Annotated in this window: 47 protein-coding genes and 2 tRNA genes (1 of these 49 cut by a window edge); 25 read left to right on the top strand and 24 right to left on the bottom strand. The window is 62.5% G+C overall.

The window, feature by feature from the left end; all coding sequences use genetic code 11:
* Positions 1-352 precede the first annotated feature (352 nt).
* The gene (locus PG881_RS19990; protein ID WP_158196702.1) at positions 353-985 is read left to right on the top strand and encodes a LysE family translocator; all 633 of its coding nucleotides are present in this window, start codon (positions 353-355) and stop codon (positions 983-985) included.
* 82 nt (positions 986-1,067) lie between these two features.
* Here PG881_RS19990 and fis read toward each other — a convergent pair whose 3' ends face one another.
* Positions 1,068-1,364 (bottom strand): DNA-binding transcriptional regulator Fis, encoded by a 297-nt coding sequence (gene fis, locus PG881_RS19995; protein WP_005309538.1) that lies wholly within the window; start codon positions 1,362-1,364, stop codon positions 1,068-1,070.
* Positions 1,365-1,389: 25 nt separating this feature from the next.
* Positions 1,390-2,355, bottom strand: a complete 966-nt coding sequence (dusB, locus tag PG881_RS20000) for a tRNA dihydrouridine synthase DusB (protein WP_011707259.1) — start codon at positions 2,353-2,355, stop codon at positions 1,390-1,392.
* A gap of 290 nt (positions 2,356-2,645) precedes the next feature.
* Between dusB and PG881_RS20005 the strand changes: the two genes are divergently transcribed.
* From PG881_RS20005 to PG881_RS20020, 4 genes are all read left to right on the top strand, one after another.
* A complete protein-coding gene (locus PG881_RS20005; RefSeq protein ID WP_270802424.1) occupies positions 2,646-4,034 on the top strand; it encodes a TolC family protein in 1,389 nt (462 codons plus the stop codon).
* Between the two features lie 73 nt (positions 4,035-4,107).
* A complete protein-coding gene (locus PG881_RS20010) occupies positions 4,108-5,112 on the top strand; it encodes an HlyD family secretion protein (protein WP_270802426.1) in 1,005 nt (334 codons plus the stop codon).
* Positions 5,112-6,257: an ABC transporter permease gene (locus tag PG881_RS20015; protein ID WP_270802428.1), complete on the top strand. Its 1,146-nt coding sequence runs from the start codon at positions 5,112-5,114 to the stop codon at positions 6,255-6,257. Before PG881_RS20010 ends, PG881_RS20015 begins: the two co-directional genes overlap by 1 nt.
* A 64-nt stretch (positions 6,258-6,321) precedes the next feature.
* Complete coding sequence (locus PG881_RS20020) at positions 6,322-7,542, top strand: ABC transporter permease (protein ID WP_270802430.1); 1,221 nt, start codon at positions 6,322-6,324, stop codon at positions 7,540-7,542.
* A gap of 59 nt (positions 7,543-7,601) precedes the next feature.
* On the opposite strand, the gene PG881_RS20025 is transcribed toward PG881_RS20020, so the two are convergent.
* The 4 genes from PG881_RS20025 to PG881_RS20040 form a co-directional block, all read right to left on the bottom strand.
* Entirely contained in the window at positions 7,602-8,237 is a 636-nt protein-coding gene (locus PG881_RS20025; protein WP_270802432.1) for an SDR family oxidoreductase, read from the bottom strand.
* A 134-nt stretch (positions 8,238-8,371) separates the two neighbouring features.
* Positions 8,372-9,226: a DnaA ATPase domain-containing protein gene (locus PG881_RS20030; protein ID WP_270802434.1), complete on the bottom strand. Its 855-nt coding sequence runs from the start codon at positions 9,224-9,226 to the stop codon at positions 8,372-8,374.
* 69 nt (positions 9,227-9,295) lie between these two features.
* The gene (locus PG881_RS20035; protein WP_270802436.1) at positions 9,296-9,973 is read right to left on the bottom strand and encodes a DnaT-like ssDNA-binding domain-containing protein; all 678 of its coding nucleotides are present in this window, start codon (positions 9,971-9,973) and stop codon (positions 9,296-9,298) included.
* A gap of 49 nt (positions 9,974-10,022) precedes the next feature.
* The gene (locus PG881_RS20040; protein WP_270802438.1) at positions 10,023-10,211 is read right to left on the bottom strand and encodes a hypothetical protein; all 189 of its coding nucleotides are present in this window, start codon (positions 10,209-10,211) and stop codon (positions 10,023-10,025) included.
* Positions 10,212-10,313: 102 nt separating this feature from the next.
* Between PG881_RS20040 and PG881_RS20045 the strand changes: the two genes are divergently transcribed.
* Positions 10,314-11,285 carry a response regulator gene (locus PG881_RS20045; protein ID WP_017410997.1) on the top strand — a complete coding sequence of 324 codons (972 nt, stop codon included), beginning with the start codon at positions 10,314-10,316 and terminating at the stop codon, positions 11,283-11,285.
* Positions 11,286-11,358: 73 nt separating this feature from the next.
* On the opposite strand, the gene PG881_RS20050 is transcribed toward PG881_RS20045, so the two are convergent.
* The 3 genes from PG881_RS20050 to PG881_RS20060 form a co-directional block, all read right to left on the bottom strand.
* Positions 11,359-12,756 carry a peptide MFS transporter gene (locus PG881_RS20050; protein WP_011707249.1) on the bottom strand — a complete coding sequence of 466 codons (1,398 nt, stop codon included), beginning with the start codon at positions 12,754-12,756 and terminating at the stop codon, positions 11,359-11,361.
* Positions 12,757-12,969: 213 nt separating this feature from the next.
* Positions 12,970-13,881: a UTP--glucose-1-phosphate uridylyltransferase GalU gene (gene galU / locus PG881_RS20055; protein WP_270802442.1), complete on the bottom strand. Its 912-nt coding sequence runs from the start codon at positions 13,879-13,881 to the stop codon at positions 12,970-12,972.
* A 94-nt stretch (positions 13,882-13,975) separates the two neighbouring features.
* Positions 13,976-14,296, bottom strand: coding sequence for a ComEA family DNA-binding protein (locus PG881_RS20060; protein WP_270802444.1), 321 nt, complete (start codon positions 14,294-14,296; stop codon positions 13,976-13,978).
* Between the two features lie 167 nt (positions 14,297-14,463).
* Between PG881_RS20060 and cysQ the strand changes: the two genes are divergently transcribed.
* Positions 14,464-15,234, top strand: coding sequence for a 3'(2'),5'-bisphosphate nucleotidase CysQ (cysQ, locus tag PG881_RS20065; protein ID WP_270802446.1), 771 nt, complete (start codon positions 14,464-14,466; stop codon positions 15,232-15,234).
* Between the two features lie 80 nt (positions 15,235-15,314).
* On the opposite strand, the gene PG881_RS20070 is transcribed toward cysQ, so the two are convergent.
* From PG881_RS20070 to PG881_RS20080, 3 genes are all read right to left on the bottom strand, one after another.
* On the bottom strand, positions 15,315-15,611 hold the full coding sequence (locus PG881_RS20070; protein ID WP_270802447.1) for a YciI family protein: 297 nt from the start codon (positions 15,609-15,611) through the stop codon (positions 15,315-15,317).
* Between the two features lie 25 nt (positions 15,612-15,636).
* On the bottom strand, positions 15,637-16,188 hold the full coding sequence (locus tag PG881_RS20075) for a septation protein A (RefSeq protein WP_024946223.1): 552 nt from the start codon (positions 16,186-16,188) through the stop codon (positions 15,637-15,639).
* A 104-nt stretch (positions 16,189-16,292) separates the two neighbouring features.
* Positions 16,293-17,798 (bottom strand): aminotransferase class V-fold PLP-dependent enzyme, encoded by a 1,506-nt coding sequence (locus PG881_RS20080; RefSeq protein WP_259232737.1) that lies wholly within the window; start codon positions 17,796-17,798, stop codon positions 16,293-16,295.
* 224 nt (positions 17,799-18,022) lie between these two features.
* Between PG881_RS20080 and trhA the strand changes: the two genes are divergently transcribed.
* The 4 genes from trhA (at position 18,023) to PG881_RS20100 (ending at position 28,839) form a co-directional block, all read left to right on the top strand.
* The gene (trhA, locus tag PG881_RS20085; protein ID WP_016351856.1) at positions 18,023-18,658 is read left to right on the top strand and encodes a PAQR family membrane homeostasis protein TrhA; all 636 of its coding nucleotides are present in this window, start codon (positions 18,023-18,025) and stop codon (positions 18,656-18,658) included.
* A 118-nt stretch (positions 18,659-18,776) separates the two neighbouring features.
* Positions 18,777-20,438, top strand: coding sequence for a putative transporter (locus tag PG881_RS20090; protein ID WP_017411002.1), 1,662 nt, complete (start codon positions 18,777-18,779; stop codon positions 20,436-20,438).
* A gap of 228 nt (positions 20,439-20,666) precedes the next feature.
* On the top strand, positions 20,667-27,599 hold the full coding sequence (locus PG881_RS20095) for a retention module-containing protein (protein ID WP_270802453.1): 6,933 nt from the start codon (positions 20,667-20,669) through the stop codon (positions 27,597-27,599).
* A gap of 295 nt (positions 27,600-27,894) precedes the next feature.
* On the top strand, positions 27,895-28,839 hold the full coding sequence (locus PG881_RS20100; RefSeq protein WP_017410908.1) for a chemotaxis protein CheV: 945 nt from the start codon (positions 27,895-27,897) through the stop codon (positions 28,837-28,839).
* 83 nt (positions 28,840-28,922) lie between these two features.
* On the opposite strand, the gene PG881_RS20105 is transcribed toward PG881_RS20100, so the two are convergent.
* On the bottom strand, positions 28,923-29,522 hold the full coding sequence (locus tag PG881_RS20105) for an arylesterase (protein WP_029304382.1): 600 nt from the start codon (positions 29,520-29,522) through the stop codon (positions 28,923-28,925).
* Between PG881_RS20105 and PG881_RS20110 the strand changes: the two genes are divergently transcribed.
* Positions 29,521-30,246, top strand: coding sequence for an ABC transporter ATP-binding protein (locus PG881_RS20110; protein ID WP_270802456.1), 726 nt, complete (start codon positions 29,521-29,523; stop codon positions 30,244-30,246). The genes PG881_RS20105 and PG881_RS20110 overlap by 2 nt on opposite strands.
* Positions 30,243-32,690 (top strand): ABC transporter permease, encoded by a 2,448-nt coding sequence (locus PG881_RS20115; protein WP_270802458.1) that lies wholly within the window; start codon positions 30,243-30,245, stop codon positions 32,688-32,690. The genes PG881_RS20110 and PG881_RS20115 overlap by 4 nt, the downstream gene beginning before the upstream one ends.
* Positions 32,691-32,782: 92 nt before the next feature.
* Here the strand turns inward: PG881_RS20115 and PG881_RS20120 are convergent, their stop codons facing one another.
* Positions 32,783-33,688, bottom strand: a complete 906-nt coding sequence (locus PG881_RS20120) for a TIGR01777 family oxidoreductase (RefSeq protein WP_270802460.1) — start codon at positions 33,686-33,688, stop codon at positions 32,783-32,785.
* 302 nt (positions 33,689-33,990) lie between these two features.
* Between PG881_RS20120 and PG881_RS20125 the strand changes: the two genes are divergently transcribed.
* Positions 33,991-35,523, top strand: coding sequence for an EAL domain-containing protein (locus PG881_RS20125; protein WP_029299126.1), 1,533 nt, complete (start codon positions 33,991-33,993; stop codon positions 35,521-35,523).
* A 66-nt stretch (positions 35,524-35,589) separates the two neighbouring features.
* Here the strand turns inward: PG881_RS20125 and PG881_RS20130 are convergent, their stop codons facing one another.
* Both PG881_RS20130 and PG881_RS20135 read right to left on the bottom strand, forming a co-directional pair.
* A complete protein-coding gene (locus tag PG881_RS20130; protein ID WP_270802462.1) occupies positions 35,590-36,771 on the bottom strand; it encodes an aminotransferase-like domain-containing protein in 1,182 nt (393 codons plus the stop codon).
* Between the two features lie 182 nt (positions 36,772-36,953).
* Positions 36,954-38,021, bottom strand: a complete 1,068-nt coding sequence (locus PG881_RS20135) for a M28 family metallopeptidase (RefSeq protein WP_270802463.1) — start codon at positions 38,019-38,021, stop codon at positions 36,954-36,956.
* Positions 38,022-38,369: 348 nt separating this feature from the next.
* Here PG881_RS20135 and trmB point away from each other — a divergent pair, with 348 nt between their 5' ends.
* The 6 genes from trmB to PG881_RS20165 all read left to right on the top strand — a co-directional run bounded on the left by trmB (position 38,370) and on the right by PG881_RS20165 (position 43,415).
* Positions 38,370-39,083 carry a tRNA (guanosine(46)-N7)-methyltransferase TrmB gene (gene trmB, locus PG881_RS20140; RefSeq protein ID WP_017410916.1) on the top strand — a complete coding sequence of 238 codons (714 nt, stop codon included), beginning with the start codon at positions 38,370-38,372 and terminating at the stop codon, positions 39,081-39,083.
* Between the two features lie 14 nt (positions 39,084-39,097).
* The gene (locus tag PG881_RS20145) at positions 39,098-39,430 is read left to right on the top strand and encodes a YggL family protein (protein WP_011707230.1); all 333 of its coding nucleotides are present in this window, start codon (positions 39,098-39,100) and stop codon (positions 39,428-39,430) included.
* A gap of 124 nt (positions 39,431-39,554) precedes the next feature.
* Positions 39,555-40,475 carry a glutaminase B gene (gene glsB / locus PG881_RS20150; protein ID WP_029299132.1) on the top strand — a complete coding sequence of 307 codons (921 nt, stop codon included), beginning with the start codon at positions 39,555-39,557 and terminating at the stop codon, positions 40,473-40,475.
* 28 nt (positions 40,476-40,503) lie between these two features.
* The gene (locus tag PG881_RS20155) at positions 40,504-41,796 is read left to right on the top strand and encodes a sulfurtransferase (protein ID WP_073351528.1); all 1,293 of its coding nucleotides are present in this window, start codon (positions 40,504-40,506) and stop codon (positions 41,794-41,796) included.
* A gap of 119 nt (positions 41,797-41,915) precedes the next feature.
* Positions 41,916-43,091: a S8 family peptidase gene (locus PG881_RS20160; RefSeq protein WP_270802466.1), complete on the top strand. Its 1,176-nt coding sequence runs from the start codon at positions 41,916-41,918 to the stop codon at positions 43,089-43,091.
* Between the two features lie 114 nt (positions 43,092-43,205).
* A complete protein-coding gene (locus tag PG881_RS20165) occupies positions 43,206-43,415 on the top strand; it encodes a YgdI/YgdR family lipoprotein (RefSeq protein WP_016351843.1) in 210 nt (69 codons plus the stop codon).
* Positions 43,416-43,470: 55 nt separating this feature from the next.
* On the opposite strand, the gene PG881_RS20170 is transcribed toward PG881_RS20165, so the two are convergent.
* Entirely contained in the window at positions 43,471-47,031 is a 3,561-nt protein-coding gene (locus PG881_RS20170; RefSeq protein WP_270802468.1) for an ATP-binding cassette domain-containing protein, read from the bottom strand.
* A 99-nt stretch (positions 47,032-47,130) separates the two neighbouring features.
* Complete coding sequence (locus PG881_RS20175; protein ID WP_270802470.1) at positions 47,131-48,408, bottom strand: alpha/beta hydrolase; 1,278 nt, start codon at positions 48,406-48,408, stop codon at positions 47,131-47,133.
* Positions 48,409-48,633: 225 nt separating this feature from the next.
* On the opposite strand from PG881_RS20175, the gene PG881_RS20180 reads away from it, so the two are divergent.
* Complete coding sequence (locus PG881_RS20180) at positions 48,634-48,768, top strand: hypothetical protein (RefSeq protein ID WP_011707223.1); 135 nt, start codon at positions 48,634-48,636, stop codon at positions 48,766-48,768.
* A 43-nt stretch (positions 48,769-48,811) separates the two neighbouring features.
* On the opposite strand, the gene PG881_RS20185 is transcribed toward PG881_RS20180, so the two are convergent.
* The 3 genes from PG881_RS20185 to PG881_RS20195 all read right to left on the bottom strand — a co-directional run bounded on the left by PG881_RS20185 (position 48,812) and on the right by PG881_RS20195 (position 51,365).
* A tRNA-Asn gene (locus PG881_RS20185) sits at positions 48,812-48,887 on the bottom strand.
* Between the two features lie 4 nt (positions 48,888-48,891).
* Positions 48,892-48,967 (bottom strand) — tRNA-Phe (locus PG881_RS20190).
* 184 nt (positions 48,968-49,151) lie between these two features.
* Positions 49,152-51,365, bottom strand: a complete 2,214-nt coding sequence (locus PG881_RS20195) for an immune inhibitor A domain-containing protein (RefSeq protein WP_226031399.1) — start codon at positions 51,363-51,365, stop codon at positions 49,152-49,154.
* A 485-nt stretch (positions 51,366-51,850) separates the two neighbouring features.
* On the opposite strand from PG881_RS20195, the gene rraB reads away from it, so the two are divergent.
* Positions 51,851-52,198, top strand: coding sequence for a ribonuclease E inhibitor RraB (rraB, locus tag PG881_RS20200; RefSeq protein WP_073351504.1), 348 nt, complete (start codon positions 51,851-51,853; stop codon positions 52,196-52,198).
* A gap of 67 nt (positions 52,199-52,265) precedes the next feature.
* On the opposite strand, the gene PG881_RS20205 is transcribed toward rraB, so the two are convergent.
* On the bottom strand, positions 52,266-54,239 hold the full coding sequence (locus tag PG881_RS20205; RefSeq protein WP_024945873.1) for a putative bifunctional diguanylate cyclase/phosphodiesterase: 1,974 nt from the start codon (positions 54,237-54,239) through the stop codon (positions 52,266-52,268).
* A gap of 171 nt (positions 54,240-54,410) precedes the next feature.
* Between PG881_RS20205 and PG881_RS20210 the strand changes: the two genes are divergently transcribed.
* The gene (locus PG881_RS20210; protein ID WP_017410927.1) at positions 54,411-54,905 is read left to right on the top strand and encodes a hypothetical protein; all 495 of its coding nucleotides are present in this window, start codon (positions 54,411-54,413) and stop codon (positions 54,903-54,905) included.
* A gap of 60 nt (positions 54,906-54,965) precedes the next feature.
* On the opposite strand, the gene PG881_RS20215 is transcribed toward PG881_RS20210, so the two are convergent.
* A complete protein-coding gene (locus tag PG881_RS20215) occupies positions 54,966-55,883 on the bottom strand; it encodes an AraC family transcriptional regulator (protein ID WP_270802475.1) in 918 nt (305 codons plus the stop codon).
* A 113-nt stretch (positions 55,884-55,996) separates the two neighbouring features.
* Here PG881_RS20215 and PG881_RS20220 point away from each other — a divergent pair, with 113 nt between their 5' ends.
* Together PG881_RS20220 and rclC are read left to right on the top strand one after the other, a co-directional pair.
* Positions 55,997-56,326, top strand: coding sequence for a carboxymuconolactone decarboxylase family protein (locus PG881_RS20220; RefSeq protein WP_017410929.1), 330 nt, complete (start codon positions 55,997-55,999; stop codon positions 56,324-56,326).
* 42 nt (positions 56,327-56,368) lie between these two features.
* On the top strand, positions 56,369-56,938 hold the full coding sequence (rclC, locus tag PG881_RS20225) for a reactive chlorine resistance membrane protein RclC (RefSeq protein ID WP_270802477.1): 570 nt from the start codon (positions 56,369-56,371) through the stop codon (positions 56,936-56,938).
* Positions 56,939-57,050: 112 nt separating this feature from the next.
* Here the strand turns inward: rclC and PG881_RS20230 are convergent, their stop codons facing one another.
* Positions 57,051-57,307: the 3' portion of a hypothetical protein gene (locus PG881_RS20230; protein ID WP_270802480.1), read on the bottom strand. Its footprint extends 142 nt past the window's final position; only the last 257 of its 399 coding nucleotides appear in the window; its start codon lies off the right edge, out of view; it ends in the stop codon at positions 57,051-57,053.

Genomic DNA, 57,307 nt, shown 5'->3' on the forward strand with positions numbered 1-57,307 from the left:
CGAGAGTAGGACACTGCCAGGCACCCAATACAAGAAACCCCGCTCATCTGAGCGGGGTTTTTTATTGCCTGAAATTCAGCGTGTTGTGGTCTTGGTGCCAGCTCTAATTATTGCTCCCCCTTTGTCGTGAATACTTCAGTACCGCTAGATTGGTGTTGTTGAACTCTCGATATCTCGATGTTTATCTCCTCATTTTCAAATCTCACCATTCCCTCCGTCCATCGGATCTGATCGCTTGTAGCACTTGAACTGTCCAGCTATTCCATTCGTCGATGATCACTATTGCTGCTGCGGGGGATGACAAGGAAGGCGGGATCCATAGACTGTCTCTTTCAGGCATAAGGAGCTGTGTATGTTGGGGATCCACGATCTGGCGTTGTTTGTCGTATCCGGTCTGCTGTTGAACATGATGCCGGGACCGGACTCCCTGCTCATCATGCTGCGCAGCGGGTCACAAGGTTGGCGGGCCGGTTCGGTGGCGGCGCTGGGAATAGGGACGGGCACCATGGTGCATGTGCTGGCGGCGGCGCTGGGACTGTCGGCTCTGCTGAGTGCCTCGGCCGAGCTGTTCACCGTCATCAAGTTGATGGGGGCGCTCTATCTGGTCTATCTCGGCGTGTCTATGCTCTGGCAGAGGAGTGGCACTTCAACGTCTGTGGATGGGGCTGTGTCGCTGCCTGCGCTCTCCTACGGCCGGATCTTCCGGCAAGGGTTGCTGACCAATGTGCTCAATCCCAAGGTAGCCCTGTTCTTCCTCGCCTTTGTTCCCCAGTTCATCGCTCCCGATGCACCGCAGAAGGCGCTGGCCTTTGTCGTGCTGGGCTGCATCTTCAATTTCAACGGCATGATCTGGTGCCATCTGCTGGCCTTCTCGACCGCCTATGCGAGTCGCAAGGTGACCTTGCCTGGCTGGTTGGGCCGCTGGCTCAACCGCTTGATGGGAGGCTTGTTCGTGGGGCTTGGCATCAAGCTGGCGGTGGAGTGAGAGGGTAAACGCCGGGCATAGAAAAAGGCGTATCCCATCGCTGGGATACGCCTTCGTCTGCACTGCAGCAGGCTGACTGAAATCAGTTCATGCCGTAGCGCTTGAGTTTCTTGCGCAGAGTACCGCGGTTGATGCCCATCATCACGGCGGCGCGAGTCTGGTTACCACGGGTGTACTGCATGATCACGTCCAGCATGGGAGCTTCGACTTCGGAGAGAACCATATCGTACAGATCAATCACTTCCTGACCGTTCAACTGGGCCAGGTAGTTACGCAGGGCCTGTTGCACAGAGTCACGCAGGGGGCGCTGGGTCGGCTCGGCAGCGTGATTGTGAGTAGTTGTTACCAATGCATCAGAAGTCAGGGTTTGTTCGAACATATTCGGTCGGCTCTTTAGTTATGCGTTAACCTAATCCATCGAAATACGCTTCGAGTGCCTCGAGTTGTGCATCTGCACAATCCAGGGCATTGAAGTGCTTACGGAATTCTCGGCCCGTCTCTTCTTCATCCAGATACCAGCCCACGTGTTTACGGGCAATGCGCGCTCCCAGATATGCACCATAAAACTGGTGCAGGTTGGTTACATGCTCGTTCATCAGGGTGCGAACCTCTTCCCTTTCGGGAGGCGGCAGCTTGGTGCCCGTCTCAAGAAAATGACGGATTTCCCGGAAAATCCAGGGTCGTCCTTGCGCAGCACGGCCGATCATCACGGCATCAACGCCGGTATAGTCGAGGACATACCGGGCCTTCTCCGGGCTGTCTATGTCGCCATTGGCGACAACAGGAATCGATACGGCCTGCTTAATCGCCCTGATAGTGTCGTACTCCGCCTCGCCCCGATAGAGGTCGGTACGGGTACGACCATGCACGGCAAGGGCCGCGATACCGCAATCTTCGGCGATTCGGGCGATCTCCTCGCCATTGCGGTTATCCGGATCCCATCCTGTGCGGATCTTCAAGGTGACAGGTACCTCCACTGCGTCCACTACGGCCCGGCAGATGGTTCTGACCAGGTCGGGTTGGCGCAGCAGGGCGGAACCTGCCAGCTTCTTATTCACTTTTTTTGCCGGACATCCCATGTTGATGTCGACGATCTGAGCGCCCTGCTCCACGTTGTAGCGGGCAGCAAACGCCATCATCTCGGGGTCGGCTCCGGCAATCTGGACCGATCGCAAGCCACCTTCTGCAGAGTGATCCATTCTCATCCTGGTTTTCTGGGTATCCCAGACATCCGGGTTGGCCAGCAGCATCTCGGAAACGGCCATGCCGGCGCCCAATCGCAAACAAAGTTCACGAAATGGTCGGTCTGTTACACCGGCCATGGGAGCCACAATCAGGGGAGTTTCAAGCGTGTGGGGACCTATCTGCATTCCACGGTTACCATCGGCTTAGGGCGGCGTATATTACGCATTTTTTAGTCAGGAGAAAAGGTTAGTATTTGAGCGTCAGCCATTTTTTTCTGAAAAAAACGTCGTGCCAAGGCTTGCAAATTCAGGAGTGCTTGAAAATCAGGCATATTGTCGGGGTGAGTTTACGGGGCCAAATGAGCGAGGGACTCGACGATTTGCCTGTCCCCATCCGGTTGGGGTTTGCGCTATGATAGCGAGCTTGAATCGAGCAAAGGCTCCAAACAATTTTATTACAAACAGATTGGGGATGTATGACGTCAAGGTTCATCAAATCTCTCTACCCGTGTCTGCTGGGTGCCGTGCTGGGTTCTGCCCAGGCACAGACCGTCAGTTTCGGCGAGGCCTGGAGCCGGGTCATCCAGCAGGATGACGGGCTGGCGGCGGAACAGGCCGGTGTGGACCGGGCGCAACAGTTGCGCGAGGCGGCCAAGGCCATGTATCTGCCCGACATCAGTCTGGGGGCGGATTATGCGCGCATTTCCAAGCCGGATCTGATGGGGTTGGACGACAAGCTGGAAAATTCTCCCGCATTGGGCGCCATTCTGGGGCAGATGGGGATCGACTCCAAATGGCTGGCCTCGTCGCTGACCGAGCAAAATCGCGTCACCAGTTCGGTCAGAATGCTCTGGCCCCTGTTTGTCGGGGGGCGGATCGATGCGATGCAGGATATTCGGTCCGCACAGGTGGATGAAGCCAAGGAGTTGCTGGCCATCAAGCAGCAAGCCAGCTTCGAGAGCCTGTCCCAGACCTATTTCGGCGTGGTGCTGGCGGCGCAGGTGGTGCAGACCAAGCAGGAGATAGAGCAGGGGCTGGCCCGCCATCTGGATCATGCCAGGAAGCTGGAAGCCCAGGGCCAGATCGCCAAGGTCGAGCGGCTGTCGGCCCAGTCTGCCTATGACAGGGCGCGCATCGATACCCAGAAGTCCCGCCGCAGCCTAGAGATCGCCGAGCTGGCGCTGGATCGCATGATCAAGCTCAAGGGAGCCGAACCGGCTACCCAGCTGTTCATCAATGACGATGTGCCCCCCTTGGCGGCCTTCGTCGAGGATACGCTGACGGTGCACCCGGGTCTCAAGATGCTGATCGCCAAGCGTGAGCAGGCGAAGGCGATGATCCGGGCCGAGAAGGGCAAATATGCACCCGAGCTCTTCATGTTCGGCAACTACAACCTCTACGAACGAGATACCCTGGCCGCGAAGATCACCCCTGACTGGGTGGTCGGGGTCGGCGTCAGCATGCCGCTGGTGAGCCGCGACGGCCGCTCCGAGACGGTACAAGCGGCCAAGAGCGCCGAGCTGCAGGTCAATCTGCTGCAGGCCAAGACCCGCGAGGATCTGGAGCTGCTGGTCGAGAAGACCTGGCGCGAGGCGGCGCAGGGGCTGGAAGAGTACCAGTCTCTCTCTTCCACTCAGGCGCTGGCCGAGGAGAACGTGCTGCTGCGGGACAAGGCATTCGGGCAGGGGCTCTCCACCTCGCTGGATGTGGTGGATGCCCAGAACCAGCTGGCCGGGGTCAAGACCCAGCGTGCCGCTGCCGCCTATCAATATGTGATCTCGCTGGCGCGCCTGTTGGCACTCTCCGGTCAGATGAACAGTTTCAATCAATATCAGCATGGTCAGGCGATCGAGGTGAATTCATGATCGCGGCCCTGTCTGTCCCGTTTTCCATGTCTGTTTCGACCGCCAAGGGTCGCCCGTTTGTCGAGGTGAATGCATGAGTCATCCCCCCATCAAGAAGAAGATGAGCCAGGCCAAGCCGCTGCTGCTGCCACTGGCGCTGGTCCTGCTGGTGATCTGGCTGGGCTGGCGTTTCTGGCTCGCCTATCAGCCCGAGCCGGTGCGCTTGCAGGGCCAGGTTGAGGCGCAGCAGTATTCGGTCTCCTCCAAGGTGGCGGGCCGCATCGACGAGGTGCTGGTGAAGAAGGGTGACCGGCTGGCCCGGGATCAGCTGGTGTTCACCCTGGCCAGTCCCGAGATCGAGGCCAAGCTGAGCCAGGCCAAGGCGGGTCAGGCTGCGGCCGGGGCCATGGCCGAGGAAGCAGAGAAGGGCGCGCGTGCCCAGCAGATCGCGGGTGCCAAGGATCAGTGGCAAAAGGCCAAGGCGGCAGCCCTGCTGCGGGCCAAGACCTATGAGCGCATCGCCAGCCTGCACCGGGATGGCGTGATGCCGTTGCAGAAACGGGATGAGGCCTGGACCGCCTGGCAGGCAGCCAAGTACAGCGAAGGCATGGCCTGGCAGCAATACCAGATGACCCTGGAAGGGGCGCGGGAAGAGACCAAGGTGGCGGCGCGCGAGCAGGCCAACATGGCGGCGGGTTCGGTGGCGGAAGTTGAGGCCTATCTGGCCGATACCCGCATCGCCAGCCCGCACGCGGGGGAGGTGTCCCAGGTGCTGCTGCGCAGCGGTGAGCTGGCGCCACAGGGCTTCCCTGTGGTGACCCTGCTCGATATGCAGGATGCCTGGGCCCAGTTCCATGTGCGCGAAGATCTGCTGCCCCGTTTCGCGCTGGGCACTGAGTTCGATGCCACCATTCCGGGCCTGGGTGAGCAGACGGTGCGCTTCAAGGTGACCCACGTGGCCGTGATGGGGGATTTTGCCACCTGGCGTGCCACGGATACCCGTCAGGGCTTCGACATGAAGAGCTTCCAGGTGGAGGCGCGCCCCTTGCAACCGGTTGACGGTCTGCGAGTCGGCATGAGTGTGCTGGTCGAACTCTGATGAGACGCGAATGGCGGCTGTTGTGGCAGGATCCGTTCGGTCGTGCCCTGATGAGCTGGGTTCCCTTGTTGTTGATGGGGACTATCTGCTGGATCTTCTCGGCCGGGCTGGCCCGGGATCTCAACGTTGGTCTGGTGGATCTGGATCAGAGCGTCCTCTCCCGTCAGCTGGCGTTCTCGCTGGACGGTTCCGCCGGTCTGCGCCTTGCCGGCCAGTTCGACTCCATCGACGAGGGGGCACGCGCCCTGCGCGGGGGGGACATCTATGCCCTGGTGGTGATCCCTCACCATCTGGAGCGGGATGCCCGTCAGGGTACCCAGCCCAAGGTGACTGTGTTCAACAACAGCCAGTTCATCCTGATCGCCAAGCTGGTCAACTCGGCCTTGTCCCAGGTGGTGGGGACCCTCAACGGCCAGGTGGGCGTACTGGCCGCCATGGCCGATGGCAAGGTCATGTCCGGCGCCCTGGGGCAATCCGTGCCCATCAGCAATCAGGTGACGGCGCTCTACAACATCAACTCCAGCTATGCCCAGTTCCTGCTGAGTGCCCTGTTGCCGGCGGTGTGGCAGATCCTGGTGGTGCTCTATGGGATCAACGCCCTGGCCCGCACCGATCGGCTGGGGCTGGACTGGACCAGCCAAGGGGTCTGGTTCGGCCTCTGGCGCACTTTGCTGCCCCATGTGTTGATTGGGTGGGCCTGGGGTCTGGCGTGGAGCCTGATGCTGTTCAAGGCGTTTGGCTATCCGATGCAAGGCAGCTGGCTGGTGCTGACACTGGGACTGGGGCTGGCTTCGGCCGCCTGTGTCAGCATGGGGGCCTTCTTCTACGGCGTCATCCGGGATCCGGCCCGCGCCCTGTCGCTGGCGGGCGCCTATACGGCACCGGGCTTTGCTTTCATGGGCGTGACCTTTCCGGTCAGTGCCATGGGAGACTTCGCCCAGTTCTGGCGCAGCCTGCTGCCCATCTCCCACTATGTGGAGCTGCAGATAGGGCAGACCAACTACGGCCAGCCGTTCGCTGCGGCCCTGCCCCAGCTCGGCGCCTTGCTGCTGTTCCTGCTGCCCCTGTTGCTGGTTGTTCGTCGTTACCAGCAGCAGGCCGAGCTGGCGCGCCAAGCTGCCGATAAGGAGCCTGCCTCATGCTAGATTTTTGGGGTTTGATACGGCTCGAACCGTGCTCTGCTGCCGGGCAGTGGAAGGAGTGGATGTCATGCTAGGTTTTTGGGATCTGCTGCGGCTGGAGCTGCGTACCCTGCTGGCCGATCGGGCCATCATGCTGACCCTGTTTGGTGGTGTCTTCTTCTACTCCTTCCTCTACCCGCAGCCCTACCTGCAGCAACTGCCAAGGGAAGAGCCTGTGGTGGTGGTCAATGAGGATGGCAGTCAGCTCTCCCGTCAGCTGGAGTTCATGGCCGATGCCACCCCGCAGGTGAAACTGGTGGCACGGGCCAACAGCCTGGAAGAGGCGCGCCAGCAGCTGATGGCGGGGAAGGGGAGCGGCATACTGCACATTCCCCGTCACTTTTATCGGGATCTGATGCAGGGCAGGAGCGTCACCCTGAGCTATGCCGGTGATGCCTCCTACTTCCTGGTCTACGGCACCATAGCCGAGGGGCTGGCCCTGGCGGGTGGCAGCCTGGCGGCCCAGATCAAGGTCACGCGTCTGCTCAGTCAGGGTGAGGCGCTGCCGCAGGCGGCCATGGGCTGGAACTCGGTGGGGCTCAATGTGCTGCCGGTGTTCAACCCCACCATGGGCTATGTGAACTACGTTGTGCCCGCCGTGTTCGTGCTGATCCTGCATCAGGTGCTGCTGATGGGCACCGGGATCCTGGGGGCAACCCAGAATCAGCGCAGCGGTCGCGGGGAGTCTGGCTATTGGCAGAGCGCCCCCGTGCTTGCCCTGCTGCTGGCCAGAACCTTGGTGGTGGGCGGGCTGTTCGTGCTGCCGGTGACCTACTTCTTCGGCTTCTGTTTCGATCACTACAACATAGTGCGCACCGCCGAGCCGGCCGAGCTGTGGCTGTTCACCCTGCCGTTCCTGCTGGCAACCACCTGGCTTGGCATAGTGCTGGGGGCCCTGTTTACCCGCCGGGATCTGCCGACCCAGGTGGTATTGCTCTCCTCCATGCCGCTGGTCTTCCTGGCAGGCTTCATCTGGCCGCTGGAGCTGATCCCGACCCCCCTCAACTGGCTGGCCCAGTGGGTGCCGAGCACCCCGGCCATCGAGGGCTTCTTGCGCCTCAACCAGATGGGGGCCGAGTTTGCCCAGGTTTCCCGCTACTGGTGGCAGTTGTGGGGGCTGGCACTGCTTTACGGCGCTCTGGCTTGTCTGCTGCTGCGCTGGCGCCAGCGGTCGCTTGTGGACGAGGCTGCCGCGTCGGGCGGGGTGGCTGCGGAGACGGCAACTGAGCCTGGCCCCTCTGCCAGCTAGACGACATCAGACAGTAAAACGGTCAGCCCTGGGGCTGACCGTTTTGTTATCCGGATTGCTCACCCCCGGCTGAGGGTGGGATCGCCTATGGCGTAGATCTGTCCCACTGCCCGCTCATCGTTCAGCAGTTGCAATCCATGGTCCGCCACATCGGCGCGGCGCACCAGACCGTGCACCTCGCTCCCCTGGCTCAACACGGCCTGCCCTGTGGCCTCGCCATCCTGCAAGCCGGCCGGGCGAACTATGGTCCAGGTCAGCGCGCTGGTCTGCAGCCAGCTCTCCGCCAGACTCTTCAAGCGTACCTCGTGACCGAAGGCGGCCCTGGCCCGCTCGGGCAGGTATTGCCAGCTGTCACCGCAACCCAGCGAGGTGACCAGCAGCAGACGTTTGAGCCCGGCCAGCTCCATCTGATCGATCACCTGGCGGTTGCCTTGATAATCGACGGGGGTCGGCTGGCGGAAGCTGCCGAGGGTCGAGATCACCCCGGCCTCGTCACCTGCGAGTGAGCAAGCCTGCGCGACGGCCTGATGGTCGAGGGCGTCTCCCTCAACCACCTCGACTCCCAATGCGCGCAGCTCGGCGGCCATCTCCGGGTTACGGACCAGGGCCACGACCCTGTGGCCCTGGCGCAGGGCGTGTTCGGTGAAGGCGCGGCCCAGCCCGCGGCTGGCTCCGAAGATGAGTGTGGTTGGCATTGTGCTGCTCCCTGTGATGAAAGGGGTAGCCTAGAGGGTTGGCGTAGCGCTGTAAATGAGAGTTGTTTTTATTTGAGGGGGTTAGCAGGAGAAATGCGGCGAGCCGCGGGCGGGTGGCCCGGGCTCGCACAGGATCAGCCGTTGTAGTGGCCTATGTTGGGGCGACGGCTGGGACCGCTCAGGTGGATATCCACCGGATTGAACGCCTTGATCGCCTCGAAGCTGAAGTCGCCGATAGCCTGATGCAGGCTCTGCGGGCTGTGGTTGGTGATGATGATGACGCTTTTCGACAGGTTGCGCCGGCGGCGCAGCAGGTGGCCGAGGAAGCTGGACTGGCTCTCCGCCATCTTGGCGCGGTTGGCCGACACCTCGTCGATGATCAGCAGGTCGACCTCTTCCAGTGCACGGCGGTACTGGTTGCGCTCCTCCTGATCCTGGATCACGTTGAAGAAGAGGCGGTCCACTATGGAGGCCCACTGCTGGAAGATCACCGATTTCTGGTGACGTTCGATCAGTTCATGGGCCACGGCGCCCGCCAGGGTCGACTTGCCGGTGCCGTAGTCGCCATAGATCAGCATGCAGCCGCCGCCGCTCTTCTCCCAGTGCTCGAAGCCGCTGATGAAGTAGCGAGCCGTCTCCATGGGGTATTGCAGCGCCGGATCGGTGGCATCCATCTTCTCGAATACCCAATCCGGGTTGAGGTCGGCCTGGGCGATCAGCTTCTGGATCCGCTCCTGGCGAGCCGCCTTCTGCAGCTCGCGCACCTCGGCGTTGGCCTTGGCGTCGTACTCCTTGCGCAGGGTTTCGTAGTCGTACTGGCTGCCGCCGGTCTCTTGCTGAAGGCGACGAATGCGCTCCAGCAGGCCTCCTACGTGGCGACTCAATTCCGGATCGTGAATGCGATGATCCTGCTTGGCCTTGGCGATCTTCTGGCGCTTGGCTTCGATCTCTTCCAGCTCCTGGCGCAGGGGATCGTGCGGGTCAGTCATGGAATGCTCCTTCTGCTCGGTCTGGGGTGGGGATAGGTCTCTGATTTTGCCTGCTGGCGGTGCCTGCTATCAATCATTATCCGGTTCCCGTGGCTGGCCGGCCAGCCGCTTGGCCTCTTCGATCATCTCCTGGGCCCGCTTGCTTGGGCCCGCCTCGACCGGTGCCTGGGTCACCTGTTGGTAGCCCTGCACCTCCATCGGCTTGCGGCGGGTATAGCGGCGGGTCTTGAGGGCGCGGATGAACTTGAGCATCCACTGGTGCTGGGAGTCGAACACCTCGGGCCGCCCCAGCCAGTAGGCGATGAACTCGCCGAGATCCTCTTCGCTGTAGCTGGCATCGATCACCCCGCACAGGCGGGCGAGGGCTGGCAGCTCTGCATCCGGGCGCCATTGCAGGTGCATCTGGAACGGGCGCTCCGGCAGCGGGCTGCGCACCCGCTGGGTCAGCAGTGGCAGCTGGAACGGGCACTGATGGTAGTGCTCACTGTCTTTTTGCGCCTCGACTTGCAGCAAACCCGCCTCCATCAGCTCATCGAACAGCTCGGTCAGCTGGCGAGCATTGACCTGAAAGGAAAAACCGCTGGGATCGCCCGGGTCGACCACCGCCAGCGCCCGGCCGAGTTCGGGGTAGTTGAGCCTGGCCAGCTGATTTTCCAGCACCAGTCGGCGCAGCTGCAGGGTATAGAGGCTGCGGGCCGGGTGGGACAATCTGGGATGGGCGAGGGCGCTGTATTCGGCAGGGGTCATGGCATGCTTCATTGACGGACGTGGCGGTATTATCCCCCATGGCGGAGCCTCATACAATTGATGGCATGCCCGGCACCGCCGGCGGGTGGCCGGCTCGCCCGCGATCGGGGTTGCTTGTTTTCGTATGACGCTGTTTTTTTGTCAGCCAAGTTGCAAAGCGGAGAAAAAGCTGGGTTTCGATGAGCATCATTAGCTGCTTTATTTCAAGCAGTTGGCCGCCAGAATAGCTAGCGAGCATGGATTTTTCGGCGATTATTCAATCATCTGATTGGTCAATGCAGTCGGTTATGGTCTAGGCTTGAGGCTAAATAACTGGTTGACTAATAAGAGCTTTATCAAGATGTCAAAAGCCGGACTACGGATCCTGGTGGTGGAGGACGAAGCGGTTTTTCGCCACTCGCTGGTCAATTATCTCGCTCACGATGGTGCCTGCGTTTTCCAGGCCGAAGACGGCATTGAAGGTCTCTCTGCCGCTGCCCTCTATCACCCCGATGTGGTGTTATGTGATTTGAACATGCCCAACATGGATGGGCATGAGGTGATCGCCTGCCTCACAGCCCGCTACCCCCATATTCCTGTCATCGTCATCTCGGCCCAAAGCAAGATGGAGGCGGTCGAGCGAGCGCTGCGCGCCGGCGCCCGCGATTTCCTGCTCAAGCCCATCTCTGACTTCGGCCAGGTGCGTCGCAGCATAGAGCAGTGCCTGAGCGCCAACCACGGTTATGGACAACAGCTGGAGTTGATGGAGCACATCGACTTCTTTCGCGAACACGACCAGGCGGCGACCCGGCTGCTGGCCTGGTTGAAGCCGCCGGGCTTGCAGGAGTGGGGGCCCTGGCAGGTCACCTTTGAAGGGATGGGCAATCTGTTCATTCCCGATACCTTCAAGGTGGATGACAAGCTGCTGGTGCTGGTGATGGAGCTGCCGATCCTCGGGGTGGATGCCGCCTTCTGCGGCGCCCTTGTGCGCTCCCTGATGAACGCCCCGTATCGCCAGTTTCAGCGTGGCGAGAGTCTGCTGCTGACCCAGCCCCACCGGTTGCTTGATTACCTCAATCTGCAGCTGGTCGAATCCGGCCTGCGCCACTCCTTCGCCATGGCCGCCCTGTTGTTTGATCAGGAGGACGGGCTGGTCTTTGCCAATGCCGGGCTGACTTCGCCCCATTGGTTGGTGCGCTCTGGCGGCCTGCCTCTCGGTCTGCTGCGTACCAGCCACTACGCCTTGCACAGGCGCAGCTGGCATGAACCCTTTGATCTGCAGTTTCGCAGTGACAGCGGCAGTGCCCTGCATGTGCAGGTTCGACATCATTGAGGCCGTGTCAGACGGCCACATACAAAGAGGGCGCCCAATGGGCGCCCTCTTTGTTGCTGACAATCTTGACCGCTTAGACGGCGGCAGATTGCAGCTTCTTGTCGTGTTCCTGCGGCTCTTTGGCCGGACCTTCTGCACCGTGCATCCAGTAGACCAGGCGATTGGCCATGGTCAGCAGGATCAGCGCGCTGATCACGGCGGCCAGTGCGATGCCACCGAAGATGGCCATGGCACCGGATTCGCCGACGAAGGAGCCGATGAAACCGGCGGCATAGTTGGCCAGGGCCACGAAGCCGAACCAGGCACCCATCATCAGGGAGGCCAGGCGCAGCGGAGCCAGCTTGGTCACCATGGAGAGGCCGATCGGGGAGAGGCAGAGCTCGCCCAAAGTGTGGAACAGGTAGGCACCGACCAGCCAGAACATGGAGGTCTTGACGGCCTGATCACCACCTTGCTCCAGCACGGCACCGATCATGAACAGGAAGCCCACGGCCAGGAACAGCAGACCCATGGCGAACTTCACCGGGGAGTTCGGCTCTTTCTTGCCGAGCTTGATCCAGATGGCGGCAACGATGGGGGCCAGCGTGATGATGAAGAAGGGGTTCAGGGACTGGAACCAGGCGGTCGGCACTTCGAAGCTGCCGATCATGCGGTCGGTATACTCCTGCGCGTACAGGTTCATCAGACCACCGGCCTGCTCGAAGCCAGCCCAGAAGATGATGGTGAACAGACCCAGCACCAGGATGACCTTAATGCGATCCACTTCTTGCTTGGTCAGCGGAGCCTTCTGCTCCTTGGAGCGCTGCTCGGCGGCGCGCTGGGCGGCCGGCACGCGGCCGATGTCACCCAGGAAACGCTGAGCCATGGTGGCCTGTACCACCAGGGAGAGCAGCATGCCGATACCGGCGCTGACGAAGGCGGCTTGCCAGCCATAGGCGGTTGCGGCAGCGCCACAGATCACGCCGGCCAGCAGGGAGCCCAGGTTGATACCCATGTAGAAGATGGTGAAGGCACCGTCACGACGGTGGTCACCTTCCTGATACAGGTCACCCACCATGGTGGAGATGTTGGGTTTGAACAGACCGTTACCCACGATAAGCAAGCCGAGACCCGAATAGAAGACGGTGTTGACCATGTCCGGGAACATGGCGTGCGGCAGCGCCAGGGTAAATTGGCCGGCGGCCATCAGCACGGCACCAAACAGAATGGCGCGGCGTTGGCCGAGGAAGGTATCTGCCAGCCAGCCGCCGATGATCGGGGTGATGTAGACCAGACCGGTATAGATGCCGTACAGCTTGAGGGCATCGGCCTGAGTCCAGCCCATCCCGCCGTTGGCAGTCATGTCAGTCAGATAGAGCACGAGCACGGCACGCATGCCGTAATAGGAGAATCTCTCCCACAGTTCGGTACTAAAGAGCAAAAAAAGCCCTTTAGGGTGACCTAAAAAGGTCCCTTTGGACGGATTATTCATTGGAACTTCCACCTGTGTCTTATATTTTTTTAGAAATTTTATGCAAGGGCTAGGAACAAGCCATAATCCTTATAGAACAAGCGTGATTAAATTACAATATTATGATTTAGCGATATTTTATCTATCAATGGTTGAATATATGTTTATAAAATGAAAAAGGGCATCGAATGATGCCCAGTGTTTTATTCTATTAATAGGTTAAATATTCAGCTATTACAGCTGCTTGGCAAACTGTTTCAACCAAGTGATAAATTCGCCGTTCAGTTCCGGATGGCGCACTGCATATTCCACATTGGCTTTCATGTAACCAAACTTGCTGCCGCAGTCGTGGCTGCGCCCTTTCATGAAGTAGGCATTCACCTGCTCCTGCTCCATCAGCATGGCGATGGCATCGGTCAGCTGGATCTCGTCACCGGCACCGGCGGGGGTCTTCTCCAGCAACGGCCAGATGTTGGAAGAGAGCACGTAACGGCCGACCACGGCCAGATTGGAGGGGGCCTCGTCACGGGGCGGTTTCTCGACGATGGCCTGCATCGGCAGAGACATGCCCTCGCTCAGCGCTTCTCCCTTGATGTCGGCGATGCCGTATTTGTCCACTTCGCTCTCGGGGACGGCTTCCACCATGATCTGGCTGATGTGATCCTCTTCGAACATGTGCACCATCTCGGCCAGGTTGTCCTGCTTGAGGTCGCTGGAGACCTCATCGATCAGCACGTCCGGCAGCAGCACCGCAAACGGGTTGTCGCCGATCAGCGGACGGGCGCAGAGCACTGCGTGTCCCAGACCTTTGGCTTCCCCCTGGCGGACGTGCATGATGGTGACGTCTTTCGGGCAGATGTGTTGCACCTCTTTCAGCAGTTGCCGCTTGACCCGCTTCTCGAGGGTCGCTTCCAGCTCGAAGCTCTTGTCGAAGTGGTTTTCGATGGAGTTCTTGCTCGAGTGGGTGACCAGAATGATCTCCTTGATGCCGGCGGCGATGGCTTCGCGCACTACATACTGGATCAGCGGTTTGTCGACGACGGGCAGCATCTCCTTGGGGATGGCCTTGGTGGCTGGCAGCATACGGGTGCCCAGACCGGCGACGGGAAGAACGGCTTTGCGTACAACGAGCGGTGTCTTTTTCATGGAGAGAGTCCAGAGATACAAAGTGGGCCCATGATACCCGAAGAAAAATAGGGCAGCCACAGGCTGCCCTTATGATGAAAGGGGTATGGATCGGTTACTTGACGATAATCATGTCCCGATTTGCTTCCAGCGTGGCTGGCCCGATGCCGCTCACATCGGCCAGCTGATCCACGGTAGTGAACTTGCCCTGCTTCTCGCGGTAATCGACGATGGCCTGAGCCTTCTTCTCGCCAATGCCCTTGAGCGCAGTCAACTCATTGATACTGGCGGTGTTGAGGTTCACCTTGCCGCTCTCCTTGGCGGTAGTGACCGTGGTTGCCGGCTTGGTAGCAGGCTTGTCGGCGGCCAGCAGAGGCTGGCTGAGCAGGGGCAGGCAGCTCAGCAGCAGGGTGGCGGTCAGGGTCTTGTAGTTCATGGCGGCACGTCCTTGTGTGGTTTGGTATGCCTATTGAGAATTAGCCGAGTCGCGCCACTTTTTGTCTGTCATATATGACACTGTATAAGTCAGAGCAAACGGCTATAAGCTTCCTTTATCCAAAATAGGTACAATATGCTAACCATTTGACCAGGATGTCTTTTCTTATGTTTTTTCCCGCGATTTCCGAGCTGGAGCCCATCGCCCGTGCCGCCGGTAACGCCATCATGGCCATCTACAGTCAGCCCTTTGCGGTAGAGTACAAGCAGGACGAAAGTCCCTTGACCGCCGCCGACAAGGGCGCGCACGAGGTGATCGTGCAGGCGCTGGCCCGGCTGACGCCCGAGATCCCCGTGCTGTCGGAGGAGTCCGACCCTGAACTGATGACCGCGCGACTCGGCTGGCCCCGCTACTGGCTGGTGGACCCGCTGGACGGCACCAAGGAGTTCGTTTCCCGCAACGGTGAGTTCACCGTCAATATCGCCCTGATTGAAGAGGGGACTCCGCGCTGGGGACTGGTCTATGCCCCGGTATTGGACCAGCTCTGGTATGGCGGCAAGGGGCTGGGGGCCTGGCGGGTGGCTAATGGCAAGCGTGAGGCTATCCAGAGCCAACCTCATCAGGAAGGTATGCCTTGGCGGGTGGTAGGCAGCCGCAATCACCTCTCCCAGGCCACCCTGGATTACCTAGCGGGCTTTGGTGACATGGCGCGGGGCGAGATTGAGCTGGTCTCCATGGGCAGTTCGCTCAAGTTCTGCATCATCGCCGAAGGGGGGGCCGAGCTTTACCCGCGCCTCGCCCCCACCTGCGAGTGGGATACCGGTGCGGCGCAGGCGGTGCTGGAGGGGGCGGGTGGCAGCGTCACCCAGCTCGATGGCTCGCCGCTGTGCTACAACAAGCCGGACATCCTCAACCCCTGGTTCGTGGCCAAGGCATAAAACGGGATATCGGGATACAAAAAGGCCGGACTGGCGTGAACTGCCAGTCCGGCCTTTTTTATTTCGCTATTCGCGTTGGGTCAGAAGACCTTCTTGAACGGCTTGATGGTCACCTTGGCATAGACACCGGCCGCCACATAGGGATCGGCATCGGCCCAGGCCTTGGCATCCGCCTGTGAGGCGAACTCGGCGATGACGGTGCTGCCGGTAAAGCCGGCATTGGCCGGATCCTCGGCATCGATGGCCGGGTTGGGGCCGGCGGTGAGCAGCCGCCCTTCATCCTGCAGCGCCTGTAGCCTGGCCAGATGGGCCGGGCGCGCCTGCTTGCGCAGCGGCAGGCTGCCCTGGACATCTTCGGAATAGATGAGATACCACATGAGACGATCCTTTTCTTGATGGCAGTTATTTTTTCATTTCATTTTTCTGCTCGGCGGGCAGGTGGCGATAGAGATAGACACCGCTTAGCAGAGTGAATACCAGGGTCATGCCAAGCAGACCGAATACCTTGAAGTTGACCCACATCTCCTGCGGCAAGTTGAAGGCCACATAGAGGTTGAGCAGGCCGCAGACGGTAAAGAAGCCGACCCAGCCGAGGTTGACCCTATCCCAGACGGGATCCGGTGCTTGCAGCTCCTTGCCCAGCATCTGCTTGATCAGGTTTTTGCCAAAGCCGTAACGGCTGATGAGCAGGCCCAGCGCAAACAGTACGTTGATGACGGTGACTTTCCACTTGATGAAGGTGTCGTCGTGGAAGAAGACGGTGAGACCACCGAAGAAGCCGACCAGCAGGAAGGTGAACAGCTGCATCTTCTCGACCTTGCGATAGCGGATCCAGCTGTAGGCGAGCTGCAGACCGGTCACCACCACCAGGGCACCGGTCGCCATGTAGATGTCGTAGAACTTGTAGACTGCAAAGAAAACGATAAGAGGAATAAATTCAATAAATTGCTTCATGTCTGGCTCGTCGCCCTCAAAAGTGGACCGCAAAATTTGATTCAGTGTACCTGCCCGATGGGCAACGGCAAATGAATAAGACCGCTCATTCGCCAGCCAGTTCCTCAGCCAAATAGCTGCCTTGCGATCTCGGCGCCCAGCCGCTGCTGATCCGCCAGCAGATCGCGGATGTGGCGCTCTTCGATGAGCGGATTGAGCAGCACGGCCCGCAGCAGGGTGAGCGGCTGGGTGCCGTAGCGCCCCACTGCGCGCTGGGTGCGGGAGACAAAACTGTGCCCCTCGGCGCGCTGAGTCTTCTGCAGGGCAACGTTGAAGGTATTGACCTGTTCGTTGGCGGCCTCGTCCAGCACCTTGCCCTGCAGATGAGGGGGGATGCAGCGATAGGAGAGCAGGTTCATCACCGGGGCCGACATCAGTTCGAAGGCTGGATCCTGGTCGATAAGGCCGGCCATCAGGCGGGCCCGGTCGTAGTTGGCCTCGATGAGCTCGGCATAGCCCTGCTGGCCGAACAGCTGGAAGGCGGCATCCAGATAGAGGGCGTTGGCCGGGCGGGTGCCCTCCAGGGTAAAGCGCCCCTGATCAAAGGAGCTGGCGCGGATGGCGTAGGGGGCTTCCCGCTTGACCGCCATCATCAGGTCTGGCTGGCGGCAGAGCAGCATGCCGGTACCTAGCGGCACCAGCAGTTGCTTGTGGCCATCCAGGGTGACGGTATCGGCTCGCTCGATCCCCGCCAGCAGCGCCTGATAGCGGGGGGAGAACAGGGTCGGGCCGCCCCAGGCGGCATCCACGTGGAAGTGGATCTGCTCGCGCTCGGCGATGTCCGCCAGCTCAGGCAGCGGGTCGATGGAGCCGAAATCGGTGCTGCCGGCCACGCCGACCAGTGCCAGCACCTTGAGTTTCTGCTCCTTGCATTGGGCAAGGGCCTGCTCCAGCGCGGCCATGTCGAGCCGGTTCTGGTCATCGGTGGGGAGGCGCCAGACGCTGCGCGCCCCCAGCCCCAGCAGATCCATCCCCTTGTCGAAGGAGTAGTGCATCAGCCGCGAGCCCAGGATGACGGCGCCGCGATAGCCCTGCTCATAGAGCGCGAACAGGTTGTCGCCGCAGGCGCGGTTGCGGGCCAGCCAGAGGGCGGTGACGTTGGCGATGGTGCCGCCGCTGGTCATGACGCCGAGGGCGGCATCCTTGGCATGCATCTGGGCGTCATAGAAGAGATCGTCGGCGCGATAGATGAGACGGTGCAGTTTGGCCAGCACCTCCCGTTCCAGAAAGCTGAGCAGACGGGAGGACTCCATCTTCATCGGGTTCTGGTTGAGCATCACCACCAGGCGGGACAACTCGGCGGTGAAGGCCGGTAACGGGGCCGTCATGTGGCCCATGTAGCGTGGCGAGGTGAGGTGGGATGCGCCAGGCACCAGGGTGGCCAGCCGGGCCAGGTACTCATCCATGGCGATGCCGGTGGCCGGCATGCGGGATTGATCGAGCTGGTGGGTGAACTGCTCGCGCTGGTAGGGAGCCTGACTGTCATCCGAGTGGTGGAAGGTCTCCAGCAGATCCGTCATGGCCTGGCCGAAGGCCGGATCCGGTAGTGCAAACAGTTCAGTCAACTTCATCAGGTTCTCCAGACCGGGTTGCCAGGGAGTCACTGGGTGGTGAGCAAGCGCGGTGGCAACAGCTACGTGGGCATCGGCCGCAGAGCATACACCAAAGGCCAGCGGGTGACAGCCATGCGCATCTCCTCAACGCACGGCAAATGGCATGAAAATCACTTTAAGCTAACACTTGTACTCTGAAATGGCGGCAGCTAGAGTGAGCGCAGTTTGGGCAGGAGTATGCAATGAGCAGTGTGACGGATTATTCGCCCCGCGAGGAGCTGGCCAACCGCCTCAGCCACGGCCTGGGGCTGGTGTTGGGGATCCTGGGGTTGGTGTTGTTGTTGAACAAAGGCTGGGCACAGGGCCCTCAGGCGCTGGTCAGTTACAGCCTCTATGGTGGCAGCCTGGTGTTGCTTTACTTGGCCTCGACCCTCTACCACAGCATGGCGGAAGGGCCGGCCAGACGCTGGTGCAAGGTATTCGACCACTGCGCCATCTATCTGCTGATCGCCGGTACCTATACTCCCTTCCTGCTGGTGGCACTCGACACGCCGCTGGCACAGGGGTTGATGGTGGTGATCTGGGGGCTGGCACTGGCGGGGGTGGTGTTCAAGCTGCTCTTCATCAACCGCTTCAAGAAGCTGTCGCTGTTTACTTATCTGATGCTGGGCTGGCTGTCGTTGCTGGTGGTCTATCAGCTTTACATCCATCTGGAGGGGGAAGGCTTGCTGCTGCTCGGGTTGGGTGGTCTCATCTACAGCCTGGGGGTGATCTTCTATGTGGCCAAGCGCATTCCCTACAACCACGCCATCTGGCATCTGTTCGTGCTGGGGGGCAGCGTTTGTCACTTTATGGCCATTTATGGCTACGTCGCCTAACTAGCCCTTAATTGGTATTTTTTGCTGCTCAAAAGGATAAATTCGTGCGGTATCACACAGTTGGCGGCGGCGTTTGCTGACAAGCTAGGGACAGTTCAATTCGCAAAGGATGCACGAAATGAGTGATATCGCGCTTTCTATCAGCATGTTGTCGCTGGTGGCAGTGCTGGGGCTCTGGCTGGGGAACTGGCGGGTCTATGGCGTCGGTCTCGGGATCGGAGGGGTGCTGTTCGGCGGCATCATAGTGGGCCACTTCGCCGGCCTCTCTGGGCTGGCGCTGGATGAGCAGACCCTGCACTTCATTCAGGAGTTTGGCCTGATCCTGTTTGTCTACACCATCGGCATTCAGGTCGGTCCCGGCTTCTTCTCTTCCCTGCGCAGCTCCGGTCTCAAGCTCAACGGCTTCGCCGCCCTGCTGGTACTGCTTGGCTGCGCCGTGGCGGCAGCCCTGCACCAGCTGTTCGACGTGCCGCTGCCGGTGATCCTGGGGGTCTTCTCCGGCGCCGTGACCAACACCCCTTCACTCGGTGCCGGCCAGCAGATCCTGGCGGAGCTTGGCGCTGCGCCCGGTTCCACCGGCCTGATGGGGATGGGCTATGCGGTCGCCTATCCGTTCGGCATCTGTGGCATCTTGTTGACCATGTGGCTGATCCGCATGTTCTTTCGTATCAAGATCGACGAAGAAGCAGCCCAGTTTGAACAACAGGCCGGCAAGACCAAGGAGAGTCTGCAGACCATCAACATCGCGGTGCGCAATCCCAACATCCACGGTCTGATGCTGAGCGAGATCCCGAGTCTCGACGAGGCAGACGTCATCTGCTCGCGCCTCAAGCGTGGCGAGGAGCTGATGGTGCCGCGGCCAGATTCGCGCATCGAACTGGGCGACCTGCTGCACCTGGTGGGTGAGCGGCACGCCCTGCGCAAGGTGCTGCTGGTGCTGGGGGAGGAGGTTGAGACCTCGCTCTCCACTCGCGGCACCGATCTGCGGGTAGAACGGGTTGTGGTGACCAACGAGCAGGTGCTCGGCAAGAAGATCCGCGATCTCGACATCAAGCAGAAGTATGACGTGGTGATCTCGCGCCTCAACCGGGCCGGCATCGAGCTGGTGCCGACCAGCCAGACCAGCCTGCAGTTCGGCGACATCCTCAACCTGGTGGGACGACTCGACGCCATCGAGGCGGTCACCAATGTGGTGGGCAACGTGCAGCAGAAACTGCAGCAGGTGCAGATGCTGCCGGTGTTCATCGGCATCGGCCTCGGCGTGCTGCTCGGCTCCATCCCCTTCTATCTGCCCGGGTTCCCGGCCGCACTGAAGCTGGGCCTGGCGGGTGGGCCGCTGGTGGTGGCGCTGATCCTGTCGCGCATCGGCAGTATCGGCAAGCTCTACTGGTTCATGCCCCCCAGTGCCAACCTGGCGTTGCGGGAGATCGGCATAGTGCTGTTTCTGGCGGTGGTGGGCTTCAAGTCTGGTGCCGGCTTCATCGATACCCTGATCAACGGCGATGGCCCGGCCTGGATGATGTATGGGGTGGCGATCACTCTGATCCCGCTGCTGGTGGTCGGGGTGCTGGCCCGTCTGTACGGCAAGATGAACTACCTCACCCTGTGCGGCTTGCTGGCCGGTTCCATGACGGATCCTCCCGCCCTGGCGTTTGCCAACGGCATGCACCCCACCAGTGGTGCCAGTGCCCTGTCGTACGCGACCGTCTATCCGCTGGTGATGTTCCTGCGCATCATCTCACCCCAGTTGCTGGCCATCCTGCTGTGGGCTGGCGCCTGATATGAAGCCCTTGACGGGGGCACTCGCAGTGCTCCCGTCATCAAAATGCAACACATTGATCATCTTGATTTTATTTTCCATCCCCACCGTTGTTGACCCTTCTGTTTAACCGACCGTTCCAGCCTCAAATCAGTCTATCCATTCGAATTTTCTAACTGGTTTCCGGCGCCATTCGCGGGCACATTAGACGGTGGAATATTGCATGCCAATAGAGATTCAGGAGAGAACATGAGCAGCCACAATATCGCATTGGATCAGGACGTCGTCGTTACCCAGTTGAAAGGCAAGGTTTACCTGGTGGCTGCTGATGGCAGCCAGAAGCAGCTCGCCGAAGGCGATATCCTGCCCAAGGATGCGGTGCTGATCACTCCTGAAGGCGCCAGCTTCAAAGGCGGCAACCAGACTTTCACCCTGAGCCCGACCCACGAGCAGCAGGTTGAGGATGAAACGTCTCAAGAGCCGCAGCTTGCCCAGAATGTGCCGTCCGGCAATCCCAATGACATCGCGGCCCTGCAGCAGGCCATCCTGGGTGGCGCCGACCCGACCAAGGCATTTGAAGCATCTGCCGCAGGTGGGGCGCCTGCCGCCGGTGGTGGTGGCATTGGTGGCGTGGCTGGCGCCAGTGGCAACGGTGGTTTCGTTACCATCGATCGTACCGGTGATGCCACCATAGCGGCGGCCGGTTTTGATACGGCCAACCAGACCGATGCCGGCGTGATTGCTGATGCACTGCCGGGTGAAGAGAACCGCCTGATTGATCTCGTCCCGCCGGTGATCTCCGTCTCCGCACCTGACAATACCAACGACACGACCCCGACCATCACCGGAACCACGGATGCCGACGCAGGCAGTATTGTGACCCTGCTGGTGACCGATGCCAATGGCAACCAGCAAACCCTGATCACCACCGTCAATCCGGATGGCACCTTCAGCGTGGACGTGACCACTCCGCTGGTTGATGGCTCCTACACAGTAACGGCCAGCGTCACCGATCCGGCCGGCAACACCGGCACCGCGACCGATGACGGCAGCGTGGACAGTACCGCTCCCTCGGCGCCACAAGTGGAAATCCAGGACGGCGCGGACAATGTCATCTCCGCCAACGAGCGCGAAAACGGGGTGGATGTCATCATTCGGCTGCCGGGCGATGCCAAGGCTGGTGATCGTCTCGATGTGGACTGGAACGGTGATGGCGTGCCTGACTCCAGCAGAATTCTGACGACCGACGACATCGGCCGTACCCAGGTCACCCTGACCATCCCTACCACGGATCTGCCGGTCAACGGCCCCATCACTGTGGATGCCACCCTGACCGACCCGGTGGGCAACACTTCGCCAAAGGGGACCGACAACAGCGTGGTGAATGCCGCGCCTCTGCCGGGTGACGACCAGTTCACCGTGGGGGAGGACGGTACCGTCACCATCAATGTGCTTGGCAACGACACGGATGTGGATGGCGATCGTCTCACCATTACCGCCATCAATGGCCAGACCATTGCCGAAGGCGGCACGGTAGCGATCAGCAATGGTTCCGTCACCCTGAGCAATGGCCAGCTGATCTTCACGCCGGCTCCGGATTTCAATGGCAACATTGCGTTTGAATACACCATCACCGATGGCCTGAACAGCGCCACAGGCGGCGTGACCGGGACTGTTACGCCGGTCAACGACGCGGCTGTCATTACCGGCACCGATACTGGCGGCGTGGTGGAAGACGAGACCAACCCGCTGCTGACCGAGACCGGTACCCTGAGCGTGACCGACGTGGACGGCGCCGACGAGGCCAAGTTCCTGGCCGGCAACGGCACCCCGAGTGCCGGTGCACTGGGCAGCCTGACCATCACCGAAGGCGGTGCCTGGACTTACAACGTCGACAACAGCAAGGTGCAGTACCTGGGCGAGGGCGAGACCAAGGTCGAGACCTTCACCATGGCCTCGGTCGATGGCACCACCCACACCGTGACCGTGACCATCACCGGCAGCAACGACGCGGCGGTGGTGAGCAGCGCCAACGTGACCCTGACCGAGACCGATGCACCGCTGGTGACCGGCGGCACCCTGACCGCGACCGACGTGGACAACCCGGACAACACCTTCACCCCGATCACCGTGGTGGGCCAGTACGGCGAGTTCACCCTGGCGAAGGACGGCCAGTGGACCTTCACCGCCAACAGCGCGTTCAACGAGCTGAACGTGGGTGGCNNNNAGTACGGCGAGTTCACCCTGGCGAAGGACGGCCAGTGGACCTTCACCGCCAACAGCGCGTTCAACGAGCTGAACGTGGGTGACAAGGTGAGCGAGAGCTTCGGCGTCACCAGCGTGGACGGCACCAAGTCGAGCGTGACCGTGACCATCACCGGCAGCAACGACGCACCAACCCTGAGTATCGACAAGGGGGCCGTGGTCTCCGAAGAGGGGCTGGCCGGCGGCATTACCGATACTGCAGGCAGCAGCGATACCACCAACAGCGTGGCCGCCAGCGGCAAGATCACGGTCGGCGATGTCGACAGCCAGGATACGCTTACCATCAGCCTGAACGGGCCGGCTGGCCTGACGGCTGGCGGTGCCGCGGTGCAGTGGAGCTGGAATGCCGCCACCAAGGTGTTGACCGGTTATACCGGTACACCGGGCGGCGCCGACTACAAAGCGGTCATGGATGTGAAACTGACCGCACCTGCCGGTGGCAGCAAGGGCGACTGGAGTTATGACGTGACGCTCAAGGCCCCGCTTGATCATCCGGTCAAGGGCAGTGAAGACGTACTCAACTTCCAGATCGGTGTGACCGTCTCGGATGGCAAGACCACCACCACCGGCAGTCTGCCCATCTCGGTCGAGGATGACTCGCCGGTGGCCGGTGACATGGCGGCCGTCTCCGTCATCAAGACCAACATCCCGGATACCCTGACCGGCCTGTTTGATCTGACCAAGTACAGTGGCAGCAACCAGACGACCCTGAATGTGAGCGGCTTCAGCATCACGGCGCTGGGCTTTACTTCGTCGACCAACTCGGCCCTGATCACCGCCAATGTCAATGGTTCCAGCTCTGGTCTGGGGGTTTCCAGCGTCGGCTCACCGAACCACAACCTCGCCAACGAGGTGGACTTCCGCCACTTTGCAAACGGTACTTCTGCTTCCGAGCAGCTGATCGTCAAGCTGGATGCGGGCAAGGTGGCCTATGGCGCCAACATCAAGTTCAGCCAGATGTTCGGTGGCGAGCTGGAGAGCGGCGTGGTCGAGTTCTACCGCGGCGGCGTGCTGATCGGTACCCAGACTTTCAGCTCCAACGCGGCGGGTGGCGACTATGCCGGCAACTTCCAGGTGCAGCAGGGCGGCTTCGATACCATGGTCATCAAGGCCACCAACAATGGTAACGGCCTCTACGCCGACAACAGCGACTTCACCGTGAAGAGCATCGAGTTCCTCGGTGCCACCACGGCGCCGGCCATCGCCTACGGTTCCGGCACGGTCACCCCGCAGTGGGGTGCCGATGGCAAGGGCTACATGCAACTGGTCGGTTCTACCGAGACCGGGCTGAGCACGGCGACCGGCAAGCTGATCACCACCACGATGGAATCGGCCAATACTCTGGTCGGTAAGGCCAGCGATGGCACCCTGGTGTTCCGTCTGGAATTTACTCCGGCCACCGGCAAGTGGGAGTTCTTCCAGTATCAGAACATGTCCAAGCCGCTGGGAGATGGCGACATCGACTTCCAGATCAAGGTGGTGGATGGCGACGGCGACTACAGCCTGGGCTCTTTCGCAACCAAGCCGCTGTTTACGCCTATCGTACAGTCGGTCTCCAGCGAGAGTGCGGCCGAAGGCGGCAACCTGCTGCACACGGTGACGCTCTCTGATGCGACCCAGGAAGCGACCCAGTATGACTTCGGCATCAAGGGCAGCGGTACCAACCCGGCTTCCAGCCTTGACTGGGGTACAGCCCAGTTCAGCAACGGGGTGGCCTACAACAGCGCCACCGGCAAGATCACCGTGCCGGCCGGGGTGTCGGGCTTTACCGTGACCATCCCGACGGTGGACGATCGTCTGGTCGAAGCGAATGAAACCCTGACGGTGACCGTGGGCGGTCAGAACGGCATCGGAACCATCATCGACAACGATCGTGCGCCGGTGACCACGGGTGGCTACAGTACCGGCAAGGAAGACACGCCGCTGGTGCTGAAGTGGGCCCAGTTTGGTGCCAGCGATGATCAGGTTACGAGCGATCTCAGTGTGAAGATCAGCACTCTGCCTCTCAGTGGCAAGCTCGAGTACCTCAATGCTGCAGGCCAGTGGGTTGCGGTGAAGGTGGGGGATCTTGTCTCCTACGCCGATATCGACAGCGGCCACCTGCGCTTCGTGTCGGGCCTCAACGAGTCGAGCACCAATGCCAGCAACGGCAATGGCGTCGTGACCGGCAACCTGCAGGGCGATTACGCCAGCTTTGGTTACCAGATCAGCGACGGCGCCAACCTGAGCAACAGCGGCAAGCTGGTGATCGATATCACGGCGGTCGCGGACAAGCCGGTGGTCGACATCAGCCTGACGGGCAACGGCGTCCCGCTTTATACCCAGTACCCGTCGTCCGGCATCTCCACCGGGGCGTTCCAGAGCGGCAGCTTCAACAAGGGCAACTTTGGCATCACCAATAGTCTGACCGACAGCACTACTAGTCCGGATCAAGTGGTGGGTGGCAACGGCAATGACTATATCGTTAGCGTCAAGGGCGGCGGCGATCATTTTGTCGGCGGTGCCGGCAATGATGTACTGGTCGGCGGCAACTCGGTCTCCGGCGATACCCTCGACGGTGGCACCGGCAATGACATCCTGGTGGCGGGACTGGGTGGCGACTCCCTGTATGGTGGCGCCGGGACCGACCTGGCCGTGCTGATGGGCTCGCGTGCCAACTATGTCATCGAGCGCAGAAGTGACGGCGGTTTCAACTTCCTGATGAAGGAGAACGGCGTCACCATCAGCAAGTCGCTCTACGACATCGAGCTGGTGCAGTTTGATGACGGTATCTACCAGTTCAACCAGACCGACGGCACCCTGACGGCGGTACAGCCGAGCGTGGTGGATTACCCGCTCGAGATCAGCGCTTCCCTGACCGACCGGGATGGCAGCGAGCAGTTCGACAGCCTGGTGCTGACCGGTATGCCGACGGGGTCGACTCTGTATCAGGGCTCCACCGTGCTCGGCACCGTGGGGGCCGATGGCAAGCTGACGCTGACCGGTCTGTGGAACCAGAGCGCGCTGGACGTCAAACTGACCGGTCTGACCCTGCGGGTACCGGGCAGCAGTGCCGGCCAGTTCGACCTCAAGGTAGAAGCCATTGCCAAGGAAGTGGCGACCGATCAGACCAGCAGTGCATCGGATCAGGATTCGATCCGCATGAGCTACTTCCTTTCCACCGAAGGGGAGCCGGGCGATCAGAACCGCACCTATGGCAACGAGCACAATATCGTGGTCGGGGACCTGGATGGTAGCGTGGTACTGCCGGGCCAGAACTACAACATCGCCTTCATGGTCGACAGCTCGGGCAGTATCGGCAGCAGCGCCATGAACACCATCAAGAGCCAGCTGGCACAGGTGTTCTCCAGCCTCAAGGCGAGCGCCGGCACCGATGGGGCCGGGAAGGTCAACATCTTCCTGGTGGACTTCGACACCCTGGCCAACAAGTCGGTCAGCGTGAACCTGAAGGACAGCAACGCCCTGAGCCAGCTGCAAGCCATTCTCGACAGCATGGATGGCAGCACCAACAGCGGTGGTGGCACCAACTACGAGGATGTGTTCAAAACCACGGCCAACTGGTTCAACAGCTCGACCGTACAGGGTAATACCAATGCCAAGAACCTGACCTACTTCATTACCGATGGTAAGCCGACCTACTATCTGGATAGTCAGGGAGGAAACCCGATAGTTGATGATTACAGAAATGACAAGAATGATGTCTATCTTAATCAGATTCTTCAGGGGGGGTATGTTGCTGGCAAAGTGTACACCTCAAATGGATACACCGTTATTGATGAACAGGGCAAGGTTTATTCCTACAGCACCTCGGGTTCACAAAGTACCATCGGTGCGATGCGGCCAGATGGCAAGGGTGGTTATGTTTATTGGTCTTTAGGGGGAGACGGCCAGAATTCTAGTAGTTTAACAATTGCCAATTCAGTCGCTGGTTTCGGCTTATTGACCGGTATGGGTGTTACGGTAGAGGCGATTGGCTTGGGGACCAACATCTCCTACAACGATCTCAAGTCCTACGACTCTGACGGCGTGATCATGACCGGTGTCAACGCCAGTGACCTGGCCAACGCCATTCTGGGTACCTCGGTGAACAACCTGCCGGGCAGAGACCGGATCGACGGCGGTGCCGGTGACGACATCCTGTTCGGTGATGCCATCCACTTCGCCGGCATCAACGGTGAAGGTTACGCGGCCATCAAGCAGTATGTGGCCGGCAAGCTGAGCGCAGGCTCGGTGACCGATGCCCAGGTCCATGACTACATCACGGACCACGCCAGCGAGTTCGATCAGTCCTCCAACAACGACAAGGCGGACGTGCTGATCGGCGGCGATGGCAACGACATCCTGTTCGGTCAGGGTGGCGATGACTTCCTGTTCGGCGGGGCCGGAAACGACATCCTGTTCGGTGGTGCCGGCAACGACACCCTGTACGGCGAGAGCGGCAACGATACTCTGTACGGCGGCAGCGGCAACGACACCCTGTACGGCGGTAGCGGTGACGATACCCTGAGCGGCGGTCTGGGCAATGACATCCTGGTCGGTGGGCTTGGCAATGATATCCTCAAGGGGGATGGCGGCGCCGATACCTTCACCTGGCTGCAGGGCGATACCGCTGTGGGCAGCGTGGCCAAGGATTACGTGGTCGACTTCTCCAAGGCGGAAGGTGACAAGCTGGATCTGAGCGACCTGCTGGATCACGATGGTTCTCGCAACCAGAACGATCTGAAGAGCCTGCTCTCGGTTTTCCAGGACAGCGAAGGGGTTCACCTGCAGGTCAAGGAGAGCAGCGCCGCCCCCGTGACCCAGGAGATAGTGCTGATGAACCACACGTTCGACAGTCTCACCGGCAGCGCGTCGGCCACCTCGTCCCAGGTGATCGACTACATGCTGAACAACAACATGCTGGATATCGACAAGTAATCCGGTCGATCCCAGGCAACAAGCGGCAGATTCATCTGCCGCTTTTTTTATGTCATGGGATTGAAGGGGGCGCTGATTTTCATCGGATAATCAGGGCCGTATCACCGTCGACAGAGGATTGTGAGCGAATGGTTACTGACAAGCTTGAAGAGAGCCCGGCCGCGAGCCGGGTCTCGCTTTTTTTTATCAAGTTCCTGCATCATCTGGCCGACATAGGATAAGAATACGGGTCGTGTTGGGATTCTGACCCTTCTATACTATGGCGAGACTCGGGCAACGGACGTAAGGGCTTTATATGGCGAGCATATTGGATTCAGTGGACCAACGTACCCAGCTGGTAGGGGAGAACCGCCTGGAGCTGTTGATGTTCCGTTTGGGATCCCAACAGTTGTTTGCTATCAACGTGTTCAAGGTGCGGGAAGTGGTCAAGCTGCCCCATCTCAACAAGATGCCGGGAGCGCACCACAACATCAGCGGGGTGGCCAACATCCGTGGCACCTCGATCCCGGTGATCAACCTGCGCAGCGCCATCGGCATGCGCCCCATGCCCATCGATGCCGAGTCCAACCTCATCATTACCGAATACAACCGCACCATTCAGGGCTTTCTGGTGGGGCAGGTGGCCAACATCGTCAACATGACCTGGAAGGACATACTGCCGCCGCCGCGTTCCGCCGGGCGGGCGAACTACCTGACCGCCATCACCCGCATTCCCGAGGACGGCGTCGATCAGATCGTCGAGATCATCGACGTGGAGAAGGTGCTGGCCGAGATCATCACCTATGACATCCGCATCTCGGAAGAGGTGCTGGATCGGGAGATCCTGCCGGAAATGCACGGCCGCAAGGTACTCATCGTCGACGACTCCAGCACGGCCCGCAATCTGGTGCGCGAAACCCTGGGCCAGCTGGGGCTGGAGGTGATCGAGTGCCAGGATGGCCTGCAGGCGCTTAACTTGCTCAAGGGGTGGTGCGATGCGGGCAAGAAGGTGACCGACGAGATCCTGCTGATGATCACCGATGCCGAGATGCCGGAGATGGACGGCTACCGGTTGACCCACGAAATTCGCAGCGATGCCCGCATGTCCGATCTCTTCATCACCCTCAACACCTCGCTGAGCGGCAACTTCAACGAGGCCATGGTCAAGAAGGTGGGCTGTGATCGCTTCATCTCCAAGTTTCAGCCAGACCTGCTGGTCGGGGTGGCCCAGGAGCGGCTGCGCCAGATCCTGGAGCGCTGAAACCGGAGCAATAAAAATCCCGCCTTGGCGGGATGTTTATTGGGGTTGGAACCCGGAAGATAGGCAAGGTCATGACACCGGGATCACTGGGTCAGCAGCGGCTCGATGAAGCTGGCCACCCGGTCGCGGATCTGCGGCTGGGCGGCGGCGGTGGGGTGGATGCCATCGTTCATCATGAGTTCAGGGCGCAGCGCAATATCATCCATGAAGAAGGGCATCAGCGGCAGCTGATTGGCGCTGGCCAGTTCCGGGAAGATCTGCTCGAACTGGCGCAGGTAGCGCGCGCCGTAGTTGCGGGGCAGCTGGATCTGGGTCAGCACGGTTTTTACCTGTTGCGCCTTGGTCAGCGCCACCATCTTGGTGAGATTGTCCCGGGTGATGGCCGGCGCGAACCCGCGCAGCCCGTCGTTGCCACCCAGCTCGATCAGCACCCAGTCCGGTTGATGTTCCTTGAGCAGGGCCGGCAATCTGGCCAGCGCCCCTTGCGTAGTTTCACCACTGATGCTGGCATTGATAAGCTGATGTTTACCCCCCTGCTGCTGCCATTTCTGATTGAGCAGCGCAGGCCAGCTCTGCTCCGCCGGCATCTGATAACCCGCACTCAGGCTGTCGCCCAGTACCAGCAGGGTCTGGGCCTGCACCGATGACACCAGGCAGCACAAGGCAAACAGGAAACGCGTCATGAATTCAACTCCCATTATCAACGTCAAGGGCCTGGGCAAGACAGTGCGCCTGGGCCAGGAAAGCCTCACCATCCTTGAAGGGATCGACCTGCAAGTCAAGAGCGGCGAAACGGTGGCGCTGGTCGGTGCCTCCGGCTCCGGAAAATCCACCCTGCTGGGGCTGCTGGCCGGGCTGGATCTGCCGAACCAGGGGGATATCGAGATCCTGGGCCAGTCGCTGCTGCAGCTGGACGAGGAGGGGCGTGCCCGGCTGCGGGCCGAGCAGGTGGGCTTTGTGTTCCAGTCCTTCCTGCTGCTGCCCACCCTGAGCGCGCTGGAAAACGTCATGCTGCCTGCCGAGCTGCGTGGCGAGACCCGCTGCGAGCCGCGGGCTCGCGAGCTGCTGGCGGCGGTCGGCCTCGGCGAGCGGTTGCACCATCTGCCACCGCGCCTCTCCGGCGGTGAACAGCAGCGGGTCGCCATCGCCCGGGCCTTCATGACCCGGCCCAGCCTGCTGTTGGCCGATGAGCCCACCGGCAACCTCGACAGCAAGACCGGGGAGCGGGTGATTGAGCTATTGTTCGAGCTCAACCGCGAGCATGGCACCACGCTCGTGGTGGTGACCCATGATCACGAGCTGGCTCAGCGTTGCCAGCGACAGCTGGTGATGGCGGCAGGACGGCTGGCGGCGGCTGCGTCAGCATCCGAAGCCGCCTCTGCAGCAAGAGTCAGGGAGCTGTCATGAGTCAGTGGCGACTGGGATTCAAGTTATTGCGCCGGGAAGGATTCAACGGCGAGCTGCGCTGGTTCGTGCTGGCGCTGGCGCTGAGCGTGGCCTGCGTGCTGAGCGTGGCCCTGGTGGCGGATCGGCTGGATGCCGGGCTCAAAGCCTCGGGCCGCGACTTTATCGGTGCCGACCGGGTGCTGCGTTCGGCCACGCCGGCGCCGGCCGCCTGGCTCGAGCAGGCGGCAAAAACGGGTCTGGCGGTGCAGACCACGGTCAGCTTCAACAGCATGCTGTTTCATGGCGATGCCTTGCAGCTGGCCTCCATCCGCGCCGTGCCAGAGGATTTCCCCTTCTACGGCAAGCTGGAGCTGAGCCCCCAGCGGGCGCCGGCGCCCGGCGAGATCTGGCTCTCCGCCCGGGTGATGCAGCTGCTGGCGGCCAAGCCGGGGGATGCGCTGGAAGTAGGCAATACGGTGCTCAAGGTGGCGGGGGTACTGGGGCAGGAGCCGGATCAGGGCTTCAGTCCCTTCCTGCTGGCGCCGCGGGCGCTGATCCACAGCGCCGATGTGGAGGCGACCGGTGCCCTGCTGCCGGGCAGCCGCCAGCAGTGGCGCTACCTGTTCAAGGGCTCCCGCGAGCAGGTGGCCGACTATGAACGCTGGCTCAAACCCAGACTCAAGGCGGGGCAGAAGCTGATCAAGCCGGACGACCAGGGCTCCCAGGTGGGCCGCTCGCTGGCCAATGCCGAGCGCTTCTTCCGGCTCGCCTCCCTGGCAGGAGTGCTGCTGGGGGCGCTGGCCATGGGCATCGCGGTGCGTCACTTTGCCGAGCGCCAGACCAACATGGTGGCGCTGCTCAAGACCCTGGGGGCCTCCCGTCGCTCGCTCTGGCAGTTGATGGGCACCCTGTTGCTGTCGCTGACGCTGGTCGGCGCCCTGCTCGGTCTGGTGGCGGGCAGCGCCATGCAGTGGCTGACCCTGCACCTGCTGGGCAACCTGCTGCCAGCTGATCTACCACCGCCGTCGTGGCGACCCTTTGCGCTGGGGTTGGCGGTGGCCTTCTTCATCACCCTGCTGTTGGCCTTCGTGCCCTTCCTGCGCCTGCTCAAGGTGCCGCCGCTGCGGGTACTGCGGCGCGAGCTGGAGGCGGGGATCCCGCCCTGGCTGGCGTTGCCGGTGGCACTGCTCGGGCTGTTTGGGCTGGTGTGGGGCTTCACCGCCGATGCGACGCTGGCGCTGGGGCTGATCGGAGGCATGGGCCTGCTGATGGGGCTGCTGGCGCTGATCGCCTCCTTGCTGCTACGGCTGGGACGCCGGGTGCAGGGGCCCCACGCGCTGCGGCTGGCTATCAGCCATCTCTCCCGCGAGCGGGGCAGCGGCCTGTTCCAGCTGGCGGGCTTTGCGCTGGCACTCATGCTGTTCGGTCTGCTGTGGGCGGCGCGGGTCGACCTGCTCGGCGAGTTCTCGGCCCGGTTGCCGGCGGATGCCCCCAACCGCTTCCTGGTCAACGTGGCAGACGGAGAGCGGGAGGGGATCCTGGCCGATCTGCGCCAGGCGGGGGCCGTGACCTCGGACTTCTACCCCATGGTGCGCGGCCGGCTGGTCAGCATCGCCAGCGAGGCGGTGCGCGACACGGATGAAGATGGCCGCGAAGGGGTCAATCGCGAGCTCAACTTCACTACCACTGCCACCCTGCCGCCGGACAATACCCTGACCGCAGGACGCTGGCTGGATGGCCCCGGCCAGGTATCGGTAGACAAGGATCTGGCCAAACGGCTCGACATCGCCCTCGGCGACACCCTGGGCTTCACCATCGAGGGGCGCAGCTTCAAGGCGCAGGTGACCAGTCTGCGGGCCATCAAGTGGGACAACATGCGGCCCAACTTCTACATGATCTTCTCGCCGGACGTGCTGGCGCCCTTCTCCCAGACCTGGCTCGGCAGCTATCGTCTGCCGGAGCAGGGGCGGGTGGCCGAAGTGGAGCTGATCCGCCGACACCCCACGGTGAGCCTGATCGATGTGGACGACTTGATCGTGCGGCTGACGGCGGTGTCGGATCAGGTTAGCCGGGCGCTGGGGCTGATGCTGGGGCTGGTGACGGTGGCGGCGCTGCTGGTGCTGCTGACCCAGACCCAGGCCAGCATGGCTCATCGACGCCGGGAGCTGTTGCTGATGCGCACCCTGGGGGCCGGCAGCGAGCTGCTCAGAAAGATGCTGCGCTGGGAACTGGTTGCCAGCGGCCTGCTGGCGGGGTTGTGTGCTGCCATGGTGGTTGAACTCTGCTCCCTCGGCCTGCAGTGGTGGTGGTTTGAGGGGCAGTGGCAGTTCCACTGGGCCATCTGGGCTGGTCTACCGCTGCTGGGGGCCGTGCTGGTGACGCTGGCGGGGCAGGGCATGCAGCGCCAGCTGCTGGCGGGCACTCTGAGCGATCGGCTGCGTGGCTTGGGGCAGGGCCTGCCCTGATCACCGCATCCTGTGCGGATGCCACAAGGCGCAATGACAATCAGCCCGGCAATGGCCGGGCTGATTGTTATCCGGGTGGCTGATAAGCCCGGTCAGCGGGCAGTGCTCAGCAGATTGGCAAGGGCCTGGGGCAGCGCCGGGTAGGTGAAGTGGAAGCCGGCCTGCTGCAGACGGGTCGGCAGCACCCTCTGGCCGGTGAGCAGCAGATCGGCCGCTTCGCCCATCAGCAACTGCAGCAGGGGGGCCGGCACGAAGAAGAGGTGTGGCCGATGCAGGGTGCCAGCCAGGGTCTGGCTGAACTCGCGGTTGCTGACCGGCTGCGGCGCCGTGCCGTTGAACAGGCCGTCGCACTCGTCGTGTTCCAGCAGGAACAGGATGGCGCGCACCAGATCCTGGATGTGGATCCAGCTCATGACCTGGTTCCCTGTGCCCATGGGGCCACCGAGGCCGACGCGATAGGGAGGCAACATTTTGGGCAGGGCGCCGCCGTCGGTGCCGAGCACCAGCCCGATGCGTACGATGCAGACCCGGGTATGCTTGCTGCGGGCTTCGCGGGCCAGGGTTTCCCACTGCTGGCAGAGCTGATGGGTGAATTCGTCGTAAGGGGTCTGGCACTGCTCGTCCAGCGGCTCATCGCCCTGACGGCCATACCAACCGATGGCGGAGGCGTTGATCAGCACCCTGGGCGGCGTATCGGAGAGCTTGACCAGGTCGACCAGCTGTTCGGTCAGCAGCCAGCGGCTGTCACACAGCAGCTGCTTGCGCCGCTCGCTCCAGCGGCCGTTGGCGATGGGTTCCCCCGCCAGGTTGATGACCGCGTCCACGTCGTTGAGGTTGTCGAGCCGATCCAGGCTGTCGAGCAGCTTGACGTCGTGGCCGAGCAGATCATAGGCGCGGCTGCCCTGACGGGTCAGCACCAGCACCTCGTGGGCCACCTTGAGATGGGCCACCAGACGGCGACCGATGAAGCCTGTCCCTCCCGTGATCAATATTTTCATATGCAGACTCCCTGACGCTGTTGGCTCTACTCTAGTGGGCCGACACCAGATGAACAAGCAGCTGTTTTTGCAAAGATTATAATCGTCACAGCAGGCATCTGGCGCATCGCGCCAGGGGGCGTGCAGCGAACATTGCGCACATGTGAAGGGATGGCAGCGACTGCCGCTGTCGCCACGCTGCAGACGCGATATAGTGTTGGTCAGAGCGCCCCGCTCTGCCGTCAGAGTTGTCAGAAAGGCTTGTCAGAGAAGGGGATAGGAGTAGACTCGTCCGCTTTTTCACCGTTGCCGCGAGGGTGGGTATGCCGTTTCGTCGTTTGAGGTTGCGCCAGTTTTATACCAGGCTGGGGGCGGCGTTGCTGGCCGGCCTGCTCCCCTTGCTGCTCGGGGTATTGATCGTCTCCTGGCAGACCTTTGCCGGCATGAAGCAGGATGCCGAAGAGCGTCTGCTCCATGCCAGGGAGATGCTGGAGCGTACCCTGGATCACGCCCATCAGGCGGCGGCCATGGTGCAGGGCAGCGTGGGGCGTCCCTGCGAGGAGGTGGTGCAGGGGCTGCGGGATCAGGTGGCGACCGTGCCGGACGTGCGCACCGTCAACCTGGCCAAAGGGGAAGTGGTCTACTGCTCCTCGCTCTACGGCCCCTATCAGGGCCCCTTCAAGCTGGCCGATTATGCCAATGGCCAGCTGGACCTGATGCGGGGCAATCCGGTGACGCCGGGGCGGCCTCTGGTGGTTTACCGCCAACCGGTGGGGGAGTACAGCGTGCTGGTCGGCATCGATGGCTACTACCTGCACAACATCCTCGACATGCTCAGCCGCAACTCGCCGCTGACCCTGGTGATCGGGGCGCAGAGCATGCTGGCCGACGGCCAGATCCACGACGAGGTGCCGCCCGTGGCGCTGGGGTCGCTGGAGCAGACCTCCGGCAAGTATCCGTTTCGGGTGGTCACGGATCTCTCCCACGACGAGTACGGCAGCCATATCTGGAACTACTCTCGGGCCAGTCTCATCATCTACCCATTGCTGGGTCTGCTGGCGGGCTGCCTGGTCTACTGGCTGGCCGGCCGTTCGACTTCGCCCTCCCAGGAGCTGCGGCGGGCGCTGGATCAGCGGGAGTTCATCCCCTACCTGCAACCCGTGGTGACCGGTGACGACGCCCACTGGAGCGGCTGTGAGGTGCTGATGCGCTGGCAGCATCCGCGCCAAGGCCTCATCTCGCCGGATCGCTTCATTCCGCTGGCCGAAGACAGCGGCCTCATCGTGCCCATGACCCGGCTGCTGATGGAGCAGGTGCGCGAGCAGTTCGCCGACCGGGTGCACAGCCTGCCCAGAGGGTTCCACTTCGGCTTCAACATCAGCGCCAGCCACTGCAAGGACATGAGTTTGCTGGAGGATTGCCGCGACTTCATCAACGCGTTTCGGGAGAACCCGATCAAGCTGGTGCTGGAGCTGACTGAGCGGGAACTGATCGTGGCCGACGAGACGACCGACCGCTTGTTTGCCGAGCTGCATCAGCTGGGGGTCTTCATCGCCATCGACGACTTCGGTACCGGCCACTCCAGCCTCACCTATCTGCAGCAGTTCCAGGTGGATTTTCTCAAGATCGACCAGAGCTTCGTCGGCATGATCGGCTCCGATGCCCTCTCCAGCCACATCGTCGAGAACGTCATCGATCTGGCGACCCGGCTCGGTCTGCTGCTGGTTGCCGAAGGGGTGGAGAACGAGGTGCAGGCCGCCTATCTGCGGGCACGTCAGGTGAACTTCCTGCAGGGCTATCTGTATGGCAGGCCGATGCCGATGAAGGAGTTTGCCGGCCTGCTGGCGCAGGGCTGAGCCAACTTGCGCGCATAAAAAAAACCAGCGACCGAGGTCGCTGGTTTTTTTTCGCCCCGCGGTTGGTCAGAGCATGCGGGCGAGGGCGCGGCACAGACGCTTGACCCCCTCCTCGATGGTGGCTTCATCCACGCAGGAGAAGCTCAGGCGCAGGGTGTTCTGGATCTCGGGGCGCACGTAGAAGGGGGCGCCCGGTACGAAGGCCACCTTCTCCTTGATCGCCTTGTCAAACAGCGCCATGGCGCTGACACTGGCGGGCAGGGTGAGCCAGAGGAACATGCCCCCTTCCGGTCGGGTGTAGCTGACGCCGGGCGGGCAGTGACGGGTCAGGGCGGCCTCCATGGCGGCACGTTGACGGCCATAGACCTCCTTGATCTTCTCCAGATGGGCATCCAGCGAGTTGTCGATCAGGAAGCGATGCAGCACCTGCTGGCTGAAGGCGTTGCTGTGCAGGTCGGTGGCCTGCTTGGCGATGGTCACCTTCTTGCGCAGCCAGTCCGGCACCAGCATCCAGCCGAGGCGGAAAGCCGGGACGACGGTCTTGGAGAAGGAGCCGAGCAGCACGGTATTGTTCGGCGCCAGCTTGGCGATGGGGGGCAGGTGTTCGCCCTCGAAGCGCAGCTCGCCATAGGGGTCGTCTTCCACCATCAGCAGCTCGTGGCTGACCAGTCGCTCGGCAAGCGCCTCGCGGTTGGCACGGCTGTAGGAGACGCCGCTCGGGTTCTGGAAGTTGGGCACGCCGTACAGCAGCTTGGCGTTGGAGCCGCTGGCCAGCAGCGCATCCAGCGCCGCCAGATCCAGCCCCTCCTCACCCAGGGTGATGGGCTTGAAGGCCGGTTGATAGACGGAGAAGGCCTGGATGGCACCGAGATAGCCCGGCTCCTCGATGATGAGATCTTGTCCCTCGTCGATCAGCACCTTGCCCAGCAGATCCAGCGCCTGCTGGGAGCCGCTGGTGATGAGGATGTTGTCCGGATTGACCTGCATGCCGTGGCGGGCCAGATAGCGGTCGGCGATGTACTGGCGCAGCGGGGCGAAGCCCTCGGTGGCGGCATACTGCAGGGCTGCGGCGCCCTGTTCGCGCAGCACGTCCTGGCAGGCCTGGTCGATGGCCTTGACCGGGAACAGGTGTGGATTGGGCAGACCGCCGGCGAAGGAGATGATCTCCGGATTGGCGGCGACCTTGAGGATCTCGCGGATGAAGGAAGGCTCTACCTTCTCGAAGCGCTGGGCAAAAAACGGCTGCATAGGATTCTCTCTGGCATGGTGAGCGGTCGCTCCATTCGACCGCCAAGTTATCCGTTTGTATCAGATTTAAAAAATGAGGCAATGGCTGTAACAAAAATCGATAAAAAAGGGCAGGTTTGGCACCTGCCCGAATTTTATCGGTCGGGGACGGCCATGGGGCGTAAAAGCCCCGGCGTGGCCCGTTACAGTCCCGGCTCCTTGAGGAAGCGGATCATCAGCTCGGTGTTGGCACCGAGCTGCTGCTGCACCCGGCCCGGGAACAGTTCGGCCATCTTGTCGAGGCTGTCATACTGGGTATGCCAGATCTTGCCCCACTGGGTTTCGCTGTCCCGATCGCAGGCGCTCTTGGTGGCATCGTCGTAGCAGTCCCACAGCGCCGGATTGGTGGTCTGGGAGTAGCCGTCGTAGCCATCCGCCCCGTTGATGGTGAAGTTGGTGGCCTCCACGTAGGCGATGGGCACCCCGAGGCAGGCGAACGGCGCATGATCGGACCAGCTGCCGGTCTCCCCTTCCGGGTAGCCGCTGTAGCTGGGGTGGATGGCAAACGGGGTGGCGGTCTGCTTGGAGATGGCCAGCAGGCGATCCCGCACCTTGGGATCGAAGCTGTAGCGACTCGGATCGGCGCAGTTGTACTCGGCCACGTCGGAGTGGGCCGAGTGGACGTAGACGATGTCGCCCCCGGCGATGGTGTCGTAGTTCACCATCGCCAGCAGCTTGGCGACGGCGGCGCTGTCGAGGCTGGCGGCATAGGCCTTGGAGCCGTTGAGGCCGTTCTCCTCGGCGCCGAAGAAGGCGAAGCGCACCGTGTAGGGCAGGGTCTGTCCCTTGAGCGCTTCGGCCACCGCCAGCAGGGCGGCGACGCCGGCACCGTTGTCGGTGGCCCCCTCGGAGCCCTTCTTGTCGCCGGTGCTGTCATAGTGGGCACCGATCAGGATCACCTTGTCGCTCTTGCCCTTGAGCTCGGCGACCAGGTTCTGGGAGGTCTTGCTGGCCCCGCTCTTGGTGTAGGTGAAGGGCTGGTTTTGCACCTCGTAGCCCCAGCCGGCCAGGTGGTCCTGGATCCAGGCGGCGGCGCGGGTCTCGGCCTCGCTGCCGGTGGGTCTGGCGCCGATCCCCTCGGCGGTGGAACTCAGCTGCACCAGGTATTCATAGGCCTGCTCGGCGGCGGAGGGGGCCTGTGAATCGTTGCTGGAGGTGTTGCACCCGGCCAGCAGGGCTGTGATGGCAAACGCCAATGCGGTGTGTTTCATACTGCAATCCTTTGTTGTGTATGGTTTTATTTGCGCAGGTCAGCATGCACCCGGCGCCTGGCAGATTCTGTGAAGGGGGTGGCATTTGTCAATCGCGGTGGCGGAATTGGTCAGTGGCGGGGGATTTGTTGCGCGAAACACTTGCGCCCTGAGCCTATCTTGGGATAATTCGCTACCCTGTTTCGCCGAGCGATGAAATGACGAACAATTTCGCGCCTCGTCGGCGAGGTGGAACGATGAAACAACGAGCAATTCATCTCGGTCGTCTGTGATCAGCACGACGAGATAACGAGCAATCCATTTATGTGGTCTGTGACCCAGACCGATGCAATAACGAGCAATTTGATTATGCCAGTGACTCAAGATGTGTTTAACGAAGACGGCAAGTTCATGCGCAAGATCCGCAGCTTTGTCCGTCGCGAAGGCCGCCTGACCAAAGGGCAGGAGAAGGCCCTGGAAGAGCTCTGGCCGGTCATGGGTATCGATTTCGCACCGGAGCCGCTCGATCTGGTTGCCCTGTTTGGCCGCGAGGCCCCGGTGGTGCTGGAAATCGGCTTCGGCATGGGCGCCTCTCTGGTGGAGATGGCCAAGAATGCCCCCGAGAAGAACTTCATCGGCATCGAAGTGCACTCGCCGGGTGTCGGTGCCTGCCTCGGTACCGCCCAGGAGGCGGGAGTCACCAACCTGCGTGTCATCTGCCACGACGCGGTCGAGGTGCTGGAGCACATGATCCCGAATGGCTCGCTGGCCTGTCTGCAGCTGTTCTTCCCGGATCCCTGGCACAAGAGCCGTCACCACAAGCGCCGCATCGTGCAGCCGGCCTTTGCTCAGGACATTCGCCAGAAGCTGGCCATCGGTGGTGTGTTCCACATGGCCACCGACTGGGAAAACTACGCCGAGCACATGCTGGAAGTGATGAGCGCCGCCGAGGGGTATGAGAACACCTCCGCCACCGGCAACTGGGTGCCGCGTCCCGACTGGCGCCCGCTGACCAAATTCGAACAACGTGGCCACCGTCTCGGCCACGGGGTGTGGGATCTGATTTTCAAACGTGTCAACTAACTGAAGGAGCTATCATGGCCAATCGTAGCCGCCGCCTGCGCAAGAAACTGCGCGTCGATGAATTCCAGGAAATGGGCTTCGACATCAGTTTCAACTTCCCGGTCGGTACCGCCGAAGAGACCATCGATGCGGTAGTCGACGCGATGATCGATGAAGTGATCGAACCCCGCAAGCTGGCCTTCGCCGGCTCCGGCCACCTGGCGTGGGAAGGGATGATCTGCACCCAGCAGCTGGGCAAATGCAGCGAAGAAGACCGCGCCGCCGTCAAAGCCTGGCTGGAAGGCAAGGGGATGGAAGCCGTGGTGGTCACCGAGCTGTTCGACCTCTGGTACGGTGAACCGGCCTGATGACAGGCTGGCTGTGGCAGGCGCCCCGGTGTCGACAGCCTGCGACAGCAGATAGACAAGTCCCGCCGCTGGCGGGATTTTTGTCGGTGGTGATGGGATCGCCACGTTAGTTATGGAATCGCTTATGGTGTTGTCATCCGAATTACTGGCCAGCATCCTGGATGAGGTGCGCCCGCTGCTCGGACAGGGCAAGGTGGCCGACTACATTCCGGCGCTGGCCCAGGTGCCGGCCGACCGGCTCGGGATCGCCGTCTGTACCGTGGAAGGGGAGCTGTTCACCGCCGGTGATGCCAGCGAGCCCTTCTCCATCCAGAGTATCTCCAAGGCCCTCAGCCTGACGCTGGCGCTCACCCTCTATCAGGAGGAGGAGATCTGGGCCCGGGTCGGCAAGGAGCCCTCCGGCCAGCCCTTCAACTCTCTGGTGCAGCTGGAATTCGAGCAGGGCATTCCCCGCAACCCCTTCATCAATGCCGGTGCCCTGGTGGTGAGCGATCTGCTGGAGACCCGCCTCACCGCGCCGCGCCAGCGTACCCTGGAGCTGGTGCGCCGCCTCTCGGGCAACCCGGCCATCATGGCGGATCAAGTGGTGGCCCGCTCCGAATATCAGCACTCTGCCCGCAACGCGGCCATCGCCTATCTGATGAAGGCTTATGGCAATTTCGAGAACGAAGTGGACAAGGTGCTGCAGAGCTACTTCAATGCCTGTGCGATCCGCATGAGTTGCGTCGATCTGGCGCGGGCATTCATCTATCTGGCCAATCGCGGGGTGCCGCTGGGCGCGACGACCCCCTTGCTGCCGGCCCGCACCACCAAACAGGTCAACGCCCTGCTCGCCACCTGCGGCCTCTATGACGAGGCGGGGGATTTTGCCTATCGGGTCGGCATGCCGGGCAAATCCGGGGTCGGTGGCGGCATCATCGCCCTGATCCCGGGGGAATTGTGCGTCTGTGTCTGGTCGCCCGAGCTCAACAAGGCGGGCAACTCGCTGGCGGGCACGGCGGCGCTGGAACTGCTGGCCGAGCGTCTGGGCCGCTCCATTTTTTAACCTTGTCACTCTGAATTGAGAGATCACCATGAAACGAATAATGAGCTTGTTACGGGCCACCCTGGCAACCTTGCTGCTCTGGCATGCCCTGCCGACCCTAGCTGCCGAACTGCCACCGCTTTCGCTGGCGGATGCCAACGCCAAGCAGGCGGTCATTCTGGATACCCGCGCCAGCTACTTCTATCAGGGCTGGCCAATGGAGGGCGAGCAGCAGGGCGGCCACGTGGTTGGCGCCGAGAACCTCTCCGCCGAGTGGAAGTACAGCGATGAGGAGTGGCCGGCGGCGCTGGCGACCAAGGGGTTGAAGGCCGATCGGCCGGTGGCGCTCTACGGTGCTCCGCGCGAGGTGGCCGAAGTGGCCCGCCTGCTGCGCCAGCAGGGCATCAAGCAGCTGTTCGAGTTGCAGGGCTGGAAAACCGCGCCGCGCGAGCATCTGGCCCGCTGGCAGCAGCTGGTCTATCCGCGCTGGCTGGCCGACCTGCAAGAGGGCAAGCCGGTGGTGGCTGCGCCCAAGGGCGACTGGAAGCTGTTCGAGGTGGCGTGGGGTTCACCCAAGGCCTATTTGCTGAGCCACATCCCGGGGGCCGGCTACATCGACACCAACCGGCTGGAAGAGGAACCGCTGTGGAACAAGGTCTCTGACGAGGCGCTCAAGGCGCTGCTGCTGGAGAACGGCATCCGCCACGACACCACCGTCATCCTCTACGGCCGCAACACCATGGCGGCGGCCCGTGCGGCCCATCTGATGATGTATGCCGGCGTGCAGGACGTGCGGCTGCTGGACGGCGGCCTGGATGCCTGGTTCGTGCAGCATCTGCGCACCGAGACCGGGTTGGCCAACAAGTTCACTCCGGCCAAGGAGTTCGGCGTCGCCATCCCGGCCCATCCCGAGTACTACACCACCCTGAGCCAGGCCAAGGCGCTGCTCAAGCAGCCCGACGGTGCCCTGGTCAGCGTGCGCACCTGGGACGAGTTCGTCGGCAACACCTCCGGCTACAGCTACATCAAGCCGAAGGGCGACATTCCCGGTGCCAAGTGGGGTCGTGGTGGTGTCGATGCCAACAGCATGAGCGACTTCCACAACCCGGACGGCACCATGAAGCCGGCCCGCGAGATCCTCGCCATGTGGGACGAGTGGAACATAGAGCCGACCCAGCAGGCCGCCTTCTACTGCGGCACCGGCTGGCGTGCCTCCGAGGCGTTCTTCTACGCCTGGCTGATGGACTGGAAGCGGATCAGCGTCTACGACGGCGGCTGGTACGAGTGGAGCGCCGATCCCAAGAACCCCATCGTGACCGGCGAGCGCAAGCCCGCCAAGTAACCGACGATGATGACAGAACAGGCCGGACCCATGTCCGGCCTTTTTGTACCCGCTCGGGCCTGCGCCAGCCGGACACTACACTTTGCGAGTGACAATCAGGTCGATGCAAGGAGTGACTGATGAGACGGATATGGCTAGGCCTGCTGGTGGCAGGCGTGCTGGGACAAGGGGTAATGGCCGCCGAGCGGGATCGCTATCTGGTGCAGCTGAAACCGGGGGCTGAGGCAGCCGTGCTGGCCCAGAGCAAGGGAATGGGGGGCGAGCTGGCCCTGGCGCTGCCCGAGCAGCACGCGCTGGCGCTCTGGTTGCCGGCGGCGGCAGCCACGGCGCTGGCGCACAATCCCAACGTGCTCTGGGTGGAGCCGGACGCCAAACGCTATGCCAGCGCGGAGACCCTGCCCTACGGCATTCCCATGGTGCAGGCGCCGCAGCTGAGCGATGCCGCCGCCGGGGAGGTACTGGTGTGCATCATTGACTCTGGTTACAGCGGCGGCCATCCGGACCTGCCCCACGGGGCCCAGGTGCAGGGCAGCAACGATGCCGGCACCGGCAGCTGGAGCAGCGACGAGAATGGCCACGGCACCCATGTGGCAGGCACCATCGCCGCCGTGGGCGGCAACGATCTGGGGGTCGTCGGGGTGCTGCCGAACCAGAGCGTGCCGCTGCAGATCGTCAAGGTGTTCGGGGCCAACGGCTGGGCCTACTCCTCCAACCTGGTGGGGGCGCTCAATGCTTGCAAGCAGGGGATGAGCTACCGGGGCTTCACCCGCATGGTCATCAACATGAGTCTGGGGGGCAGCGTGCCCAGCAAGACCGAGGAGCAGGCGTTCAATCAGGCCTATGGCCAGAATGTGCTGAGCGTGGCGGCAGCGGGCAATGCGGGCAACACCAGCAAGTCCTATCCCGCCTCCTACAGCAGTGTGGTGAGCGTGGCCGCCATCGATGCCAACAAGCAGCTGGCTTATTTCTCCCAGCGCAACGATCAGGTGGAGCTGGCGGCCCCCGGTGTCTCCGTGCTCTCCACCGTGCCGACCGGCTACGCCTACTACAGCGGCACCTCGATGGCGACACCGCACGTGGTCGGGGTGGCGGCGCTGGTCTGGTCGCAGCGGCTGGAGTGCAGCAACGATCAGCTGCGCCAGACCCTGCGCAGCAGTGCCCAGGATCTGGGGGCATTGGGGCGCGACAACAGCTATGGCTATGGGTTGGTGCAGGCTAAGGCGGCGGCAGACCGAATGGCGCTCGGTTGTGGGCCGGGAACCGGTGGCAGTGGCAAGCCGGGTGGGCGCAAGTAGCTGATTGTTGACGTTGATCCCGTTGCGGCAATGGCGGCAAACGGGCTCATCTGGTTGAACTAGGCTTCAGACACCACCCTCGTGGTGAGGGTGAAGCGGGAGGCAAAACAGGCGATGAAGCAACTGATGATGATCCTGGTGTGTGCCCTGGCACTGGTGGCGTGCAGCTCCCAGTACATCATGAGCACCAAGGATGGCAAGATGATCACCACCGACAGCAAACCCAAGCTGGACGAGAGCACCGGCATGTACCGCTATTACGATACCGAAGGGCGGGAGGTGATGATCAAGAAGGATGACGTCACCCAGATCATGGAGCGTTGAGGCTCTCCGCAAGCAACAAGGGCTGCCCGCGGGCAGCCCTTGTCATTTTCAGCCCTCACACCGTCTGGGGCACCTGGCGGTTCACCTGACCCACGAACAGCTGGTGGAAGCGGGAGTGGGAGTTGGCCAGCAGGCTCACCGGCGAGCCCTGCTCCACCACGGTGCCGGCCTCCATCACCACCACCCGGTCCACCGACAGCAGCGGCTCCAGATGGTGGGCGATCACCAGATAGCTGGCTTCCGGCCGGTAGCGATAGAGCAGATCCGCCATCTTGCGCATGCCGATGTGATCGAGATCCGAGGTGGCCTCGTCCAGCACGATGAGCGGGCGGCGCGACAGCAGGATACGGGCGATCACCAGCAGCTGGGTCTCACCGGCGGAGAGCTGCAGCTTGTCGAGCTCCTCGTCCAGCCGGCCGGCGCAGCGCTCGGCCAGCCCCACCCGGGCCAGCGCCTGCTCCAGTGCGGCGTCGTCATGCTCGGTCAGGGGAGCCAGATTGGCACGCAGGGTACCAAAGAAGGTGAGCGGGATCTGGGAGACGGTGTCGTAGAGATCGCGCACCGCCTCCGGTGCCAGCCGGGACAGCGGCTGCTCGCCGTAGTAGATCTCCCCCTGGGAGGCGGGATACATGGCCTGCAGCACCCCCAGCAGCGAGCTCTTGCCGGCGCCGGTGCGGCCGCACACGCCGACCTTCTCGCCGGGGGCCAGCTCGAAGTTGACCTTGTGCAGCGCCCACTGGCTGGCCTGCGGATAGCGCAGCCCCAGGTTGTCGAAACGCACCGCAGGGTGAGGGGTGGCGAGGGCCTCTCCCTCCTGACGCTCGCTCTCTATTTCGCTGTATTCGCGCACCCGCTCCACCGCGTTCATCACCTGCTCCACCTCGGCAAAGGTACGGATGAGGGAGTTGAGCATGGCGGAGGCGGTAAAGGCGTAGGTGATGGCCACGGCCCCCAGCAGCGAGCTGTTGCCAAAGGCCACCATCAGCGCCACGGCGCCCACCAGGGCGGCGGAGAGCAGGGTCTGGTGCATGCCGAGCCAGCGGTTGATGGAGGTGGTGGTGTACCAGCTGCGCAGGTTGTTGTCATAGTGCAGCAGCACCTGATCCAGCGCGAAGCGCTCGGCCCCGGCCAGGCGCAGGGCGGGGGCACCGCGGATGGTCTCGCTGATGCTGATGTAGAGCGGCGAGCGCAGCACCGATGCCTGTCGCCGCAGCTTGAGCTGCACCGCCCGGTAGCGGCGCTGCAGCACGTAGAGGGCCCAGCCCACCAGGGGGGCGATGAGCAGCAACAGTGGCATGTTGACGCCGATCACCACCACCTGCAGTGCCACCGACACCAGCATGCCGAACAGCCCCATCAGCATCGACAGCAGGATCTCCTGGGCTTCCCCCAGATCCCGATCGAAGCGGTTGAGGATGCGCCCCTGCGGCACCTTGTCGAAGAAGGCCATGGGGGCGCGGCTGATGCGCCCCAGCATGCCGTCGAACAGGGTCCAGGCCAGCTTGAGGCCGAGTTTGTAGTTGATGACCCGCACCACCATGATGCAGGTGAGAGAGCCCGCCCCCAGCAGCACATAGATGCCGAGCAGCTCGCTCACCCCGGTCACCCCGGCCTTGCCGCCGAGCCAGAGATCCGAGGCGATGCGCAGCCCCTCCTGGCCCAGGGTGAGCAGCAGGGCGAGCAGGATGGCGCCGGGGGCGGCCAGGCGCTGCCACATGAAGCCGAACAGCCCCCAGTCCACCTTGCCCTCCACCACCTTCTCCTCGCTGAACTGCTCCGCCTCCTGAGGCGGCACCGACGGGGTGGGGCGGGGATGCTGGATGAGATCCGCCAGCTGGTGGGCATCGAGCTCCACCAGTCGTCCCTGCTCGATGCGGATCACCCGATCGCAGTGGGCTAGCACGTCCGGATCGTGGCTCACCAGCAGCCGGGTCGGCCCCGGCTTGAAGGCGAGCCCCTGTTCCAGCACCTGGGCCGAGACGATGGGGTCGAGCGCCGAGAGCGGGTTGTCCAGCAGCAGGATGTCGGCCTGGGCGTAGAGGGCGCGGGCCAGCGCGACCCGCTGTTGCTGGCCGCCGGAGAGGCGGGTGCCGAGTTCGCCCACCAGGGTCTGATCGCCGTGGCTGAGCAGGGTGAGGTCGGCGCCCAGCGCACAGGCTCCCAGCACCCAGCGATAGCGCTCGCCATGCCAGGGTTGACCGAACAGGATGTTGTTGCGGATGGTGTCGTTCATCAGCCAGGGCTTGTGGCCCAGATGGGCGACCCGGCCGTGGCGACGGATGCTGCCCTCGAAGCCGTTGTCGAAGCCGGCGATGAGGTGCAGCAGGCAGCTCTTGCCCGCCCCGGTGGCACCGGTGATCCCCACCAGTTCCCCCGGCTCGATGTGCAGGCTGATCCCCTCCAGCACCGGTTTTTGTTGGTGCAGGGCGGTGACGTTGTCGAGCCGCAGGCCGCCCACCGGCAAGCTGGAGTCGGTGAGATCCCGGTGCTGCTCGGGGCTGTTGAGGAACTCGCACAGCCGGTTGAAGCCGGTGTTGAAGTTGATCAGGGTGCGGATGAGGTAGGGCAGCCGCATCATGGGGATGCGCAGCACGGTGAACAGGGCGATGGTGGTGAACACCTGGGGCAGGGTGAGCTCTCTGCCCGAGACCAGATAGGTGGTGAAGGTGGCCAGGGTCACCAGCAGCGGGGTGCTCATCATCAGGAAGTTGTTGATGGCATCGAGCTTGAGCACTCGGCCGAGCACCCCCAGCTCCTGCTGGCGCTTGGCGTTGGCCGCCCGGGTGAAGAAGGCGCCGAGGCCGTTCTGGCGCACCAGCCGCAGCTTCTTGATGTACTCCGCCAGTATGCCGTTGCGCTCGTCCTGCTGGCGCTTGAGTTGCTGCTCCTGCTGGTTCATGCGGCGCACCACCCGGGTGGAGATGAGCAGCAGCAGGGTGAGCACAGCAAAGCCCACCAGACCGGCGCTGCCCACCTGCCACACCAGCAGGGCTATGGTGCCCGCCAGTTGCAGTGCCATGGTGAGCGGCATGGCGGGATCCGCCAATATCCAGGTGATGTCCCACACGTCCCGGTTGATGAGGTTCTGTACCCGGCCACCGGCCCGGTCATCGAAGCTCTTGCCGCCGAGTTTCATCACCTTGGCGAGCAGGGATTCGGCCAGCAGGCGGCGGATGGGCACGTGCATCTTGAGCGCCAGTTGCAGCGAGTGCTCCGCCAGCATGCCGGAGGCGAGCACCGAGGCAAACAGGGCGAACGCCAGCAGCAATTTCTGCTCGGTGGGGGCGCCGGCACCGAGCTGGGTCATGCTGTGGTTGAGCAGCCAGGGGCTGGCCAGGGTGGCCAGCATGCCGAGCATCTGCAGCAGGGTGAGCAGGCCAATGCGCCCGCGGTAATGGCGCCAGATGAAGGCGGTGATGGGCCAGGGGCGCACCGGCTGGGCGGCGGTGAGGGCGAGGAAGGCGTCGGCGCGGCCATCGCGCCTGTCTTCCGGCAGCAGGGGATAGAGATCGTCGAGGTTGACCTGGGGCTCGCTCAGCCCCTTGCGCTGCAGCGGGCCGGTCCAGTGATAGAAGAGGCGGCTCAGCCAGCCGGCCGAGATTTCCGGATGATCCAATGGGTGTCCTTATTATTTTATGCTGCTTCCAGAGGGGCGGGGCGACTCATGGGTCGCCCTCGATATTGTCGTCTTGCTGCGGGCGCGAGCCCGGCGGGATCAGCGATCCCGATTCATGCGGATGAGCCGGTCCAGGATCTGCTCACCATCGACCCGCAGGCCGTTGTGTTCGTATTCGTTGGTGATCCAGGCGCGGCTGTTGCCAAGCCCCTTGAGGGTGTCGCGGCAGTAGTCGAACTCCACGTACATGTCCTCGGCATAGACGGCGCAGGCCACCGGCACGGTGTTGCGGGCCAGCTGCGCCGGGTCGTAGAGGGGGCCCCAGTCCGCTTTCTGGGCCAGCAGGTGGGCGGCCTCCTTCAGCGGGATGAGCTCGCGGAACTGCTCGAACATCCAGGGGAAGATCATCTCGCCGGTGAAGGCGAAATCCTTGCCCGGTGCCCAGGCCAGGGCCGGGTATTCGCCTCTCACCCGCTCGGCCGCCCAGTTGCTGGCGCTCCCCTCGCAATAGATGGACTCGTGCAGGATGGCGAACACCGGGTTGGTGTTGAACGGCTGCATCGCCTGCAGCTGATAGAGGAAGGCGGGGTTGAGCCGTTCGCCGATGAAGGCGTCCTCCAGCAGATAGTAGAGCTCCTCGAAGGCGCCGCTGGCACCCAGATCCAGCCCCTGCTGCTGCAACTGCTCCACCGTCAGACGCTGGCCGTTGGGCAGGCGTACCTCATGGCTGTGCAGGTGGTTGGCCAGCCGGTTGGCGATGGCCTGGGCGTGGGGGAAGCGGGCGAAGAAGGCGCGGTTCTTGTCCGCCACCCGCTGGTAGGTGGCGCGGTAGACCTCGTCGGCACGGCGGCCGATGGGGGCCACCCCGCCGGTGAGGTAGACCTCGTGCAGACTGTCCGGGAACAGCGAGAGGTAGGTGAGGCTGCAAAAACCGCCGAAGCTCTGGCCGAGCAGGCTCCAGGGGCGCCCCGGGCTCAGCACTTCGCGAATGTACTCGGCGTCGCGCACTATGCTGTCGGCGCGAAACTGGCTGAGGTACTTCGCCTGCTGTGGGGCAGTGAGCTGGGCCAGCGCCTCGGCGCTGATGGGGCTGGAGTGGCCGGTGCCGCGCTGATCGAGCAGCAGCACCCTAAACTCCTGCAGGGCCCGCTTGATCCAGCCGCTGTCGGCGGTCGGGCGCGGGGCGCCAAAGCCGGGTCCACCCTGCAGGAACAGCAGCCAGGGCAAATCGTCGTGCAGCCGGTCCTGGCGACAGAGGGTGCGGCCGAACAGGGTGAGGGTCTCCTCGTCATCCGGTCGCTGGTGGTCGAGGGGCACGGTGAAGAAGCGGGGCTCGCAATGGATGCCATCCAGCACGTAACGCAACGGGCTGCTCATCTGGGGTCTCCCTGAGGGTAGGAAAATCGTCGGCCTCATCATAGCCCCGGCGTGGGAACGGGTCACGCCGGTTTTCCAAATTGTTAACATTGTCACGAAGGGAAAACGGGCGGTGGCTGCGTGATGAATTTATTGTCGGCAAGGGAGTTGACGGCGCCGGGCGGCTGCACAAAGATGGCTCGCCTGCCGACGGGGCAGGGGTCGTAACAGGACGAGGTGGGCTTGATGAAGCCTAAGTGGATACGATTTCGCAAAAAAGAGAAACGGGTAAACCCGGAGGGTGTGCTGCAGACCGGCTTGCTGCTGTTCAGTGCCACCTGCGGAGCGACCCTGCTGCTGGCAACCTGCAACGGCAGCTGACCGAAATGAAAAAAGCCCGCTCGATGAGCGGGCTTTTCAAATTTGGCTCCTCCTACTGGACTTGAACCAGTGACATACGGATTAACAGTCCGCCGTTCTACCGACTGAACTAAGGAGGAATTGTGGTGCCCAGAGACGGAATCGAACCGCCGACACGGGGATTTTCAATCCCCTGCTCTACCGACTGAGCTATCTGGGCAACGGCGCGCATTAAACCCTTTCTGAACGGATGTGTCAACCGCAGGGCGCAGATAGTCGGACTGTTCGCTCGACAAGTGAGCAATCAGGGCGTTTGTTGGGCGGTTTGGCCCGTTTTCATCCTGGGCGGCAGGTCAGCAGATAAAAAAAGGGGGCCTGAGGCCCCCTGCTCATAACTGTCGTGCTCAGTGGCGGCTGACGATGATCCGCCCGGTGCTCATGTCACGGGCCTGGCCGGTGACGCTGATCTTGAGCCCATATTCGGGCAGCAGGCGACCGGCATCCGGGATCTCCTTGCTCTGGTAGCTGCGGGAATCCTTGAACACCCGGTTCGGGGTGATCCAGAAGTCGCGCAGCAGGGAGCCGCTCGGGTGTTTCAGGTTGAGCGGCTGCTGGAAGCCCAGGCTGAAGGTGGCGTCGTGGATCTGGTAGCGGGTGCCGGCCACGGCGCCGTCGCTCCACTTGAGGGTGCGCTGATCCGCATCCACCACCCCGAGGAAGCCCTCACCCGGGTGGACGCCCACCCAGTTGTTGGCCTGGCTGTTGTCCACGTACCAGAGCAGCATGCCCGGCTCGTAGCGCATCAGCTGGTCGGCCACGTTGATGTGGGCCAGCCCCTTGTCCACCCCGGCATGGTTGCGCCACTCGGCCAGATAGTAGTGATCCTTGGCCTCGTTGCCGTTGCTCTTCACAAAGCCGGCCAGGGTGAAGGCAGAACTGCCCTCGGCCCCGTCGCTCAGCAGGGTATCGCCATCGGCGAGGATCTGCAGCTCGTCCACGAACAGCCCGTTTTCGGCCACGCCGCCATCGCTCTGGTATTGCAGAGTGAGGGTGACCTGCTGACCGGCCCAGGGGGTGAGATCGAACTCGGCATCGGTCCAGCCGTTGGAGTTGCCGGTGATGCCGATCCCGAAGCCCACCCCGTTGGGATCGTCGCTGGTGGTCAGGTTGCCCGCGATGGGCTGGCCGTTGACCAGCACCCGGGCGTAGTCGTATCCCTCTTCAATCTGATACCAGGCCTTGAAGCCGAGGCTGGCGCTCTGTTTGCCGCTCAGATCCAGCTTGAGGCTCATGCGGTTGTCGAGGTTGTTGCCCTTGCCGCCATGGTATTGGTACTGGCCGGCGTAGGGCGGGTTGAGCGGGATCTGCTTGGCCGGCAGGTTGATGCGCACCACGTCGTCGTTGCGCCCCTTGTCGTTGGCCTGATCCAGCATGTAGACGTTGCCGCGGGGGCTGAGATCGGCGAGCTGCACGTTGCTGCCGTGCAGCCAGTTGCCGCCGAGGGAGGCCTGCAGGAACTCCTTGGCCCAGGCGGAGAACCCGGTCGGCTCGGTGCCGCCGATGACCCCGGCCCAGGAGCCGGAGGACATGATGGACCAGGTCGCCACCGGTTCCCCCTTGCCGGTGTACTTGGTGTCGTACTCGTCCGGCAGCCCCAGATCGTGGCCATATTCGTGGGCACAGACCCCGGCCGCCGCATCGATGGGCTGGATGGTGTAGTCGTAGGCGGCAAACTGGCCGCCGAAGTTCTGGCTCGGGCTGCTGGTGCCGGGGATGGGGTAGGGGGCGCCCAGGTTCCAGCGGTGGGCCCAGATGGCGTCTTCGCCGAGATCGCCGCCACCGGCCTCCTCGCCGACACTGGAGTGGAAGATCATCAGGTGGTCGATGAGACCGTCCGGCTCATTGCGGTTGCCGTTGCCGTTGAGATCGTAGCGATCCTCCTGGTCAAACTGCGCCAGATCGATGGCAGGGTCGTTCGCCACCTGGATCAGCGCCTCCTTCACCAGCTCCCGGATGGTGTTGGGGGTGGCGTTGGCGCCGTAGTAGGCGGCGTTCTTGTCGGCGGTATACCAGCCCGCCACCTGACCGCGCACGCTGTAGCTCTGGCCGGACTGCTGCTCGTAAAACTGGCGCATGGAGATGAACCGCTCGCCGTTCGGGCCGGCATAGCCCTTGGACGAGAACAGCAGATCGTTGTAGTGCGCCGGGGTGTAATCCGGGTAGTACATCTTGGTGAGCTCGGGGCGCACGCTGTTCTTCGGATAGTCGGGGAAGTCCACCAGGATGGCGAGGATCTTGTCCTTGCGCATCTGGCCCTGGTAGTGCTCCCGCTCGATGGCCTTGAGCAGCAGAGTGGGTACCCTATCACCGGGACGGGCGGTGCCGTTGAGGCGGATCTTCTTGAGGATGGTCTCGCGCACCTTGCCCTCTTTCACCGCCAGGGTGCCGCTGTTGCCCTGATAGGCCCGCGATTTTTCGCGATAGTAGCTGGCGAGCGCTGCCTGCTCCTGCTCGGGGGAGGCCAGGGTGGGGATGCGGCCGCTCTTCTTGAGCATCTCCAGCACCTTCACCTCGTCGGCCAAGGGGGCATCGAACGGACCGTGGACCGGGGCGGCCATGGCCTGGTTTCCAATCATAAGGGTTGAGCCGACAAGCAGGCTCATTATTGTTTTTTTAGACATTATCTATGTGCTCCTTCACATGATAAAAAGGGAGCCTGGCTGGCTCCTCTTTCCGTACGGGCAGTGCTCCACCCGCGTCCCTTGATACACCTCGTCCATGGCCTTTGTCACCGGGGCGCTGCTGGTGGATCCTGCTGATTTCAAACGGCTTGTTGCGGGGGTTGTGCGGTTTTTCTGCGTCCCGTTGAAGCTCCATATGGAGCAATTCATGCCCGGCAAAAGATTACGCTTTATTAACCTTTTGTGATGGCACCCCATTTGGGGTGGCCGCCGCCAGCTGCTTATCTTGGCTTGCCGCATTGAGCCAAGGTGGCTGTGCGGGTATGCTTTGCCGCAACCATGCCTGCGGGGCAGGGGCACAGCCGATACGGCACTCGCCCGCGCGGGCATTTGATACCAACACAGTCGCATCTGGGGTTAATATGAGTCTTGATATGCAAGAGTGGCGCGAAGAGACCACCGCCATCGTCAACGAGTTGCTGGCCGATGGCAGCAACCCGGATCTGGAATACGAGATTGAGCACCACTTTGCCTGCCAGGATTTCGATCTGCTGGAGAAGGCGGCGGTCGACCTGTTCAAGGCCGGTTTCGAAGTGACCGATGCCGAAGAGATGGAGCTGGATGACGGCGCCACCATCTTCTGCTTCGACGCCACCACCGAGTGCAAGCTGGACATCGAGACCATAGTCGCCGATATCGAAAAAATGCTGCCTATCCTTCAGAAATACGGCGTGGACTACGACGGTTGGGGTACTTACTTCCAGGAGTAAGGCGCCCGTTCACGCACGCGTTGCAAAAACAACAAGGCCACCCTAGGGTGGCCTTGTTGTTGCTGGCTTACTGCTCCGGCAGCTGGTAGCTGCGGGCAAACTCGGCGGGGGGCAGGGGGCGGCTGAACAGGTAGCCCTGCAGCCGATCGCAGCCGGCCTGCACCAGCCACGCTTGCTGCTCCTGCGTCTCCACGCCTTCGGCGGTGATCTTGATGCCGAGCTCGTGGCCCAGCCCGATGACGGAGCGCACGATGGCGGTGGTAGCCTGGTTGGTAGCCAGCCCCTGAGTGAAGCTGCGGTCCAGCTTGAGGGTGGCCACCTGCAGCCTGGGCAGATAGGCGAGCGAACAGTAACCGGTGCCGAAGTCGTCGATGGCAAGCTGAAAGCCCGCCTCGATCAGGTTGGCCAGGTTGCTCTCAATCTCGTCGGCATTCTCCATCAGCACCCCTTCGGTGATCTCCAGCTCCAGCTGCCAGGGGGCGAGCCCGTGGCGTTCGATGCAGGCGAAGATCTGCGGGCAGAGCTCGGGGTCGCGAAATTGCAGCGGCGACAGATTGATGGAGAGCACCAGATCCGGCGCCGCCACTTGCCAGCGGGCCAGCTGGGCACAGCCCTGCTCCAGCATGTGGCTGCCGAGCAGGCCGATGAGCCCCAGCTCTTCCGCCAGCGGGATGAACTCGTCCGGCGAGATCATGCCGAGCTCGGGGTGGGGCCAGCGGCAGAGCAGCTCGGCCCCGTGCAACTGGCTGGTGCGGGTGCTGATGATGGGCTGGTAGACGGCCGTCAGCTGGCCTGACTTGATGGCCAGCGGCAATTGGGCGGCGATCAGCTGGCGGCGCTTGAGCTTGGCATCGAGTTCTGGGTCGAACAGGGTGCAGTGCTGCTGCTGGCGCTTGCCCTGGGCCAGCGCGGCTTCGGCGTGGCTCAGCAGGCGCTCGGCGTCGTTGGCCTTGCCGTGGGCGATGCCGAGGAACACCGGGATCTGGATCCTGTGTTCTTCCACCTGGTAGGGCACCATCAGCGCCCCCTGCAGGCGGCTGCTCCAGCTGGTCAGCGGCTCGCTCAGCTCGGGCAGCAGCATGGCAAAGTCGTCGGCAGCGACCCGGCACACCAGCGACTGGGGCGGGGCCAGCTGTTGCAGGCGGCGGGCCACCTGATTGAGCAGCCGGTCGGCGACCCGGATGCCGAAGCGGTCGTTGATCTCGCGAAAGTGCTGTAAATCGACCAGCACCAGGCTCGCCTTGCGGGCGCCGAGATGGCGGCTGGTCTGCAGAAAGTGGGAGAGTTTGAGCAGGCCGGTCAGGCTGTCGTAGTGCTGCTCCTGCTGCAGCTGGGCCTGGGTGGTGCGCAGTCCGGTGATGTCGCGGCTCAGGGTGAGGATGCCGAGGGAGTTGCCCTCGTCATCCGGCACATCGACCCGGGTCACTTCCAGATGGCGGCCTTGACCGTTGGCGTCCACCAGGCAGTATTCACCGCGCCCCATCGGCAGCTCGGTGGAGAGGCGGTGGGCGACCCGCTGGCCGAGCGCCTCGCTCGCCACCATGCCCATGAAGTCGAGAAAGGCCTGGTTGCAGTCGATCAGCAGCCCCTGGTGGTCTTCCAGCCGGATCGGATCCGGGATGGCATCCAGCAGGCGGCGTTGCAGCAGTTGCTGCTGGCGAAAGGTCTGCTCCAGCTCCTTGCGCTGGCCAATTTCATTGACCATGCCGAACAGGGCCACCGGTTTGCCTTGTGCATCGTAGAGCGGGATCTTGTGGATCTCCATCCAGCTGGTGGCATCACCGCTGCTGCAGTGCAACTGCTGATAGAGCAGCGGTTTACCCTCCGCCAGCAGGCGCAGATCCTCTTCCCGAAAGATGTCGCCCCAGGGCATGTCGGCATCGGTCTTGCCGATGAGATCCGCCGGTTGCGGCAGACCCGCCTGCTCCGTGAAGGCGCGGTTGGCAAACAGGTAGCGCCCATCCGTATCCCGGCAGAAGATATTCATGGGTAGCTGGTCGATGATCTGCTGCAGCAGGGGCAGGGTGAGCAAGGAGTTCACACAGACACTCACGGGGGAAATTTCGAGCAAATCTATGATAGCAGGCTGGTTTTGTAAAGCTTGGGTTAAGGCTGACTCATTTCTGCCGATCCCTGCTGACAGTCTGTGTCGCTGACGCCATAATAGCCGCCGGTCGGCCGATGGCCGGATTATATGGATGAGAGAAGCAGCATGAAAAAGATTGTGGGAGTAGCACTGGCCCTGTTGATGGCCGGTTGTGCCAGCGACAACAATGGCGGCGAACAGTACCGCTATACCCCGCCGGTAGCCAAGGCGACCAACAACACCCAGGAGATGCAGATCCCGGTGGATCTGGTGTGGGCCCGTGCCGAGAAGTGGTTTGGCGATCACGGTCTTAACATCGAGAACAGCCAGCGCGGCTCCGGCCTGATGACCGCCAATGTCGAGAATTCGGCCGACGGTCTGGAGTGGCTGGATTGCGGTACCATGGGTTCCAAGGTCGCACTGGGCAACCCCAACCTGCAGATCAACCTGATCATCACCCAGAGCGGCAACAACAGCGTGGCGACCGTCAACGTCAAGGGCAACACCCAGCTCTACTTCGTCGAGTCCTCCGGCGAGCGGGTACTGGCACCCTCCATCACCCCGGTGTGCGTCTCCCGCGGCAGCCTGGAACAGAGCCTGTTCTCCACCCTCGGCAATTAAGTCGCGCCGAGTGCCAGCAAAAACCCCGTTGCCTGCAACGGGGTTTTTGTTTTTGGGCCGCTAGCCGGGCAGGGCCGGCCAGCCCTGCTGGCGAAAGCGGCCAGGCGCCATCCCGCTCGACTGCTTGAATGCCTTGGCAAAGGAGGCCTCCGACTGATAGCCGACCCGCTGCGCCACCTCGCCGAGGGGGAGCTGATCCGGGTGGCGCAGCAGCTCGGCCGCCCGCACCATCCGCACCCGCACCATGAACTCCCAGACGCTGCAGCCCAGCCGTTGGCGAAAGTGGCGAAAATAGGTGGCGCGGGACATGGCGGCCAGCGCCGCCAGTTCATCCACGTTCCAGGGGTGGGCCGGGTCGGCCAGCATGGCCTGCAGCGAGCCCCCCAGCCTGGGGTCCTGCAGGGCACCGACCAGCCCGAGCGCCCCGTGCGGATCGCTGGCATGGGCCCGCAGCCCCATGGCCAGCAGCACCTGGCTGAGGGCCGTCAGCACCGCCCCCGAGCCCTGCTGTTCGCGCTGCAGCTCCTGGTGGATCAGACTCAGCACCAGGCTCAGCGCCTGTTGCGACTCGCTGGCGAGCAGCGGGATGCAGAGCGGGCTGGGCAGGGCATCCAGCAACAGCGGCCGCAGCGGCCCCTGATAGCGGTACTCACCGCACAGAAACTCCACCTGATCGCCGCCATCGCCCCTTCGCGGCAGCAGCCCGTCGCCCGGCTCTGCCAGGGTCAGGGCATCGCCTTCGCGCCAGATGGTATGGGGCTCACCACCGGGCAGCAGCAACAGATCGCCCGGCCGCAGGACCACGTCATCACCTTGCGCCGTGCTGACCCGGATCTCTCCTTTCATCAGCAGGTGGAACGGCATCACCCCGGCCGGGCTCTGCTCATGGGGCAGTCTGAAACCGCCGCGATAGAGGCAGCGCACGTCGAACGTGCCCTGGATGCCGGCCTGGCTGATCAGCTGGTCTATCTGGTTCATGATTCTATATGACTGTTATTTGCGTCTTTAAAGTATTAAACGACTCACGTCTCGATGCAATACTGGCTTCATCGAGCAGGCAGGGGCCTGTTCTGCCAAACCGGAGAGTCAAGATGCAAGACTGGGATCAATACCGTAAACAGTTGATGGGCCGCGTCATGGAGCTGGGCACCCTGAGCCCGGATACCCTCAAGGGCTATCAGCAGCTGTCGGCCGCCGGCAGCAAGAGCGGCGTACTCGATGGCAAGACCCGCGAGCTTATCTCGCTGGCGGTGGCCGTCACGACCCGCTGCGATGGCTGCATCGCCGTCCATGCCGATGCCGCCCTCAAGCAGGGGGCCAGCCGGGCGGAGATCGCCGATGCACTGGGTGTCGCCGTTGCCATGAATGCCGGGGCCGCCATGGTCTATTCCGCCCGGGTGCTGGATGCCATCGATCGTTGAGGCTGTGCGGGGCCGGCTGCGACCGGCCCCTGAGGAGTAAGGATGTTGATATTCAATCGCTTGCTGGCCGTGCTCGCGGGTGGTGATCGTCTGGGCGCGACCCTCTGCCGCATTGCCGTCGGGGTCGTGTTCATCTGGATCGGGCTCTTGAAGTTCATCCCCTACGAGGCGGACAGCATCACCCCTTTCGTGGCCAACAGTCCCTTCATGTCGTTCTTCTATGAACATCCGGACCAGTATCGTCAGCACCTCAATCACGAGGGGGAGCTGGTGCCGGAAAACCGGGCCTGGCACGAGCAGAACAACACCTATGGCTACTCCCATGGCCTGGGCGTAGTGGAACTGGTGTTCGCCCTGCTGATCCTGGCCAATTTCCGCTTTCCCCTGCTGGGATTGGTCGGGGCTCTGATGGCGTTTCTGACCCCCTTCGTCACCTTCAGCTTTCTGGTGTTCACGCCGGAAACCTGGGTGCCGGCACTGGGTGATGCCCACCACGGTTTCCCCTATCTGTCGGGAGCGGGGCGGCTGGTGCTGAAGGACATCATGATGCTGGCGTGTGGTTATATCGCCATGGTGGATTCGGCCGGAACCCTGCTGGCCAGACGTGGATGAGTGACCCTGCCTGCCGTTTGCCGCACCCTCTCGGGTGCGGCTTTTTTATGGGGCACGAGGCATGCATAAAAAAGCCCCCAGCGGGGCCGGGGGCTTGTAGCAGGTTGCCGCGTTAGCGGGCGACGTCGCCGTGAAACAGTGTCTGCTCGCCGGCTTTGAGCACATAGCCCTTCCAGGGGAAGAGGGCATAGCCGCCGCCTTGCCACGACCAGTTGCCTTCCGTCCCCTGGCGGGTGAGCAGGTGCTGCTCGCCGCTCGGCAGGGTCAGCTCGGCCTGGCTCTGATCGGCGTTGAACAGCACGAAGGCGCTGCTGGTCTGGCCGGCATCGGTCGGGTTGAGCCGGATGCCCTGCTCGGACAGCCGCACGC

Origin of the sequence: Aeromonas sp. QDB54, from assembly GCF_027707385.1 — a bacterium.
Lineage (GTDB): Bacteria > Pseudomonadota > Gammaproteobacteria > Enterobacterales > Aeromonadaceae > Aeromonas > Aeromonas hydrophila.

Bases quoted from the DNA above. Each gene is read 5' to 3' on its own strand.
- PG881_RS19990 (WP_158196702.1), top strand. From the start codon at position 353: ATGTTGGGGATCCACGATCTGGCGTTGTTTGTCGTATCCGGTCTGCTG.
- fis (WP_005309538.1), bottom strand. From the start codon at position 1,364: ATGTTCGAACAAACCCTGACTTCTGATGCATTGGTAACAACTACTCAC.
- dusB (WP_011707259.1), bottom strand. From the start codon at position 2,355: ATGCAGATAGGTCCCCACACGCTTGAAACTCCCCTGATTGTGGCTCCC.
- PG881_RS20005 (WP_270802424.1), top strand. From the start codon at position 2,646: ATGACGTCAAGGTTCATCAAATCTCTCTACCCGTGTCTGCTGGGTGCC.
- PG881_RS20010 (WP_270802426.1), top strand. From the start codon at position 4,108: ATGAGTCATCCCCCCATCAAGAAGAAGATGAGCCAGGCCAAGCCGCTG.
- PG881_RS20015 (WP_270802428.1), top strand. From the start codon at position 5,112: ATGAGACGCGAATGGCGGCTGTTGTGGCAGGATCCGTTCGGTCGTGCC.
- PG881_RS20020 (WP_270802430.1), top strand. From the start codon at position 6,322: ATGCTAGGTTTTTGGGATCTGCTGCGGCTGGAGCTGCGTACCCTGCTG.
- PG881_RS20025 (WP_270802432.1), bottom strand. From the start codon at position 8,237: ATGCCAACCACACTCATCTTCGGAGCCAGCCGCGGGCTGGGCCGCGCC.
- PG881_RS20030 (WP_270802434.1), bottom strand. From the start codon at position 9,226: ATGACTGACCCGCACGATCCCCTGCGCCAGGAGCTGGAAGAGATCGAA.
- PG881_RS20035 (WP_270802436.1), bottom strand. From the start codon at position 9,973: ATGACCCCTGCCGAATACAGCGCCCTCGCCCATCCCAGATTGTCCCAC.
- PG881_RS20040 (WP_270802438.1), bottom strand. From the start codon at position 10,211: ATGCTCGCTAGCTATTCTGGCGGCCAACTGCTTGAAATAAAGCAGCTA.
- PG881_RS20045 (WP_017410997.1), top strand. From the start codon at position 10,314: ATGTCAAAAGCCGGACTACGGATCCTGGTGGTGGAGGACGAAGCGGTT.
- PG881_RS20050 (WP_011707249.1), bottom strand. From the start codon at position 12,756: ATGAATAATCCGTCCAAAGGGACCTTTTTAGGTCACCCTAAAGGGCTT.
- galU (WP_270802442.1), bottom strand. From the start codon at position 13,881: ATGAAAAAGACACCGCTCGTTGTACGCAAAGCCGTTCTTCCCGTCGCC.
- PG881_RS20060 (WP_270802444.1), bottom strand. From the start codon at position 14,296: ATGAACTACAAGACCCTGACCGCCACCCTGCTGCTGAGCTGCCTGCCC.
- cysQ (WP_270802446.1), top strand. From the start codon at position 14,464: ATGTTTTTTCCCGCGATTTCCGAGCTGGAGCCCATCGCCCGTGCCGCC.
- PG881_RS20070 (WP_270802447.1), bottom strand. From the start codon at position 15,611: ATGTGGTATCTCATCTATTCCGAAGATGTCCAGGGCAGCCTGCCGCTG.
- PG881_RS20075 (WP_024946223.1), bottom strand. From the start codon at position 16,188: ATGAAGCAATTTATTGAATTTATTCCTCTTATCGTTTTCTTTGCAGTC.
- PG881_RS20080 (WP_259232737.1), bottom strand. From the start codon at position 17,798: ATGAAGTTGACTGAACTGTTTGCACTACCGGATCCGGCCTTCGGCCAG.
- trhA (WP_016351856.1), top strand. From the start codon at position 18,023: ATGAGCAGTGTGACGGATTATTCGCCCCGCGAGGAGCTGGCCAACCGC.
- PG881_RS20090 (WP_017411002.1), top strand. From the start codon at position 18,777: ATGAGTGATATCGCGCTTTCTATCAGCATGTTGTCGCTGGTGGCAGTG.
- PG881_RS20100 (WP_017410908.1), top strand. From the start codon at position 27,895: ATGGCGAGCATATTGGATTCAGTGGACCAACGTACCCAGCTGGTAGGG.
- PG881_RS20110 (WP_270802456.1), top strand. From the start codon at position 29,521: ATGAATTCAACTCCCATTATCAACGTCAAGGGCCTGGGCAAGACAGTG.
- PG881_RS20105 (WP_029304382.1), bottom strand. From the start codon at position 29,522: ATGACGCGTTTCCTGTTTGCCTTGTGCTGCCTGGTGTCATCGGTGCAG.
- PG881_RS20115 (WP_270802458.1), top strand. From the start codon at position 30,243: ATGAGTCAGTGGCGACTGGGATTCAAGTTATTGCGCCGGGAAGGATTC.
- PG881_RS20120 (WP_270802460.1), bottom strand. From the start codon at position 33,688: ATGAAAATATTGATCACGGGAGGGACAGGCTTCATCGGTCGCCGTCTG.
- PG881_RS20125 (WP_029299126.1), top strand. From the start codon at position 33,991: ATGCCGTTTCGTCGTTTGAGGTTGCGCCAGTTTTATACCAGGCTGGGG.
- PG881_RS20130 (WP_270802462.1), bottom strand. From the start codon at position 36,771: ATGCAGCCGTTTTTTGCCCAGCGCTTCGAGAAGGTAGAGCCTTCCTTC.
- PG881_RS20135 (WP_270802463.1), bottom strand. From the start codon at position 38,021: ATGAAACACACCGCATTGGCGTTTGCCATCACAGCCCTGCTGGCCGGG.
- trmB (WP_017410916.1), top strand. From the start codon at position 38,370: ATGCCAGTGACTCAAGATGTGTTTAACGAAGACGGCAAGTTCATGCGC.
- PG881_RS20145 (WP_011707230.1), top strand. From the start codon at position 39,098: ATGGCCAATCGTAGCCGCCGCCTGCGCAAGAAACTGCGCGTCGATGAA.
- glsB (WP_029299132.1), top strand. From the start codon at position 39,555: ATGGTGTTGTCATCCGAATTACTGGCCAGCATCCTGGATGAGGTGCGC.
- PG881_RS20155 (WP_073351528.1), top strand. From the start codon at position 40,504: ATGAAACGAATAATGAGCTTGTTACGGGCCACCCTGGCAACCTTGCTG.
- PG881_RS20160 (WP_270802466.1), top strand. From the start codon at position 41,916: ATGAGACGGATATGGCTAGGCCTGCTGGTGGCAGGCGTGCTGGGACAA.
- PG881_RS20165 (WP_016351843.1), top strand. From the start codon at position 43,206: ATGAAGCAACTGATGATGATCCTGGTGTGTGCCCTGGCACTGGTGGCG.
- PG881_RS20175 (WP_270802470.1), bottom strand. From the start codon at position 48,408: ATGAGCAGCCCGTTGCGTTACGTGCTGGATGGCATCCATTGCGAGCCC.
- PG881_RS20180 (WP_011707223.1), top strand. From the start codon at position 48,634: ATGAAGCCTAAGTGGATACGATTTCGCAAAAAAGAGAAACGGGTAAAC.
- PG881_RS20195 (WP_226031399.1), bottom strand. From the start codon at position 51,365: ATGGCCGCCCCGGTCCACGGTCCGTTCGATGCCCCCTTGGCCGACGAG.
- rraB (WP_073351504.1), top strand. From the start codon at position 51,851: ATGAGTCTTGATATGCAAGAGTGGCGCGAAGAGACCACCGCCATCGTC.
- PG881_RS20210 (WP_017410927.1), top strand. From the start codon at position 54,411: ATGAAAAAGATTGTGGGAGTAGCACTGGCCCTGTTGATGGCCGGTTGT.
- PG881_RS20215 (WP_270802475.1), bottom strand. From the start codon at position 55,883: ATGAACCAGATAGACCAGCTGATCAGCCAGGCCGGCATCCAGGGCACG.
- PG881_RS20220 (WP_017410929.1), top strand. From the start codon at position 55,997: ATGCAAGACTGGGATCAATACCGTAAACAGTTGATGGGCCGCGTCATG.
- rclC (WP_270802477.1), top strand. From the start codon at position 56,369: ATGTTGATATTCAATCGCTTGCTGGCCGTGCTCGCGGGTGGTGATCGT.